The sequence below is a fragment of the Pseudomonas sp. LH21 genome (assembly GCF_036549575.1).
Taxonomy (GTDB): Bacteria; Pseudomonadota; Gammaproteobacteria; order Pseudomonadales; family Pseudomonadaceae; genus Aquipseudomonas; species Aquipseudomonas peradeniyensis.
In genome coordinates, this window is record NZ_CP144367.1 from 2,077,501 (window position 1) to 2,132,003 (window position 54,503).

At 63.8% G+C, this 54,503-nt stretch carries 59 protein-coding genes and 2 rRNA genes (2 of these 61 only partly in view); 37 read left to right on the plus strand and 24 right to left on the minus strand.

The features are described 5' to 3' along the window. A 23S ribosomal RNA gene (locus tag VUG52_RS09550) occupies positions 1–570 on the plus strand; it begins 2,323 nt to the left of the window's first position. A gap of 130 nt (positions 571–700) precedes the next feature. Beyond that, positions 701–816 (plus strand): 5S ribosomal RNA (rrf, locus tag VUG52_RS09555). A gap of 233 nt (positions 817–1,049) precedes the next feature. On the opposite strand, the gene VUG52_RS09560 is transcribed toward rrf, so the two are convergent. Then, positions 1,050–1,913 carry a universal stress protein gene (locus VUG52_RS09560; protein ID WP_050704888.1) on the minus strand — a complete coding sequence of 288 codons (864 nt, stop codon included), beginning with the start codon at positions 1,911–1,913 and terminating at the stop codon, positions 1,050–1,052. 156 nt (positions 1,914–2,069) lie between these two features. Here VUG52_RS09560 and VUG52_RS09565 point away from each other — a divergent pair, with 156 nt between their 5' ends. Further along, positions 2,070–2,687: a tRNA-(ms[2]io[6]A)-hydroxylase gene (locus VUG52_RS09565; RefSeq protein ID WP_050704889.1), complete on the plus strand. Its 618-nt coding sequence runs from the start codon at positions 2,070–2,072 to the stop codon at positions 2,685–2,687. Position 2,688: 1 nt separating this feature from the next. On the opposite strand, the gene VUG52_RS09570 is transcribed toward VUG52_RS09565, so the two are convergent. Next, positions 2,689–3,009: a DUF883 family protein gene (locus VUG52_RS09570; protein ID WP_050704890.1), complete on the minus strand. Its 321-nt coding sequence runs from the start codon at positions 3,007–3,009 to the stop codon at positions 2,689–2,691. 132 nt (positions 3,010–3,141) lie between these two features. Here VUG52_RS09570 and VUG52_RS09575 point away from each other — a divergent pair, with 132 nt between their 5' ends. Both VUG52_RS09575 and VUG52_RS09580 read left to right on the plus strand, forming a co-directional pair. Further along, positions 3,142–3,405, plus strand: coding sequence for a hypothetical protein (locus VUG52_RS09575; RefSeq protein ID WP_028692589.1), 264 nt, complete (start codon positions 3,142–3,144; stop codon positions 3,403–3,405). A 66-nt stretch (positions 3,406–3,471) separates the two neighbouring features. Next, a complete protein-coding gene (locus tag VUG52_RS09580; RefSeq protein ID WP_331832785.1) occupies positions 3,472–4,413 on the plus strand; it encodes a carbon-nitrogen hydrolase family protein in 942 nt (313 codons plus the stop codon). Between the two features lie 24 nt (positions 4,414–4,437). Here the strand turns inward: VUG52_RS09580 and VUG52_RS09585 are convergent, their stop codons facing one another. Both VUG52_RS09585 and VUG52_RS09590 read right to left on the minus strand, forming a co-directional pair. Beyond that, the gene (locus VUG52_RS09585; protein WP_262952232.1) at positions 4,438–4,908 is read right to left on the minus strand and encodes an LEA type 2 family protein; all 471 of its coding nucleotides are present in this window, start codon (positions 4,906–4,908) and stop codon (positions 4,438–4,440) included. Positions 4,909–5,030: 122 nt separating this feature from the next. Beyond that, positions 5,031–5,921 carry a LysR family transcriptional regulator gene (locus tag VUG52_RS09590; protein WP_050704894.1) on the minus strand — a complete coding sequence of 297 codons (891 nt, stop codon included), beginning with the start codon at positions 5,919–5,921 and terminating at the stop codon, positions 5,031–5,033. A 102-nt stretch (positions 5,922–6,023) separates the two neighbouring features. Here VUG52_RS09590 and VUG52_RS09595 point away from each other — a divergent pair, with 102 nt between their 5' ends. The 6 genes from VUG52_RS09595 to VUG52_RS09620 all read left to right on the plus strand — a co-directional run bounded on the left by VUG52_RS09595 (position 6,024) and on the right by VUG52_RS09620 (position 11,487). Continuing rightward, the gene (locus VUG52_RS09595; protein ID WP_050704895.1) at positions 6,024–7,103 is read left to right on the plus strand and encodes an extracellular solute-binding protein; all 1,080 of its coding nucleotides are present in this window, start codon (positions 6,024–6,026) and stop codon (positions 7,101–7,103) included. Between the two features lie 23 nt (positions 7,104–7,126). After that, entirely contained in the window at positions 7,127–8,092 is a 966-nt protein-coding gene (gene speB, locus VUG52_RS09600) for an agmatinase (RefSeq protein ID WP_262952227.1), read from the plus strand. Positions 8,093–8,224: 132 nt separating this feature from the next. Then, on the plus strand, positions 8,225–8,545 hold the full coding sequence (locus VUG52_RS09605; RefSeq protein ID WP_262952226.1) for a hypothetical protein: 321 nt from the start codon (positions 8,225–8,227) through the stop codon (positions 8,543–8,545). A gap of 21 nt (positions 8,546–8,566) precedes the next feature. Next, complete coding sequence (locus tag VUG52_RS09610; RefSeq protein ID WP_262952225.1) at positions 8,567–9,715, plus strand: PQQ-dependent sugar dehydrogenase; 1,149 nt, start codon at positions 8,567–8,569, stop codon at positions 9,713–9,715. Between the two features lie 75 nt (positions 9,716–9,790). Continuing rightward, a complete protein-coding gene (zapE, locus tag VUG52_RS09615) occupies positions 9,791–10,891 on the plus strand; it encodes a cell division protein ZapE (RefSeq protein ID WP_050704918.1) in 1,101 nt (366 codons plus the stop codon). Positions 10,892–10,902: 11 nt separating this feature from the next. Further along, positions 10,903–11,487, plus strand: a complete 585-nt coding sequence (locus VUG52_RS09620) for a DinB family protein (RefSeq protein ID WP_262952224.1) — start codon at positions 10,903–10,905, stop codon at positions 11,485–11,487. A 7-nt stretch (positions 11,488–11,494) separates the two neighbouring features. Here the strand turns inward: VUG52_RS09620 and VUG52_RS09625 are convergent, their stop codons facing one another. Next, positions 11,495–11,863 carry a CesT family type III secretion system chaperone gene (locus VUG52_RS09625; RefSeq protein ID WP_331832786.1) on the minus strand — a complete coding sequence of 123 codons (369 nt, stop codon included), beginning with the start codon at positions 11,861–11,863 and terminating at the stop codon, positions 11,495–11,497. A 307-nt stretch (positions 11,864–12,170) separates the two neighbouring features. Here VUG52_RS09625 and VUG52_RS09630 point away from each other — a divergent pair, with 307 nt between their 5' ends. From VUG52_RS09630 to VUG52_RS09690, 13 genes are read left to right on the plus strand one after another with little or no spacing between them, the layout of a single operon-like run. Beyond that, complete coding sequence (locus VUG52_RS09630; protein WP_423812677.1) at positions 12,171–12,944, plus strand: helix-turn-helix transcriptional regulator; 774 nt, start codon at positions 12,171–12,173, stop codon at positions 12,942–12,944. Positions 12,945–12,977: 33 nt separating this feature from the next. Beyond that, positions 12,978–13,400, plus strand: a complete 423-nt coding sequence (locus tag VUG52_RS09635; RefSeq protein WP_262952222.1) for a CesT family type III secretion system chaperone — start codon at positions 12,978–12,980, stop codon at positions 13,398–13,400. Then, positions 13,388–14,908, plus strand: coding sequence for a type III secretion system outer membrane ring subunit SctC (sctC, locus tag VUG52_RS09640; protein WP_276554614.1), 1,521 nt, complete (start codon positions 13,388–13,390; stop codon positions 14,906–14,908). The genes VUG52_RS09635 and sctC overlap by 13 nt, the downstream gene beginning before the upstream one ends. A gap of 1 nt (position 14,909) precedes the next feature. Continuing rightward, on the plus strand, positions 14,910–15,812 hold the full coding sequence (locus VUG52_RS09645; protein WP_276554613.1) for an FHA domain-containing protein: 903 nt from the start codon (positions 14,910–14,912) through the stop codon (positions 15,810–15,812). Further along, positions 15,802–15,999, plus strand: coding sequence for an EscE/YscE/SsaE family type III secretion system needle protein co-chaperone (locus VUG52_RS09650; protein WP_262952221.1), 198 nt, complete (start codon positions 15,802–15,804; stop codon positions 15,997–15,999). Before VUG52_RS09645 ends, VUG52_RS09650 begins: the two co-directional genes overlap by 11 nt. Before the next feature lies 1 nt (position 16,000). Continuing rightward, the gene (locus VUG52_RS09655; protein WP_050704906.1) at positions 16,001–16,261 is read left to right on the plus strand and encodes an EscF/YscF/HrpA family type III secretion system needle major subunit; all 261 of its coding nucleotides are present in this window, start codon (positions 16,001–16,003) and stop codon (positions 16,259–16,261) included. 2 nt (positions 16,262–16,263) lie between these two features. Then, positions 16,264–16,614, plus strand: coding sequence for a YscG family type III secretion system chaperone (locus VUG52_RS09660; protein ID WP_262952220.1), 351 nt, complete (start codon positions 16,264–16,266; stop codon positions 16,612–16,614). After that, complete coding sequence (locus tag VUG52_RS09665; RefSeq protein ID WP_262952219.1) at positions 16,611–16,832, plus strand: hypothetical protein; 222 nt, start codon at positions 16,611–16,613, stop codon at positions 16,830–16,832. The genes VUG52_RS09660 and VUG52_RS09665 overlap by 4 nt, the downstream gene beginning before the upstream one ends. Beyond that, entirely contained in the window at positions 16,829–17,167 is a 339-nt protein-coding gene (sctI, locus tag VUG52_RS09670; protein WP_276554612.1) for a type III secretion system inner rod subunit SctI, read from the plus strand. The genes VUG52_RS09665 and sctI overlap by 4 nt, the downstream gene beginning before the upstream one ends. A gap of 28 nt (positions 17,168–17,195) precedes the next feature. Continuing rightward, positions 17,196–17,909, plus strand: a complete 714-nt coding sequence (sctJ, locus tag VUG52_RS09675; RefSeq protein WP_262952218.1) for a type III secretion system inner membrane ring lipoprotein SctJ — start codon at positions 17,196–17,198, stop codon at positions 17,907–17,909. Continuing rightward, positions 17,906–18,520 (plus strand): Yop proteins translocation protein K, encoded by a 615-nt coding sequence (locus VUG52_RS09680; RefSeq protein WP_262952217.1) that lies wholly within the window; start codon positions 17,906–17,908, stop codon positions 18,518–18,520. Before sctJ ends, VUG52_RS09680 begins: the two co-directional genes overlap by 4 nt. Continuing rightward, on the plus strand, positions 18,499–19,134 hold the full coding sequence (locus VUG52_RS09685; RefSeq protein WP_262952216.1) for an HrpE/YscL family type III secretion apparatus protein: 636 nt from the start codon (positions 18,499–18,501) through the stop codon (positions 19,132–19,134). Before VUG52_RS09680 ends, VUG52_RS09685 begins: the two co-directional genes overlap by 22 nt. Next, entirely contained in the window at positions 19,131–19,307 is a 177-nt protein-coding gene (locus VUG52_RS09690) for a hypothetical protein (protein ID WP_156329604.1), read from the plus strand. The genes VUG52_RS09685 and VUG52_RS09690 overlap by 4 nt, the downstream gene beginning before the upstream one ends. A 142-nt stretch (positions 19,308–19,449) precedes the next feature. Here the strand turns inward: VUG52_RS09690 and sctU are convergent, their stop codons facing one another. The 8 genes from sctU to sctN form a co-directional block, all read right to left on the minus strand. Then, positions 19,450–20,496, minus strand: coding sequence for a type III secretion system export apparatus subunit SctU (gene sctU, locus VUG52_RS09695; protein ID WP_262952215.1), 1,047 nt, complete (start codon positions 20,494–20,496; stop codon positions 19,450–19,452). After that, positions 20,493–21,281 carry a type III secretion system export apparatus subunit SctT gene (gene sctT / locus VUG52_RS09700; RefSeq protein ID WP_050704914.1) on the minus strand — a complete coding sequence of 263 codons (789 nt, stop codon included), beginning with the start codon at positions 21,279–21,281 and terminating at the stop codon, positions 20,493–20,495. Before sctT ends, sctU begins: the two co-directional genes overlap by 4 nt. Then, positions 21,278–21,544: a type III secretion system export apparatus subunit SctS gene (gene sctS, locus VUG52_RS09705; RefSeq protein WP_050704915.1), complete on the minus strand. Its 267-nt coding sequence runs from the start codon at positions 21,542–21,544 to the stop codon at positions 21,278–21,280. Before sctS ends, sctT begins: the two co-directional genes overlap by 4 nt. A 1-nt stretch (position 21,545) precedes the next feature. Next, positions 21,546–22,199, minus strand: a complete 654-nt coding sequence (gene sctR, locus VUG52_RS09710; protein WP_331832788.1) for a type III secretion system export apparatus subunit SctR — start codon at positions 22,197–22,199, stop codon at positions 21,546–21,548. Further along, positions 22,196–23,119, minus strand: coding sequence for a type III secretion system cytoplasmic ring protein SctQ (sctQ, locus tag VUG52_RS09715; RefSeq protein WP_262952214.1), 924 nt, complete (start codon positions 23,117–23,119; stop codon positions 22,196–22,198). The genes sctR and sctQ overlap by 4 nt, the downstream gene beginning before the upstream one ends. Beyond that, positions 23,116–23,751, minus strand: coding sequence for a type III secretion system needle length determinant (locus VUG52_RS09720; protein ID WP_262952213.1), 636 nt, complete (start codon positions 23,749–23,751; stop codon positions 23,116–23,118). The genes sctQ and VUG52_RS09720 overlap by 4 nt, the downstream gene beginning before the upstream one ends. A gap of 200 nt (positions 23,752–23,951) precedes the next feature. Next, positions 23,952–24,422: a type III secretion protein gene (gene sctO, locus VUG52_RS09725; RefSeq protein ID WP_262952212.1), complete on the minus strand. Its 471-nt coding sequence runs from the start codon at positions 24,420–24,422 to the stop codon at positions 23,952–23,954. Beyond that, positions 24,413–25,741, minus strand: coding sequence for a type III secretion system ATPase SctN (sctN, locus tag VUG52_RS09730; RefSeq protein ID WP_262952211.1), 1,329 nt, complete (start codon positions 25,739–25,741; stop codon positions 24,413–24,415). Before sctN ends, sctO begins: the two co-directional genes overlap by 10 nt. Positions 25,742–25,948: 207 nt before the next feature. Here sctN and VUG52_RS09735 point away from each other — a divergent pair, with 207 nt between their 5' ends. The 11 genes from VUG52_RS09735 (at position 25,949) to VUG52_RS09785 (ending at position 35,308) form a co-directional block, all read left to right on the plus strand. Further along, the gene (locus VUG52_RS09735) at positions 25,949–26,791 is read left to right on the plus strand and encodes an HrpJ domain-containing protein (protein WP_262952210.1); all 843 of its coding nucleotides are present in this window, start codon (positions 25,949–25,951) and stop codon (positions 26,789–26,791) included. Then, positions 26,772–27,056: a TyeA family type III secretion system gatekeeper subunit gene (locus VUG52_RS09740; RefSeq protein ID WP_050704923.1), complete on the plus strand. Its 285-nt coding sequence runs from the start codon at positions 26,772–26,774 to the stop codon at positions 27,054–27,056. Before VUG52_RS09735 ends, VUG52_RS09740 begins: the two co-directional genes overlap by 20 nt. Positions 27,057–27,058: 2 nt before the next feature. After that, positions 27,059–27,430 (plus strand): hypothetical protein, encoded by a 372-nt coding sequence (locus tag VUG52_RS09745; RefSeq protein WP_050704924.1) that lies wholly within the window; start codon positions 27,059–27,061, stop codon positions 27,428–27,430. After that, entirely contained in the window at positions 27,427–27,792 is a 366-nt protein-coding gene (locus VUG52_RS09750) for a hypothetical protein (protein WP_331832789.1), read from the plus strand. Before VUG52_RS09745 ends, VUG52_RS09750 begins: the two co-directional genes overlap by 4 nt. A 4-nt stretch (positions 27,793–27,796) precedes the next feature. Continuing rightward, on the plus strand, positions 27,797–28,126 hold the full coding sequence (locus tag VUG52_RS09755; protein ID WP_262952208.1) for a type III secretion protein: 330 nt from the start codon (positions 27,797–27,799) through the stop codon (positions 28,124–28,126). Beyond that, on the plus strand, positions 28,123–30,222 hold the full coding sequence (gene sctV / locus VUG52_RS09760) for a type III secretion system export apparatus subunit SctV (RefSeq protein ID WP_050704927.1): 2,100 nt from the start codon (positions 28,123–28,125) through the stop codon (positions 30,220–30,222). Before VUG52_RS09755 ends, sctV begins: the two co-directional genes overlap by 4 nt. A gap of 265 nt (positions 30,223–30,487) precedes the next feature. After that, entirely contained in the window at positions 30,488–31,318 is an 831-nt protein-coding gene (locus VUG52_RS09765; protein WP_162232958.1) for a virulence-associated V antigen, read from the plus strand. An 8-nt stretch (positions 31,319–31,326) separates the two neighbouring features. Next, positions 31,327–31,833 carry a SycD/LcrH family type III secretion system chaperone gene (locus VUG52_RS09770; protein ID WP_262952207.1) on the plus strand — a complete coding sequence of 169 codons (507 nt, stop codon included), beginning with the start codon at positions 31,327–31,329 and terminating at the stop codon, positions 31,831–31,833. Further along, positions 31,823–32,983, plus strand: coding sequence for a type III secretion system translocon subunit SctE (sctE, locus tag VUG52_RS09775; protein WP_262952206.1), 1,161 nt, complete (start codon positions 31,823–31,825; stop codon positions 32,981–32,983). Before VUG52_RS09770 ends, sctE begins: the two co-directional genes overlap by 11 nt. 14 nt (positions 32,984–32,997) lie before the next feature. Further along, positions 32,998–33,819 carry a hypothetical protein gene (locus tag VUG52_RS09780; RefSeq protein ID WP_262952205.1) on the plus strand — a complete coding sequence of 274 codons (822 nt, stop codon included), beginning with the start codon at positions 32,998–33,000 and terminating at the stop codon, positions 33,817–33,819. Between the two features lie 280 nt (positions 33,820–34,099). Next, complete coding sequence (locus tag VUG52_RS09785; protein WP_262952204.1) at positions 34,100–35,308, plus strand: hypothetical protein; 1,209 nt, start codon at positions 34,100–34,102, stop codon at positions 35,306–35,308. A gap of 54 nt (positions 35,309–35,362) precedes the next feature. On the opposite strand, the gene VUG52_RS09790 is transcribed toward VUG52_RS09785, so the two are convergent. The 5 genes from VUG52_RS09790 to trhP form a co-directional block, all read right to left on the minus strand. Beyond that, positions 35,363–35,800: a YqaA family protein gene (locus VUG52_RS09790; RefSeq protein WP_262952203.1), complete on the minus strand. Its 438-nt coding sequence runs from the start codon at positions 35,798–35,800 to the stop codon at positions 35,363–35,365. Continuing rightward, complete coding sequence (locus tag VUG52_RS09795) at positions 35,800–36,228, minus strand: DUF411 domain-containing protein (protein WP_050704934.1); 429 nt, start codon at positions 36,226–36,228, stop codon at positions 35,800–35,802. Before VUG52_RS09795 ends, VUG52_RS09790 begins: the two co-directional genes overlap by 1 nt. Before the next feature lie 137 nt (positions 36,229–36,365). Then, on the minus strand, positions 36,366–37,271 hold the full coding sequence (locus tag VUG52_RS09800; RefSeq protein ID WP_262952202.1) for a copper resistance protein B: 906 nt from the start codon (positions 37,269–37,271) through the stop codon (positions 36,366–36,368). Then, the gene (locus tag VUG52_RS09805) at positions 37,264–39,000 is read right to left on the minus strand and encodes a copper resistance system multicopper oxidase (protein WP_262952201.1); all 1,737 of its coding nucleotides are present in this window, start codon (positions 38,998–39,000) and stop codon (positions 37,264–37,266) included. Before VUG52_RS09805 ends, VUG52_RS09800 begins: the two co-directional genes overlap by 8 nt. 142 nt (positions 39,001–39,142) lie before the next feature. Next, complete coding sequence (gene trhP, locus VUG52_RS09810) at positions 39,143–40,477, minus strand: prephenate-dependent tRNA uridine(34) hydroxylase TrhP (RefSeq protein WP_262952200.1); 1,335 nt, start codon at positions 40,475–40,477, stop codon at positions 39,143–39,145. 124 nt (positions 40,478–40,601) lie between these two features. On the opposite strand from trhP, the gene VUG52_RS09815 reads away from it, so the two are divergent. After that, positions 40,602–41,666, plus strand: coding sequence for an AI-2E family transporter (locus tag VUG52_RS09815; RefSeq protein WP_198744988.1), 1,065 nt, complete (start codon positions 40,602–40,604; stop codon positions 41,664–41,666). Positions 41,667–41,716: 50 nt separating this feature from the next. On the opposite strand, the gene VUG52_RS09820 is transcribed toward VUG52_RS09815, so the two are convergent. Both VUG52_RS09820 and VUG52_RS09825 read right to left on the minus strand, forming a co-directional pair. Continuing rightward, positions 41,717–43,255: a metallophosphoesterase gene (locus tag VUG52_RS09820; RefSeq protein WP_220690003.1), complete on the minus strand. Its 1,539-nt coding sequence runs from the start codon at positions 43,253–43,255 to the stop codon at positions 41,717–41,719. Between the two features lie 14 nt (positions 43,256–43,269). Next, entirely contained in the window at positions 43,270–45,954 is a 2,685-nt protein-coding gene (locus tag VUG52_RS09825; protein ID WP_050706498.1) for a TRAP transporter substrate-binding protein, read from the minus strand. 209 nt (positions 45,955–46,163) lie between these two features. On the opposite strand from VUG52_RS09825, the gene VUG52_RS09830 reads away from it, so the two are divergent. Continuing rightward, the gene (locus VUG52_RS09830) at positions 46,164–47,327 is read left to right on the plus strand and encodes a hypothetical protein (RefSeq protein ID WP_156329658.1); all 1,164 of its coding nucleotides are present in this window, start codon (positions 46,164–46,166) and stop codon (positions 47,325–47,327) included. On the opposite strand, the gene VUG52_RS09835 is transcribed toward VUG52_RS09830, so the two are convergent. From VUG52_RS09835 to nuoL, 4 genes are all read right to left on the minus strand, one after another. Continuing rightward, positions 47,312–49,363 carry a TonB-dependent receptor family protein gene (locus VUG52_RS09835; protein WP_220690004.1) on the minus strand — a complete coding sequence of 684 codons (2,052 nt, stop codon included), beginning with the start codon at positions 49,361–49,363 and terminating at the stop codon, positions 47,312–47,314. The genes VUG52_RS09830 and VUG52_RS09835 overlap by 16 nt on opposite strands. A 243-nt stretch (positions 49,364–49,606) precedes the next feature. Then, positions 49,607–51,076: an NADH-quinone oxidoreductase subunit NuoN gene (nuoN, locus tag VUG52_RS09840; protein ID WP_038706426.1), complete on the minus strand. Its 1,470-nt coding sequence runs from the start codon at positions 51,074–51,076 to the stop codon at positions 49,607–49,609. Positions 51,077–51,083: 7 nt separating this feature from the next. Further along, positions 51,084–52,616: an NADH-quinone oxidoreductase subunit M gene (gene nuoM, locus VUG52_RS09845; RefSeq protein WP_050706496.1), complete on the minus strand. Its 1,533-nt coding sequence runs from the start codon at positions 52,614–52,616 to the stop codon at positions 51,084–51,086. Between the two features lie 40 nt (positions 52,617–52,656). Continuing rightward, positions 52,657–54,503, minus strand: the 3' portion of a protein-coding gene (gene nuoL, locus VUG52_RS09850; RefSeq protein WP_050706495.1) for an NADH-quinone oxidoreductase subunit L. 7 nt of this gene lie beyond the right edge of the window; the window shows 1,847 of its 1,854 coding nt (coding positions 8–1,854); its start codon lies beyond the right edge, outside the window; it ends in the stop codon at positions 52,657–52,659.

The following is a 54,503-nucleotide window of genomic DNA, read 5'->3' on the forward strand; positions in this document are numbered from 1 at the left end:
AAGCGCGCTTGACTGCGAGACACACACGTCGAGCAGGTACGAAAGTAGGTCTTAGTGATCCGGTGGTTCTGTATGGAAGGGCCATCGCTCAACGGATAAAAGGTACTCCGGGGATAACAGGCTGATACCGCCCAAGAGTTCATATCGACGGCGGTGTTTGGCACCTCGATGTCGGCTCATCACATCCTGGGGCTGAAGCCGGTCCCAAGGGTATGGCTGTTCGCCATTTAAAGTGGTACGCGAGCTGGGTTTAGAACGTCGTGAGACAGTTCGGTCCCTATCTGCCGTGGACGTTTGAGATTTGAGAGGGGCTGCTCCTAGTACGAGAGGACCGGAGTGGACGAACCTCTGGTGTTCCGGTTGTCACGCCAGTGGCATTGCCGGGTAGCTATGTTCGGAAGAGATAACCGCTGAAAGCATCTAAGCGGGAAACTTGCCTCAAGATGAGATCTCACTGGAGCCTTGAGCTCCCTGAAGGGCCGTCGAAGACTACGACGTTGATAGGTTGGGTGTGTAAGCGCTGTGAGGCGTTGAGCTAACCAATACTAATTGCCCGTGAGGCTTGACCATATAACACCCAAGCAATTTGCAAAGCGCAGATTGCGGTGGTGAAGACGAAAGAACCGAAAGTTCGCAACATCACAAATCGCATATCCGAATTCGCTGGAGTATCCATCTGGATCTTCTGGCAACAGAATTTCTTGACGACCATAGAGCATTGGAACCACCTGATCCCATCCCGAACTCAGCAGTGAAACGATGCATCGCCGATGGTAGTGTGGGGTTTCCCCATGTGAGAGTAGGTCATCGTCAAGATTCATTTCGCAAAACCCCTATCTGCGCGAGCAGGTAGGGGTTTTGTCTTTTCCGCGTTCCAAAAGCCAACGCCGCCTTTACTGTGGAATACACAACGTGGGAGCGGGCTTGCCCCGCGATTAGGCCAGCCCAGGCAACATCACCGCCTGATCCGGCCTCATCCGGGCGGTGCGGCGTTCCGACAAGCCCGCTCCCACGGTATTCTGTTATTGCAGGGGATCGCGTCGTGTCTTTCACCCCCGCGCCAACTCGGCCAGATGCGCCTTGGCCTCTTCGCTCTTGAGCACCAGTACATCGCTTTCCAGCGAGTCCAGCACCACCTCCGCGGTATTGCCGATCAATGCCCCGGAGATCCCGGTCCGCGCCACGGTACCGACAATGGTCACCACGGCATCGAGCTTCTTCTCGGTATAGGGAATCAGCACATCTGCCGGCCCTTCGGCGATATGCAGGCGGTCATCGGTGATATCGAACTCCGCCTGGAACGCCAGGCATGCCTCGCGATAGCGTTTCTCGATGGTCTCGGTGAGCTGGTAGACCGGGTCCGCGGCCGACAGCATGGGCGAGGGATGGGCACTGATCACGTGCAGTTCGCCCTTGGCCAGGCTGGCGATGTCATAGCCATGGTCGATGATGCTGGCATGCAGCAGGCGATGGGCCTCGTCCTGGTTTCCGACATCCACGGCCGCCAGGATCTTGCCACCTGTCCATGGTCGCTCGCTCTTGACCATCAGCACCGCGCACGGGCATTCGCGCAGCAGTTTCCAGTCGCTGGGAGTGAGCAGTGCCTTGCGCAGCGGATTGTCCGGCCGATGTTCCTTGATCACCAATTCGCAGCCTTCGGCCTGCTGCACATGGATGATCGACTTGTGCAGGTTGTCCTTCCAGTGCTGCTCGTGGGTGACACTGTCGTAACCGTCGTCGTGCAACTGGCTGCTGAGCAAGCTGAGCAGCGCGTCATGATCCTGCTTCTTGTCGCACATCAGCAGGTGCAGGCGCGCGCCGGTCACCCCGGCGATCAGCTTGGCCCGAGTCAGGGCACGGCTGTGGGCGTGCTCGGGGTCGAGGACGACAAGGATGCTGCGTACGGCTTGCATGGGCGTGAACTCCCTTCAGAATGGCGGCCAATGCCTGACTATAGACGGCGCTGCTGCCGCTGCCGCTTGATATGTATCAAGCATAGTCACTGGCACTCGGCACGGTCGCCGGTATAATCGCCGGTCCTGCCGATGTCCTGTGTGATTGTGAGTGCCATGTCCCTGATTCCCGAAATCGACGCCTTCCTCGGTTGCCGTACCCCTGATGCCTGGATCGAGGCGGCGCTGGCCGACCAGGAGACCCTGCTGATCGATCACAAGAACTGCGAGTTCAAGGCGGCCAGCACCGCGCTGAGCCTGATCGCCAAGTACAACACCCACCTCGACCTGATCAACATGATGTCGCGTCTGGCCCGCGAGGAACTGGTGCACCACGAGCAGGTGCTGCGCCTGATGAAGCGCCGCGGCGTGCCGCTGCGTCCGGTCTCGGCCGGGCGCTATGCCTCGGGCCTGCGCCGGCTGGTGCGCGCCCATGAGCCGGTCAAGCTGGTGGATACCCTGGTGGTGGGGGCTTTCATCGAAGCGCGCAGCTGCGAGCGCTTCGCCGCCCTGGTGCCGCACCTGGACGAAGAGCTCGGCACCTTCTACCACGGCCTGCTCAAGAGCGAGGCTCGGCACTACCAGGGCTACCTGAAGCTGGCTCACCAGTACGGTGACGAAGCGGATATCGCCCGGGTGGTGGAGCAGGTGCGCGAGGCGGAGGCCGGGCTGATCACCTCACCCGACCAGGAGCTGCGCTTCCACAGCGGGATTCCGATGGCACAAGCGGCCTGAGCTATTGCCGGCGACCGAGCAGCAACCCGACCACAAGGCCAAAGCCTGCCGAGATCGCCACTGTCTGCCAGGGGTGGCCACCGATGTACTCCTGGGTCGCCTCGACTGCGGGCTGCGCCTTGCGGCCCAGCCGGCCGGTGGCGTCTCGGGCCTGCCGCAGTTTCAGGCCGAGCTGCGCGCGCAGGCCTTCTGCTTCCTCTCCCACCAGCGACGCGCTGTCGCTGAGCAGTTTCTCGGACTCTTCGATCAAGGCCTGCAGCTCACTGAACACCTGATCCTTGATCTGGTCGTTGTCGGCTTGCGTGGCGGTTTTCCTGGCCATGTACACATCCTCGTGAAGGGTTGGGCGTTGAACAGTGGATGCCACGGCGCCGGGAAAGTTGCAGCGGCGTACCGATGGCGCGTCGCTACAGTGTAAGATAGCGCCCATTTTACAGCGGCAGGTAATACCCCCATGAGTTTCAATCTGGCCAACATGAGCTTCCAGGAACGGGCGCAGATCGAGGCAGAGAAGGCCCGTTTGTTCGAGTACTGGCAGAACAACCTGGCCAAGGCCAAGGGCGAGGCCGCGCGGCTGATCGCGGAGAAGCCGCGGCGCAAGGGCAAGTGGGCCGAATGGGTGCGCGCCGAGCTCGACGGCATGTCGCCGGTGGAATTCAACCAGCTGGTACGCAGTGAAGTGAACAAGATGATGGCCGCCGCCAGCGCCAACCGCTGAGGCAGGCGGACACTTCCGGTACGGCGGCGCGCACCATTCGGCGTTCTTCAGACAGGAGTCCCCAAGATGCCAAGATCCATCGTTGCCGCCCTGCAGATCGGTTCGCTGCCTGCGGGCAAGGCCGCCACCCTGGAACAGATCCTCGGCTACGAGCAGGCCATCCGCGAGGCCGGCGCCAGCCTGGTGGTGATGCCCGAGGCGTTGCTCGGCGGCTACCCGAAAGGCGAGGGCTTCGGTACCCAGCTCGGCTATCGCCTGCACGAAGGGCGTGAAGCCTTCGCCCGCTATTTTGCCAACGCCATCGATGTACCGGGTGCCGAAACCGAGGCGCTGGCCGGACTGTCGGCGCGCACCGGGGCGAGCCTGGTGCTCGGCGTGATCGAGCGCAGCGGCAACACCCTGTACTGCACCGTGCTGTTTTTCGAGCCTGAGGGCGGCCTGGTGGCCAAGCACCGCAAGCTGATGCCCACCGGCACCGAGCGGTTGATCTGGGGCAAGGGCGACGGCTCCACGCTGCCGGTGGTGGAGGGCCATGCCGGGCGCATCGGTGCGGCGGTGTGCTGGGAGAACTACATGCCGCTGCTGCGCACCGCCATGTACGCCAAGGGCGTGCAACTGTGGTGCGCGCCGACGGTGGACGAGCGCGAGCTGTGGCAGGTCAGCATGCGCCATATCGCCGCCGAAGGACGCTGTTTTGTCATCAGCGCCTGCCAGGTGCAGGATTCACCGGCGGCGCTGGGCCTTGAGGTGGCCAACTGGCCGGCCGAGCGGCCGTTGATCAATGGCGGCAGCGTGATCGTCGGCCCCCTCGGCGAGGTGCTGGCCGGGCCGCTGGTGGGCGAGCGCGGGCTGCTCTGCGCCGAGGTCGATACCGACGAGCTGGTGCGTGCGCGCTACGACTTCGATGTGGTCGGCCACTATGCGCGGCCGGATGTGTTCGAGCTCAGCGTGGACGAGCGTCCGCGTCCCGGCGTGCGCTTTGTCGGCTCCACCCGTGCTGGCGAGTGATCGTTCGTTTACCTGAGAACAGGTTTACCAGCCGGCACTGGTGGCGGCGGGCAGGTCGAGTTTGCCTTTGTCAGTAAAGCGCACGGTGCCCAGCGGGCCGCTCGCCAGTTTGCCACGCAGCACATAGGGCAGACCCTGCAGGGATTCGACCCGGCTCAGGCCATAGGCCTGGCGCAGGAAGGCGAAGGCGGTGATGCTCACCGGCACCACGATCACCGCCTCGTCGTAACGACCGATATGTCCGCGTTGGTCGCTCACGCCGGCGGCCAGGGGCTGGTCATTGACTTCCAGGTTGAGGGCGATGCCGTTGAAATCCACCGGGGTTTCGTTGGGGTTCTGCACGCGGATCTTCACCGCCATGCGCAGCTCCAGGTCCTGGCCGGGCAGGGGATCGATGCCGATCACGCTGATATTCAGCGGGTCACGGCCCTGGAACAGGGCGCAGGCACTCAGGCCAAGGGTCAGCAGCAGGATCAGGCAGGCGCGGGCATACATGGTGATAGAGGCTCGGGACACGGGCGAGTCCTCAGTGTGGCAAATGCATGGCGCCGCAATCAAGGAATGTGCGGTTCCTGTGGGAGCGGGCTTGCCTGCGACGGACCGCAGACCGGCCCGATTCAAGCGAATGTACTGCGCAGATCCTCCATGAACGCCTGCTGCGCTTCACCGGGCTCCTGCCCACGGTGCCGCGCCAAGGTGAACGGCACCACGAAATCCAGTGTCGGGTCCAGTGCCCGCAACAGTCCCTGGGCTTCCCAGGGCGCGGCGCAGTGGCGGGGCAGGTAGCCAATATGCCGTCCCGACAGGATCAACGTCAGCGCGCTGTCGATCTGTTCCGCCACCGCCAGACTGCGCCTGCTCTGGAAGGGTTCGCCCTGCTTGAGAAAGCGGTAGGGATGGCAGACCTGGTCGGCCTCCAGCAATTGCTCGCGACTGATCCGGGCCTGGTCGAACAGTTCATGCCCCTGGCCACAGTAGAGTCGCTGGCGTTCCTCGAACAATGGCAGGTAATCGAATGCCGCCTGGTTGCCGGAGAAGTAGCTGATGGCGCAGTCCAGGCGCTGCTCCAGCAACAGCCGCTCGAGTTCGGCGGGTGGTGCGCAGGTCACCTCCAGGCGCACCTGCTCGTCACGTTGGCGAAACCGGGCGATGGCCCGGGCCAGTCGCAAGGTGACCTCGCGGTCCTGGTTCTCGGCCAGGCCAATGCGCAGCCTGCCGAGCAGGCGTCCGGCCACGCCGTTGGCCTGCTGGCGGAACTGCTCGATCTGCAGCAGCAGGCCGCGGGTCGCCTGGAGCAGCAGCTGGCCTTTCTCGGTCAGCCGGAAACCGCCCTTGCCACGGCTGCACAGGCGATAGCCCAGGCGGGTCTCGAGCCTGGCCATCTGCTGGCTGATGCTGGGCTGGCTGAGCCCCAGCACGCCCTGGGCGGCGCTGAAGCCGCCGGCCTCGACTACAGTGACGAACAGCCGCAGCAGGTGCAGGTCGGGGTCGTGCAGTTGTCCGAGCATCACATTGGTCCTGATGAATGTCAGCTTTGAATAGTTGCCATTTTTACAATGTAACCCGGCAGGCATGCTGGCGGCATCCACCCCCACGCCGAGGTGCCCGCCATGCGTCGAACGTTGTGCCTGCTTTCATTGTTGATCGCCCTGCCGCTGCAGGCCGAGGAGAAGGTCGTCAACCTGTACAGCTGGGCCGACTATGTCGCCCCGCAAACCCTGGCGCGGTTCGAGCAGGAGACCGGTTACAAGGTCCGCTACGACACCTTCGACACCACCGAGGTGCTGGAGACCAAGCTGCTGACCGGCGGCAGTGGCTACGACGTGGTGGTGCCGTCGGCCACGGTACTGGCCCGGGCGCTCAAGGCCGGCGCCTTGCAGCCGCTCGATGCCCAGGCGCTGCCCGGCTACGCCAACCTCGACCCGGACCTGCTGGCCAAGCTGGCCGAGGCCGACCCCGGCAACCGCCATGCCGTGCCGTACACCTGGGGCACGCTGGGGCTGGGGGTGAATGTCGAGGCCGTGCGCCAGCGCCTCGGTGACGTGCCACTGGACAGCCTCGACCTGCTGTTCAAGCCCGAGTACGCCAGCCGCCTGAAGGACTGCGGAATCGCCATGCCGGACTCGCCCCAGGAGGTGATCGGCCTGACCCTCAACTACCTGGGCAAGGACCCGTACAGCCAGAGCAAGGCCGATCTGGACGCTGCCCAGGCGTTGTTGCAGCAGTTGCAGCCCTCGATCAGCTACGTGGCCAACGGTCGCCAGATCAACGACCTGGCCAACGGCAGCGTGTGCCTGGCGCTGACCTACAACGGCGACGCGGCCATGGCCGCCGACCAGGCCCGCCGCGCCGGCAAGCCGTTCGAGCTGATCTACCGCATCCCCCGCGAGGGCACGCTGGTCTGGCAGGACAACCTGGTGATTCCCAAGGACGCGCCGCATCCCGAGGCGGCCCGCGCCTTCATCGCCTTCATGCTGCGCCCCGAATCGGTGGCGGCACTGACCAACACGCTGTTCTTCGCCAACGCCAACCAGGCCGCCACGCCGCTGGTGGACGCGGCGATCCGCAACGACCCGGACATCTACCCGTCGGCCGAGGTGCGCCAGCGCCTGTTCGCCGACCGCAGCATGGCGTTGTCCGACCTGCGCCAGCGCAACCGCCTGTGGACCGCCTTCCGCAGCCGCCAGTGAACAACAACGACAGGAGACAGACCGTGGATCTCGCCCAGGACAACGACCAGGCCATGACCCGTGACAGCCTCTACGGCACCGCCGCCGAGAGCACCTATGCCGGTATCACCAGTTTTTCCCGGCGCCGCTACAGCCGCGACCTGCGCGGTGTTGATGTGGTGGTCAGCGGCGTGCCGTTCGACACCGCCACCAGCAACCGCCCCGGTGCGCGCTTCGGCCCGAGGGCGATTCGCGCCGCCTCGGTGCAGCAGGCCTGGGCCCGGCACTGGCCCTGGACGTTCGACCCGTTCGACCACCTGGCGGTGATCGACTACGGCGACTGCGCCTTCGACAGCGGCACGCCAGCGTCGGTGCCGGACAGCATCGAGGCGTACGCCGAGCGCATCCTCGAGGCCGGCTGCGCCATGCTCACCCTGGGTGGCGACCACTTCATCAGCTACCCGCTGCTCAAGGCTCATGCCAGCCGGCATGGCCCGCTGGCGCTGGTCCACTTCGACGCCCACAGCGACACCTGGCCGGACGAGGAGGGCAAGCGCATCGACCACGGCACCATGTTCTGGCACGCGGCGCGTGAAGGCCTGGTGGATCCGGCGCACTCGGTGCAGATCGGCCTGCGCACCACCAATGACGATAGCCAGGGATTCGCCATCCTCGATGCCCGCCAGGTGCATCGCCAGGGCACCGAGGCGATCATCGCGGCGATCCGCCAGCGGGTGGGGGACAGGCCGGTGTACCTGACTTTCGACATCGACTGCCTGGACCCGGCCTTCGCGCCCGGTACCGGCACGCCGGTATGCGGGGGGCTGAGCACGGTGCAGGCGCTGGAGATCCTCGGCGGCTTGCGCGGGATCAACCTGGTGGGCATGGACCTGGTGGAGGTGGCGCCGGCCTATGACCATGCCGATATCACCGCGTTGGCCGGGGCGACGCTGGCGATGGAGATGCTGTGCCTGTATGCGGCGCGGCACAAGGTGGATAAAGCCGGCTGACACCGGGGCTGCATGGCCGCCCCAGGGGGCCATACTGAAACATCAGGACCCATATTCATCCTTTTGCGTCGAACCCTGCGCGCTTTAGGCTATCCAACCCTGGAGCGCGCCTTTTCGTACCGGAGGTGAAGCATGAACCCCACCCTGCCAATCCTGGGCCTCGGCCTGTTGCTGGCCATGCCGCTCCAGGCTGCGCCCCTGCCGGCGCCGTTGCTTGCCGCCAACGACAGCAACAATCCGTACAACAGCCCGATCATGCGTGCCAACCCCAACAGCCGCCAGGGCAGCATGCCCGCCACGCCGCCGGTGCGCGGCCCGTCCACGCAACCCAACCCGCGCCCGCCGACCCTCGACAACCGGGGTATCGGCAATGGCGACAACCTGCGCCGCGAGCAGCAGACCCCGAACCTGGAACCCACCCGGCCACCACGCGATTCACTGCGCGTGCCGTGAGCCCCCTCGAAGGAATCGAGCATGACGCCACGTATCTGGTTGACCACCCTGGCCGCCGCCGGCCTGTTTCCGCTGTTGGCCCAGGCGGCCGCCGAGCAGCAATTTCCCAGTGAAGAGGGGCAACTGACCGTCAGTACCGTCGCCGACGGTCTGCGCAACCCCTGGGCCCTGGCCTTCCTGCCGGGTGGCAAGGACATGCTGGTGAGCGAACGCCCCGGCAATCTGCGCATCGTCAGCGCCGAGGGCAAGGTCGGCCCGCCATTGTCCGGCGTGCCCAAGGTGTGGGCCGAAGGCCAGGGTGGCCTGCTCGACGTGGTGCTGTCGCCGGACTTCGCCAAGGACCGAACGGTCTATCTGTCATTCGCCGAGGAAGGCCCCGACGGCAAGGCGGGAACTGCGGTCGGCCGTGGCCAGCTGTCCCAGGACCGGGCCCGTCTGGAGCACTTCACGGTGATTTTCCGCCAGCAGCCCAAGCTCTCCGAAGGCAATCATTTCGGTTCGCGGTTGGTGTTCGACCGCGACGGTTACCTGTTCATCGCCCTGGGCGAGAACAACCAGCGGCCCACTGCCCAGGACCTGGACAAGCTGCAGGGCAAGATCGTGCGCATCCTGCCCGATGGCGAGGTACCCAAGGACAACCCCTTCGTCGGCCGCGACAATGTGCGTCCGGAAATCTGGTCGTTCGGCCACCGCAACCAGCAGGGCGCGGCGTTGAACCCCTGGACCGGCCAGCTGTGGACCCACGAGCACGGCCCCCGTGGCGGCGACGAGATCAACATTCCGCGGCCCGGCAAGAACTACGGTTGGCCGGTCGCCACCCATGGCATCAATTACTCGATGCTGCCGATCCCGGAAGCCAAGGGCAAGCAGGTCCAGGGCATGGTCGACCCGCATCATGTGTGGGAGAAGTCGCCAGGTATCAGCGGCATGGCGTTCTACGACAGCCCGACGTTCAAGGCGTGGGACCACAACCTGTTCATTGGCGCGCTGGCGACCCAGGAGTTGATTCGTTTGCAGCTCGATGGTGACAAGATCGTGCATGAAGAGCGCTTGTTGGGCGATCTCAAGGCGCGTATCCGTGACGTGCGGGTGGGGCCGGATGGCTATGTGTATGTGCTGACCGATGCCAAGGATGGGGCATTGCTGAAGGTGGGGTTGACGGGCGGTTGATGCCTGAGGGGGCCTATCGCGGGGCAAGCCCGCTCCCACGCACGATAGGGGCGAAAGTGTCGTACCATGGCTGGCATGACGCCCGAATCCCTCTATCTCCAAGCTCTCAACGAACGCGGTTTCTTCCCCGACCCGGCCCAGGCGGCCGTCGTCACCGCATTGCAGGCCTGTTTCGACGCCCTGGGCCAGGATAAACCGACCCAGGGCCTGTACCTCTGGGGCCCGGTCGGCCGCGGCAAGACCTGGTTGATGGACCTGTTCCACCGTTCATTAAAGCTTTCGGCACGGCGCCAGCACTTCCACCACTTCATGGCCTGGGTCCACCAGCGCCTGTTCCAGCTCAACGGCACCGCCGACCCGCTCAAGGCCCTGGCCCGCGAGTTGGCCGGCGAGATCCGCGTGCTGTGTTTCGACGAGCTGTTCGTCAGCGATATCGGTGATGCGATCATCCTCGGCCGGTTGTTCCAAGTGCTGTTCGACCAGGGCGTGGTAATCGTCGCCACCTCCAACCAGCCCCCCGACCAGCTGTACCGCGACGGCTTCAACCGCGAGCGCTTCCTGCCGGCCATTGCCGCCATCGAGCAGCATATGCGCGTGCTGTCGGTAGCCGGAGAGCAGGACCATCGCCTGCATCCGGGGGCTCGGCTGCAGCGCTACTGGGTGGCACCTGCGGGCGGTGGCGGGGCGCTGGCGGCGGTGTTCGACCAGTTGAGCCCGGATGACCTCGGTAGCACGCAGGCCGTTCAGATTGGTTCGCGCCATGTCCAGGTGGTGCGCCACAGCGGACGGGCGCTCTGGTGCCGATTTGCCGATCTGTGCGAGCAGCCCCTGGCCGCCATGGACTTCATGGCGCTGTGCGACCGTTACCCGGCCATTCTGCTCAGTGATGTGCCGGCCCTGGGCGGCGTGCAGCAGGCCGGGCGTATCGCCCGTGGGACTGAAGATGGTGCGGCCCGCGTCGAGGCCGGAGACCGCGAACTGCCGACCCTGGCGCCCAAGGATGACAGCGTGCGGCGCTTCATCGCGCTGGTCGACGAGTGCTACGACCGTCGTGTGGCGTTGTACCTGGAGGCCGAGGTTCCGCTGGAAGCGCTCTACACTCAAGGGTATCTGGCGTTCCCGTACCAACGAACCCTGAGCCGGCTACGGGAGATGCAACTGCAACGCTTCGCCTGAAGGAGTCGACCATGGAGCCGCTGTCGCATCATCTGCTGACCCAAGCCTACAACAATGGCTGGGCCAACCACCGCCTGTACAAGGCTTGCCTGCAACTGACCCAGGACGAGTTCGTCGCCCCCCGCTGCAGCTTCTTCCCCTCGATCAAGGCCACCCTCAACCACCTGTTGACGGTGGACTGGTTCTACCTGGACGCGCTGGAGTGCGAGCAGCGTGGTGAAGCGCCCGATCCTGACGGCGAGCGCTTCTTCGTGCCTGAGCAACCTTTTGCCACGTGCACCGACCTGCACGCCCAGCAGGCTCAGGCCGATCAGCGACTGATCGCCTATTGCCGGCAGTTGCGTGATGACCAGCTCGGACGCTATGTCAGCATCGCGCGGCCAGAGCGGATGCAGCATGAGCCGCGCCTGCGCTTGTTGTCGCACCTGTTCGAACACCAGATCCATCACCGTGGCCAGGTACATGCGATGCTCAGTGACACGTCGATCAGGCCTCCGCAGTTGGATGAATTCTTCTGCGAGGAGGAGGCCTCGCTGCGCGCCGAGGACTTTGCCGCCCTGGGCTGGAGCGAGGCGCAGATCTGGGCGCAGCGCTGAACGCGGCTCAAGGCGTTTCGCTGTCGGCCAGGTCGTGGGCGGCCTGAACCAGCTGTTCCAGCTGGTGATGCACCATGGCGCGGTCCATCTGGACCAGGGGCTGGCGGTTCCACAGCACGTGCATGTCCGTGAGCGGATCGACCCCGAGCATGGGTTTGCACAGGTCCTGGCAAAACAGGTTCTGCTGGCCCCAGCCCACGCCATCGGTGGCGGGTAGTTCGATGAACATCAGCAACTGGTCGGCAGGGTGCTCGGTCACGTTGCACACATGGGTGCCTACCCGCAGGCTGATCACGGGCTCGAAGGCCACAGGGGGCTCCAGTTTCAAGGCCGCGTACAGCTGGGTCAGTGCATAGTCATAGTTCGTGCCTGGCATGGCGAATTCTCGTTGGAGGGGGCCGCCACGGTAACGACCGCGTCGCCTGCTCGACTATCGGAGGCTGTCGTCATTTTTTAGCTGTCGGCGCTCTCCCGCTTTCTGCTGTGCGCCAAGCTCGGCGAACTTCCTACAAGCGATGGCGAAATGCCTCTGTCCATGCGAGGACAATCCCTGCGTTCAAGCGTGGGAGGGCATCGTAGCCTATGGCCATGACTACACCGGTTGAGCTTCGACGTGGTGTGTAAAGGGGCCTACGGGAAGTGAGCCTGGTGCGAGAGGGATTTCTCCAGTTGAGGACTGGTGTGTGCAAGGGCGGCAGTTGGATGTTGTCGGGGCGGGTTTTGCGTCCCAGGGTCAGGAAGGCTTCTACGCGATCATGGCAGGCGAGCTGGCCGTGCGCGAAAAAGACAACGTCATCGATCTACAGGCCGGCGAACTGCTGTTCGTCAAACGTGGCACCTACCTGGTGGCGACCCGATGGCAGGCGTGCCAGGTGCTGTGGCTGCCGCTGGACGTGAATTTCGTGCAGGCGTTCATGCAGCGTCACGGCCAGGAACTGAGCCATCTCGAGCGCTGCGGCGAACCCGGCGTGAATACCCTGCGACTTCATCCCTGCACCTTGGCGCAGGAATGCGTGACCCGTCTGGCGGCGCTCGAAGGCGAGGGGACGTCGTCGATGCTGGCGATGCTGCGCCTGGAGGAGCTGCTGTTGCTGCTGGTGTTTGGGGCGCAAGGTCGGACGCTGCTGGCGGCCCTGCGCCAACAGGGCAATCGCCATGTCGATCGGCTGCACGCCTTCATGGAGCAGCATTACCTGCGCGATTGGCGCCTGGACCAGTACGCCGAGGCTTTCGGGCTGGGCCTGACGGCGTTCAAGAGCCTGTTCTGCTCCTTCTACAACTGCTCGCCACGGGCCTGGATCACCGAGCGCAGGATCGTCCATGCGCATCACCTGCTGCTGAACACGCGTATGAGCATTGTCGATATCGCCATGGAAAGCGGCTTTTCCAGCCAGTCGTATTTCAGCCAGAGCTATCGCCGGCGTTTCGGCTGTACGCCCAGTGACGCCCGTCGCTAGACATCCCCCTGAGTTCGCATGGACAAGACCTGCATGAACAGACTTGCAACGCAGTTGGCCCGTCGCCTGGGCATGGCGCCCTGGCTGGCCGATGACGCTGGCGGCTACCACCTGTGCATCGATGGCCATGGCCTGCGGCTTGAACCGCGAGGCGCACAGCTCATGGCGCGCAGTTCGCTATCGTCAGTGGTTGGGCAAGGTGCCGGTCTCGATCAGCAGGTCCTGCGGCGCCTGTTGGGCATGCTCACGGCGTGGGCCGCGCATTGCCCGCAGCGGCTGGCGCTGACGCCTGAGGGAGAGCTGATGCTCGAAGCTTGGGTAGATACTTCGTCGGGCGATGTGGACACCCTAGAACATGTGCTTGGGGTGCAGGTCGCCCTGCTGAATCATCTGTGTGCGCAACGTTTCGGTCCAGCACCTGTGATTGCCCGGGGAGCAAGCGTATGGCTGCCCTGAGATCGCTTGCCACCGGTTTGGCAGCCCTGCTGGCCAGTCTTGTCGCCCAGGGCGAGCCGCTGGACTGGTCGGAAGAACCGTTCCACTACATCGCCCAGGGCGAGAGCCTGCGTGACGTGCTGACCAACTTTGCCGCCAGCTATCAGGGTTCGGTGGTGGTCAGCGACAAGGTCAGGGACCAGGTCAGCGCCACCTTCGAGCAGCCGGACCCGCAGGCGTTTCTCGAACAGGTCGCGGTGCTCTACAACCTGGCCTGGTACTACGACGGCGCGGTGCTGCACGTCGACAAGTCGAGCGAAGTGCAGACCCGGCTGATCCACCTGGACAAGGTGCGCGAGCCGCAACTGCGCGCCGCGCTCCAGGAGGGTGGTGGCTGGACCTCACGCTTTGCCTGGCGTGCCGCGGCAGGTGGGCGGCTGGTTTATGCCTCGGGGCCACCGCGTTACCTGGATCGGATCGAGCAGACCGTCAAGGCCCTGGAGCAGCAGGCCAGCCTGCAGGATGAACTGGGTGGCAGCCTGAGCGTCGAGGTGATCCCGCTCCGGCATGCGGTGGCCGTGGACCGCGAGATCGACTATCGCGACCAGAAGGTGGCGGTACCTGGCGTGGCCACGCTCCTTTCCCGGTTGCTGGCCGATGCCAATGTGGTGGCGGTCGACGGCCAGTCCGTGGCAGAGGGCGCGCCCGTGCGTGCCGGCCGGGCCGTGGTCCAGGCCGAACCGTCGCTCAATGCCATCATCGTGCGTGATCACGCCGAGCGCCTGCCCATGTACCGACGCCTGGTCATGGCGCTGGACCGGCCGGCGGCGCGGATCGAAGTAGCTCTGACGATCCTCGATATCAACGCCGAACACCTGGATGAGCTTGGCGTGGAATGGCAGTTCGGAATCGGCAAGCATCAACTGATGGACATCCGTACCCAAGCGGGATTGGCGCAAACCACGTTGTCCGGCAGTTTGGTCGATAGTCGCGGCTTGAACCGGCTACTGGCCAAGGTGACCCTGATGCAGGGCCAAGGCCATGCCCAGGTGGTGTCGCGACCGACCTTGCTGACCCAGGAAAACACCCTGGCGGTGATCGATCATAGCGAAACCTACTATGTGCGGGTGATGGGCGAGCGGGTGGCCGAGCTCAAGGCCATTACCTACGGCACCTTGCTGAAGATGACGCCGCGCCTGATCCGCAGCACGGATCGACCGGAAATCAGTCTGAGCCTGCATATCGAGGACGGCAGCCAGAAGCCCAACAGCACTGGGCCCGATGGCATTCCCACTATCAGCCGCACGGTCATCGACACGCTGGCCCGGGTCGATGTTGGACAAAGCCTGATGATCGGCGGCATCCATCGCGACGAGACCAGCGAAAGCATCCGCAAGGTCCCGTTGCTGGGTGACATTCCCTTCCTGGGCGCCTTGTTCCGCTATCAGTCGAGCAACACCCGGCGTTCGGTGCGGCTGTTCCTGATCGAGCCGAGGCTGATCGATCCCGGGCTTGGCGAGCGTGCCTGACATGGCCTGGAAACTGCGGGTCTACAGCGGTTTGAATGCCGGCGCCGAGGTGTCCCTGATGCCTGGGCGGGTGGTCATCGGCACCGATCCGGCCCAGGCCGACCTGGTCCTGGCGGATACGGGCATTGCCGCCATTCACCTGGTGCTGATGGTAGAACCCGATGGCATACGCCTGCTGGAGTGGGGTTCGAGCGAAGCACCCACCCAGGATGGACGGGAGGTGGCAGCGCAGGCCGAACTCCAGGCATTGGCGACTCAATGTTGCGGTCCGCTGCAGTGGGCCTTCTGCAATCAAGACGACATGTTCGCCGAGTGGCCTCCCGCGCAGCGTCCTCGGCCAGGCTTGCGCCACGGCTGGTTCATGGTGCCGGGTGCCGGGTTGCTTTTGCTGCTCGTGCTGCTCACGCGATTGTTGATTGCCGACGCTGAGGCACAGGACACGCCAACGGCAGTGTTAGAGCCCGTCGAGCAACCGACCCAGCCCCAGGAGCAAGCCCGGACGCGGCTGGCGCAACTGCTGCGCGAATGGCGCCTGGAGGACACCTTGAGCGTGACCGACCAGGGACACACTCTGGTGCTGCACGGGGCGTTGCGCGAGCGCCAGCTTCAGGACTACCAGAGCCTGCAGCGACAGTACCGCGAGGCATTCGGCGACCACCCATCGTTACGGTTGATCGACGAGGGCAGGGCACCTGCGCCCGCGAAACTCGATTTCCCTATTCGAGGCGTCTCGCTGGGGCGGTTGCCCTACGTGACGCTGAGCGATAACCGCCGTTACCCAGTGGGCGCCCTGATGCCCTCCGGCATTCGCATCCTGGCGATCGATGGGCAGGCAATCACGCTGAGCAAGGGCGGTCGTGACTACGTGATCAACCTGAAGGAGAGACCGGCAGATGATGGATGAACTCATGTGGGAGGTGCGTGATCCGCGTAAGCAGGCGCGAATGTTCTCGGTGCTGGAGCACGCACGGCAGGCCTGTGCCAGGCAGTTGTCGGAGCCGCTGCCACCTTCCGAGTTCCAGGTATTGCACCAACAACTGGCAGCCCTTGTAGCCGCCTTGAAAATACTCGAGAAACTAGAGGAACACTGAAATGACGAACATCAGCAGCGGCTTCTACGACGGCACCAGCAACACCATGGACATGGTCCACGAGGGCATGGTCAAGCAGGCGCAACAGGCCAACAAGGCGGTGCTCGACGCCCTGCAGAAGCTCAACGAGAAAAGTGACGATCCCGCGTTGCTGGCGGACATGCGGCATCGCTCGAATATCTGGTCGAACGTTTTCCAGGTCGACGCGACGCTGGGCCAGACCTTCAAGAACACCATCAGCAGCATTTTGCAGAAGTTCTGAGCATGAACCATTCCGTGAACAATCTGCTGGCTCGCCTTGGCTTGCTGGGTGTCGAGCATCGCCATCATGAAGAGGCGCTGGCCATTGCGCACTGGCTTGCCCGGGAAGCGGCGACGATGGAGGCTGCCTGTGCGATACGCATTGCCAGCCTGATGGGGCAGGGACGGTGCGAGGAGGCGTTGGCAGAGGGCAACCAGGCGCCCTGGCCGTCCATTGAACCGTGGTTGGCGCTGTGTGAGCGTCAGTTGGGTTACATGGCCGCGCTGGAGCGACGGCTCGACCGCATGATACAGAGCCAGGACGCCGATCTGGTCAGGTTCGCCGAGGGCATGCGGGCCCAGGTGGTGGCATGAGTCCGCTGACCTCGATGCTGGTGTCCGGCACGCAAGACGCACTGACCCCGTTGCCCGCCCACGCCGACCAAAACGCCGCCCAATTCCAGGCAAGCCTGGTTGAACATCAGCACCGCGAGCAGGCGTCCTTGGCGCTGACGCAACAAATGAACCTGCAGGTACTCGCCATGGCGATGGACCTGCTGAATGACTCCTTCACGGTAGAGGGCCAAGCATGAGTGGCATTGCCGAGATATCCCTGATGGTCACCGATCTGCAATCCCTGTCGGCACCGGCTGTCGATGCCCGGCAGGTGGCCGAGTTCGAGCAGGCGTTGTCCGGTGCTGCCGATAGCCCTGGGGACGGACTGTTGCATCAGGTCGGTTTGCTCAAACAGCAGCATGCCGAGGCCAGGCAGGGCGCGCAGGCCAACCTGGTGTCTGGCACGGGCGATCCCGTGGCGCTGATGGAGGCCCATTGGGCGCTGATCCGCAGCAACCTGCAGGTGGAGTTGATCGCCAAGGGTGTGGGGCGCACCACGCAGAACATCGAAACCCTCATGAAAGCCCAGTAGGTGCCCTGTGAAAAGATCATGGCAGTGCATGCTGCTTCTGGTGGTGCTGGCGCTGGGCGGGTGCAGGGTCGAGCTTTACCTCGGCCTCGGCCAGCGCGAAGCCAACGAAATGCTCGCGGTGCTGGACACCGAGGGCATCGCTGCGGTGAAGGCCCAGGACAAGGACGGCAAGGTGAAGATCCTGATCGACGAAGCCGATATCGGCCATGCGGTGGCGGCGCTCAAGCGCCAGGGCTACCCGCGGGAGATGTTCTCCACGGTCAATGACGTGTTCCCCCGGGACAGCCTGATCTCCTCGCCGTTGGAGGAACAGGCGCGGCTGACCTATGTGAAGTCCCAGGAGCTGTCGCGGACCCTGTCGGAGATCGATGGCGTGCTGGTGGCGCGGGTGCATGTGGTGTTGCCGGAACCCCGTGACGGCCTGCGTCCGCAAGCCGGTGCGGCGTCGGCGTCGATCTTCATCAAGCACGCGGCGGATGCGGCGCTGGACCTTTACATCGGGCAGATGAAGCAGCTGTTGAGCAACAGTATCGAAGGCCTGGACTACGAGCGGATCAGTGTGGTGCTGGTGCCATCGAACCAGGCGCGTCAACCGCTGGCGGGCCTGCGCCATGTCACGCTGTTTTCGGTGCAGGTTCTGGAAGGCTCGCGCTGGCGCCTTGTGGCGCTGCTGGGCGTGCTGCTCGGGGTGCTGGTGCTGAGCAACCTGGCGCAGTACCTGTGGTGGCGTCAGCGAGCATGACCGAGTTTCAGTTTCGCTACTGCCCGGCGCACTACCTGCACTTGACCCATTGTCCCGAAGTGCTGGATCAGATGGCTCAGGCCTTGCCGTACTGGCGGGAGAGTCGCGAGGTCAACGGCTGGCTGATGTCGGTGCTGGAGCTGTGCGAGTCGTTCGACTTGCCAGAACGACTCGGTAGGCTGGCCCTGTTTTCACAGCCGGCGTTGGAGCGGGTGTTGGCAAGCTTGGGTGGCCTGCTGCATGGCCAGGCCATCCGCCAAGTACTCGACCGGTCAGGTCAGGCGCGGTTGCGGGCGGCACTCGACCCACAGGGCCTGCGCTATTGCCTGGAAACGTGGCGTCTCGTCATCGGCACTTGGCCTGTGGGCTGGCAACAGGCGCTGCCAGCCGATGACCTGGACGCGTACCTGCCCGGATGTGGCCTGGCGTTCTGGTTGCAGGCATGCGGCGAGGTCGATTCGGGGTTCGCTCGGCGTCTGAACCTGCGCCTGCCCGGCGTGACCTTGGTGCCGACTTGGCCGATGGACGATGAACTACGCGACCTGGCCCGCACCCTTTGCCTGAAAGTCGCCCGAGACAGGAGCCCGGAATGTTGCCATTTATTGAATTGAATGAGGCCCGGCCCATGATCGACCCGAGCCTCAACGTAGTGCGCAGCGCTGACTATCAGCAGTACCTCGATGCCAGCGTACTGACCGAAAATGCCCGTCAGCGTGCCCGGGACATCGATGCCCGGGCCGATGCGGTGCTCGAGGAGCATCAGCGGCTAGGGCGGGAGATCGGGTTGGAAATGGCCGCCGTCGAACAGGCGGCGTTGCTGCATGGAGCACGCGTGCGCTGCGAAGCGTTCTATCGCCAGGCCGACCGGCAGATGAGCGAGGTGGTGCGCCAGGCCGTGTGCAAGGTGCTGGGGGAATATCCTGATATCGAGCTGACATTGGCCGCGACCCGTCAGGCGCTGGCGCAGGTTCAGCCACGGGAAGCGTTGTTGCTGCACGTAAGGCCCGATCAGTTGCCTGAGGTTCGCCAGCGTTTGGATGAAGTGCTCGCACTGTATCCCGAGGTCGGGCCGGTCGAGGTATGCGCCGATGCCAGGCTTGCGCGAGGCGGCTGCCGCCTGGAGACCGCAGGCTGTGTGATCGATGCCAGTATCGAAGGGCAGTTGGCTGCGTTGCAGCGGGCGCTGACGCAACGGCACCTTGATGATGAGGCTGAAACACCATGAATGAAGCCGTGCTGGCCGCAGCCAAGCGGGCGATCCGCGATGATCAGGAGCGCGATGCGTTGCTCCAGGTGTTCTGGACACAGCTTCGTCAGCCTGCAGGAAATCCGGCGAGAGGTGGCGCAGATACCTTACTTGTGCGCCGACCATTGCCGCAGCGGGGAATTCTGGTCTAGCGCTCCCGTCTCCATTGTCCTGGACCTGTGGGAGCGGGTTTACCCGCGAACACCAGCGAAGCTGGTGCCAACCACCGCGGCAATTGCTTCGCGGGTAAACCCGCTCCCACAGGGACCTTGGTTTGCCTGTGGTTTACGTTATCTATGCCATCTCCTCCTGCGCCTGCAACCAGCGAATCACCTCGGCGACGGGCTGAATCAAGTCGCCTGGAATGTACTGCTCCACCAAGCTATCCGCGAACAGCGCCCGGGCCAGGGGAATACGTTCGAGCACCGGTATCCCTTCTTCCTCGGCGATGCGCCGGACCAGCAGGGCTTGCTCGTCGGTGTACTTGAGGGTAACCAGCGGCAGCGGCGTTACCCCGGCCCTGTAGCGCAGCCCCACGGCGATATGGGTCGGGTTGGCGACAATGACCGAGGAGCGCCTGACATCCGCGCGCAGTGTGCCACTCTGCATTTCGCGATGGCGCTTGCGGCGCTCGCGTTTGAGCTCGGGGGCGCCCTCCATTTCCTTGTGTTCACGCTTGACCTCTTCCTTGCTCATGCGCAATTGCTTGAGATGCTGCCAGCGCTCCAGGCCATAGTCGGCCGCCGAGATCGCCAGGAAGCCCACGGCGCAGACCCCGATCAGCTGGCCCATCAGGCTGCCCAGCAACGGCAGGACGCATTCGATGCCGCATGACGACACCCGCAGCAGCGTGCGCAGGTGGTCGCTGAGCAGGCCAAGCACCAGCGCGCCGAGCAGCAGCACCTTGAGCGACGACTTGAGGAAATCGAGCAGGTTCCTGACCGAGAAGATCCGCTTCACGCCCTCCAGCGGGCTGACTTTCTTAAGGTCCGGTGCCAGCGACTGGCCGCTGAACACGAAGCCGGTCTGCAGCAGGTTGCCGGCGATGGCGGCGAGTACCGCCGTCAGCAGGAACGGCAGGGTGAGCCATAGCAACTCATGCAGCAGTTGCTCCAGCATCAGCTCCAGCGCCTGGCGAAAAGGCAGGTGGATCAAGGGCGCGGGCAGCAGCATCAGCTCACCAAGATGCCCGAGAAAGTAGTCGGGAAAAGCCATGGGCAAAGCAACCAGGCTCAGGATCAGCACCGTGGAGACCAGTTCCTTGCTCCTGGCCACCTGACCGTTGTGGCGCGCATCGCGCAATTTCGCTCGTGTGGGCTGTTCGGTTTTTTCGGTGCTCATGGTTGCTCCAGCAACGGACCGAGCAGACGTACCTTGGCCAGCGCGATGAACACCTGATCCTCGGCCAATGTCATCAGCAGGAACAGGTACGGTACCAACAGCGCGCTGCAGACCAGGCTCTTGATCGGCATGGAGAGGATGAACACGTTCAGCGACGGCGCGAAGCGGCTGACCAGGGCCAGGCCGAATTCGGCGAGGAACATGGCGATCAGCAACGGTGCGGCGAACAGTGCGCACAGGGTCAGCAGGTAGTCGCACTGGGCGAGGAAGAAGGTGTTCCATTGGCTGCCGATGTGCGGGTAGAAGCTTGCCAGCGGCCAGCTGGCATAACTGCCCAGCAGCGCCCCCAGCAGCCCCAGGAAGGCGCCGCCGGTAAAAAACAGGGTAACCAGGGTCTGCGCCAACAAGGCACCAGTGGGGCTGGTCTGGCTGCCCAGCAGCGGGTTGAGGGTGGACGCCAGGGTGGCGCCGCGCTGGTTGTCGATGAGAAAACCGCAGGCCTCCAGGGCCCAGAACGGGATGACCACCACGAAGCCCAGCAGCAGGCCGAGCAGCACTTCCTTGCCGATCAGCAGGCCCAACTGCAACCCGTCCAGTTCGGCGGGCAGGGTGTCGGCCACGCAGGGGTAGATGAACAGTGCCAGCGAACAAGCCACGCCATTGCGCACCAGCGCGCCGCCCAGCACCTGCTTGCCGAGGATCGGCAGCAGGACAAAGCAGCCGAACAACCGGGGCAGGATCAGGCTGAAGCCCAGCAGCATCTGTTCAAGCGCCTGGACCGTCATCGCACCGAGGGAATCCGGTTGAGCACCAGGTCGGTGTAGCGGTACAACTCGCCGCCCATCCAGTCGGCGGTGACGAACAGGGTGACGACCACCGCCACCAACTTGGCGACAAAGCCGAGGGTCTGCTCCTGCACCTGGGTCAACGCCTGCACCAGGGAAACCAGGGTACCGACCAGCGCGGCCATCAGCACCGTCGGCAGGGACAGGACCAGCACCAGCCACAGCGACTGGCTGGCGAAGTGCAGGACTTCGGTACTGCCCATGTCAGCCTCCGTAGCTCAGCACCAGGCCATGGGAGAGTCGCCCCCAGCCATCGAGCAGGACGAACAGCAGCAGTTTGAAGGGCAGCGAAATGGTCACGGGCGAGACCATCATCATGCCCATGGCCAGGAGGATGTTGGAGATGATCAGGTCGATGGCGATGAAGGGCAGGTAGATCAAGAAGCCGATCTCGAAGGCCCGGCTCAGCTCGCTGATGGTGAACGCCGGCAGCAGCACCAGCAGGCTGTTGCCATCGACCCGTTCGGCGTACCGGCTGGGCCATAGCTGGCGGGCGCTATCGAGGAAGAAGGCGCGCTCGCGCTCGTTGACCTGACCATCAAGGAAGCTGCGAAACGGCGTCATGCCTTCGTCGAGGAAGCGTTCGACCGAGCGGGCGTCGGCGAGGGTGGTCTGATGGGCGCTCAGGTAGTCGTAGGTGGCCATGCCTACCGGGGCCATGACGTGGATACTGAGGATGATCGCCAGGCCATACAGGGCCATGTTCGGCGGGATCTGCTGGACGCCCAGGGCATTGCGCAGCAACGAGAAGACCACGGCCATCTTCAGGAACGAGGTGGCCATGACCGCGATGAAGGGCACCAGCGACAGCAGCGCCAGGCCGAGGATCAGGCTCAGTTCGTCCGGCAGCTGGATCATGTCGGTTGCTGTTCCAGCAGGCGGTCGACGCGCACCCCGAGGCGGCCGTCGATCTGTACCAGCAGGCCGGTGCCGATGCAGCACTGGTTGGCGAGGATGCGCACTTGGGCATCCAGTGGGCTGTGCAGCTCGATCAGCGCTCCAGGTTGCAGGGCCGACAGCGTGTGCAGGTCGAGGGTCTGGCGCCCGACTTCGAAGCTGACCGGGATGGGCAGTTGCTCCAGCGCTTCCAGCGTGGTGTCGGTCACAGGGGGGGTATCGTGCATGCGGACTAGCTCCAGGTGTGTGTCGTCGAGTTGCAGTTCGGCCCAGGGGTGCCCCTCGAGTACGCCCAGCAGTCGCGGGGAGCTTGGCGTACCGGCAGGCAGCAGCAGGATGTCGCCCGTGCCCAGGTCGCGCAGGTCGTGCAACGTCACTTCGAGGGGGCGCCACTGCAGCGAGAGGTTGAGCTGGATGTTCAGGCGTTCGCGCAGTGGACGCCGTGGCAAGGCCGCCAACAGGTGCTCGCTGTCGCCTTGTACCCAGCAGGGCAGCAGGCCTTGCGCGTTTCTCAGCGTCACCTGCAGACCGGGTGTGCGGTCGATGGCGTCTGCCGGTTCGATGCCCAGGCATTGCAGGCCGGGTAGGCGAGGTGTGTCCCGTTGCAGCACCGCCAACTGCAGTGCGCTGGGCAGGCTGGCAAAGTCGGCGGCCTGCAACTGCGGTGCGAGCCATTGCGCCAGCTGTTGCCGACGACACAGCAGACGAGCCTGCACGCCATGCCAATCGATCAGCACGGCCAGATCCAGGTCATCGCCGGGAACGCTGACGCTCAGCGAGACCTGCCCTTGATCGTCGGCATAATGGGGTTGGTGATGGCTCAGTAACTGCTGCAAGCGCAGCTCCTGAGCGTGGGCGGCAGGCAAGTTCGGTGTACTCATGGTTCAGGCCAGCCTTCGTCCTCTACATGGCGCTTGTTGCGCGAGCCTTGCTGGCTGTCGCCATTTGCGCCGAAGCCGAGGCTGACCGCCTGTGCGGGATCGAGTCGTTGCAGGCGTTCAAGCAGGTCCGTGCCGGCCACCTGCAATTGCCGCAGGGTGGCAGGCGCAGCCTGGATCTCTACCTGCAGACCAGCGCTCGCAGGGTTCATGCGTACTTCGACATGGCCCAGCTGAGGTAACTGCACCTGCAACAGGGCCTGTTCGCGGGTGCCAGTCCTGCGGGCGAACAGTTGCAATTGCAGGCGCTCCACAAGCGTCTGCAGATCCTGGACGGGGGTAACGACAGTTGATGGCAGGACCCTGTCGATCAGGGGGCGCTCGCTCGATGGGGCAGGGGGCGCAAGGATTGGGTCGGTATCACCGGGTAGCAGGCGATCCGGCACGTTGTCGGTACTGTCGTGGACGGATTGAGGGTCTGCCTCGGCACGACTTGCCTCGGTCAACGAGATTGGCTTGACTACATCAGGTATCGCTGGCACTGGCTCCGGAAGGGAGGGCTCGATGACGTCCTCGATCAGCGCAGGTCGTTCTGCTGCGCAGGCGGGCGGGCACTTTGCGATCAAGGCAGCCATGTTCAGGACTAGCGGTGTGATAGGGCGTTCAGGCCTGGCTTGGTCCCGGGCAGGTCGATGGCCAGTATCCTGTGGTGCCCTGCACTTGAGCCGTGGAACTTCCAGCAGGTGTTCGAACAACAGTCGCTGCTCGTTGCAAGGCCCAGGTCCAGGCGTGTCAGGCAATGGATTGTCCGGCAGCGCAGGGACAGGCAGGGTGTTCAGCATGGCGAACCTCGCTGGGCATGGCGCTCTTCCACTTCGAGCTCCTGGCTGTGCTCTGTGCGCCGAGCGGCTTGCCGGGAAGCCTGCTCGTGCAACTGCTTGAAACTGTCCAACTGTTGGCTGGCCTTGGCGAGCTTCGCTTGCGCCTGCTGGCGTGCCGAGTGCTGGCGCATCAGCGCGTCCTCGCAGGCCACCACCTGGCCACGCAGGCTCGCTTCGCGCTCACCGAGCAGGCCGACCTGCCGACGCCAGTGTTCCAGGCCATGTAGATTGGTCAGGCGGCCCACCTGCGCATCGAACAGGCGCTGCTCCTCTTCGAGGGACCAGCGCCGATACGCCAGGTGCGCCTCGAGCGATTGCGCCTTGTCCGCCTGGGCCGTCTGCAAGCGGGCCTGCTGAGTGCGCGCTTCGCGCTCGGCCCGGTGCAGCCGGCGTTGCTTGATGGATAACAGGGCGGTCAAGGGCACCGGGCGATCTCCAGCAGTTGTTCGAGGCTCTGTTGCAGCGAACTGTGTTCGTGCGGTGCTTGGCACAGCCATGAGCGAATGGCATCGCGCTTGTCGATGGCCAGGTCCACGGTCGGGTCCTGGCCTCGGGTGTATTCGCCGACCCGCAGCAGCAGCTCGACCTCCTCGTAGCGCGCCATCCACTGGCGCAACTGGCTGGCGGCGGCGCGGTGGGCAGGGCTGACCACCTGGTGCATGACCCGGCTGACCGAGCGCAGCACGTCGATGGCCGGGTAGTGGTTGGCCGCTCCCAGCGCTTGCGACAGCACGATATGGCCATCGAGGATCGAGCGGGTTTCCTCGGCGATCGGCTCGTTCAGGTCGTCGCCCTCCACCAGCACGGTGTAGAGCGCGGTGATCGAGCCCTTGTCCGAGTGCCCGGCACGTTCGAGCAGGCGCGGCAACTGGGCGAACACCGACGGCGGAAAGCCGCGCCGGGTAGGCGGCTCACCGGCGGCCAGGCCGATCTCCCGCTGGGCACGGGCGAAGCGGGTCAGCGAATCCATCAGCAACAGGACCTTGCGGCCCTGGTCGCGGAAATACTCCGCCACGGTGGTGGCGACGAAGCCCGCCCGGGCCCGCTCCATCGCCGGACGGTCTGACGTGGCGACTACCACCACCGCACGGCGCAGGCCTTGCTCGCCGAGTTCATGGTGAATGAACTCGCGCACTTCGCGGCCGCGCTCGCCGATCAGGGCGAGCACGATCACGTCGGCCTGTGCGTTGCGCAGCAGCGAGGCCAGCAGCGTGCTCTTGCCGCCGCCGGCAGGCGCGAAGATGCCGACGCGCTGCCCTTCGGCGCAGGTGAGCAGGCCATCGATGCAACGGATGCCCAGGCTCAAGGGTGTGTCGACCAGCTTGCGGCTCAAGGGCGCCGGCGCATCCCGGTGCACCGGGTACCAGGCTTGCGGTGTGGCCGGCATGCTGCCGTCGAGCGGGTTGCCGAGGCCGTCGAGCACTGTTCCCAGCAAATGATCCCCCACGCCCACGCGATGCATGCTCCCGGTGGGGCAGACCTCGGTGCGCGTGCAAAGGCCCTGCATGTCACCCAGAGGGGCGAGCAACGCCTGGTCCTGTTGCAGGCCGATGACCTCGGCCAGCAGCGTCTGCTCATGGTTGGGCCTGCGCAGCTGGCACAGTTCGCCCACCTGCACCCCGGGCGCCAGCGCACGGATCAGGGTACCGGTGACCTGGGAGACCTTGCCGTTGACCTGGACCAGGGTGGCGCCGTTCACGGCAGACTTCAGGGTCTGGGGAATCTGGAGCAGCGATGGCGACATGGGAACGATATGGGTGCGTGAATGAAGGCGAGCATTCTAGGGAGTCTGCCCGGAGACGGATTTCACTGTGAGTCGCATGTTTTTAGATGCCGGTCGCTACGTGTTGCGCGCGCCGGCCAGCTAAAAAGAAGCGCCCGACGCTGACAGTGCGGCGGTTGGCTTGCCGCTAGCATGCCGCTCATTCATTTATTTCGATGTGAGGTGGGGATGAGCGAAGTCATCGGCTTTGCCCGGGTTGACCCGAGGGTGGCCATGGAGGGCGGCTGGGAGACGCTGGCAACCCTTCAGGCGCGGCAAGTGACCCCGATGGGGCAGCAGGCCGAGATGGCGGAGGAGGTGTCGATGGCCTTCTCGTCGTTGGCCAATGCCCGACTCAGTACCCGCAGCCGCGTCACCGATGCGCGCCAGCATGGGTTGCAGACGGGCCAGGCGGCCGAGGAGATGCTGGCCAAGGTGCCGGACGTCCAGCGCCGCGCCCTGGAGGAACTGGTGGCCTGGTTGCGTCAGCATCCCAGCCTGACGTCGGGCGAGCTGGAAGCACGCCTGGATGGTTTTTCCGGCGAGGTCTGCCATCGCTACCTGGCCCTGGCCTATGCCCGCGACGCATTGGGCAAGACGGCTGACGGCAGTGGGGCGCTCGACACGTTGGACCAGGTCATGGCAAGCATGGCGCAAACACAGGGCCAGGCGATCGCGCTGGGAATCGAGATCGGTCCGCTGGCCCAGGCGACCCAGGAGCAGGGTGTCGCCGAGGTGGCCGCGCTGCGCGAGGTTTATCGCGACTTCCTGTGCGGTTATCGCGGGCTGAGGCACGCCTGGGACGACCTGCGGACACGCTTCGGCGACGCGGCCATCGGTGATATCGCCCAGTTCATGCTCAACGGCCTGGCCAGTCATATCAGTGGGCCGTCCTCGCATCTGGACAGCAACCAGCTGCAGCAGGTCATCAGCGACATGAGGCTGGTGCAGGCCCTCAAGAAACTGGAAGGCGATACGCTCGCGCTGTTCCGCCAGCTTGCCGGAGAGCCCAGTGGCGTACGGGCCTTCTGACCTGGTCAGCGACCTGCTGGCGCTGATCGACAAACGCTGGGTAACCGAGCAGGACATCCTGCGCCTGCTCACCGCGCTGCCGCTCGCCCCTGGCGCTCAACGTGTTCACTGTCTGCGTGAACTGCGGCGGATCTTTCGCCTGTTGCCCTTGCAGGTTTTCAGGGAAGAGGCCCAGCGCGAACATCTGCTGGCGGTCTGTCAGTTGACCATGGACCTGGTCATTGACGAGGAGGAGGTGTCGTTGCGAGGTGTGCAGGAGGAATGAGCATGGATTCTTGTACTGACGCCATCGCTCGGTTCTGCCGCGATCAGGGAGTGGTTCTGACGCATCCGCAGGAGACCTTTCAGCGACTGGAACTTTCGCAAATCGGTGTCCTGCAGTTTGAGCGACAGGCAGGGCAGTTGACGCTCTGGCTGACCTTTACCGTGCATGGAACACTGTTTGAGCGTGCCCTGTCGAGTGCGCTCAGGCATGTTCATGACCACCAGGCACCTGGTCAACTGCTGCGTTGCGGCCTGCTGCCGGACGACTGTCTGGCGCTGCTGGTTAGCCTCGATGAACGCCGGGTGACCGAACAGCTCCTGCATGAAGCATACCGGCTGCTGTCGTGGGTGCGCGCCGAAGTGCTTACGGCATGAGCGTGATCGAGCGAGCCGGGCAGCTCCATGACCTGTGGCTGCCATCATTGGCCGTCGACACAGCGCTTCCTCGCTCGGCGGGTGAACCGCTGCCAATGCCGGGACAACCCGTGCAGGCTCATCTGCGTGACCTCTACCCGCAGCAGCAGATGGCACGCCTGCGCCTGTCGTACGCCACTCCCGAACACGAGCTGCGAGCCCTGTACGACCCCCAGCGTTTCGCCACGACACTGGGCTCACTGGTGGAGCAACTCCTGAAAACCCAGGCCCACGAGGACCGCCAGGCGGCGGTACTGCTGCAAGCATTGCTGGCCGATCGGCACACGCTGGCGTGCTACGCGAACCTTTTGCTCAAGGTATGAATAGATGCAATTGACGATTGAACAGCGTGATGTCCTGCAGCTGTTGGCCTGGCTGCACCTGCGATGTGGTCGACCTGGAGGCGCGCAAACCCTGCTGGAGGTGCTGCTGCGGGTTGACCCCGATCACTTGGCCGGACGGCGCGCCTCGGTCGTGGCGGCGCTGGAACTGGGCGACTGGGCGCGGGCCGAGCAGCAGTGCCTGGCGCTGCGTGACGCCGGCGAGCAGCAGGCGCCCCTGTGGCTGTGCCTGAGCTACGCGCAGCAGATGGCGGGCCGGCTGGAGCAGGCTCAAGCCAATTTCGCCGAGTACCTGCGACGCAAGGACCGCTCATGAACACTTTGACCCGCATGCTCGGCCATATCGGCGCGCGCAAGGACCTGATGCTGGCCGTGATGCTGCTGGCGGTGGTATTCATGATGATCCTGCCGTTGCCGCCGCTGCTGCTGGACCTGCTGATCGCCCTGAACATGACCATCGCCGTGGTGCTGATGATGATGTCGGTGTATGTCGTCTCGCCGCTGCATTTCTCGGTGTTCCCCTCGGTGCTGCTGGTCACCACGCTGTTTCGCCTGGCGCTGTCGATCAGCACCACGCGGATGATCCTGCTGGAGGCTGACGCCGGGCAGATCGTGCAGACCTTCGGCGACTTCGTGGTGGGTGGCAACCTGGTGGTGGGCTGCATCCTGTTCCTGATCATCACCATCGTGCAGTTCCTGGTCATCACCAAGGGCGCCGAGCGGGTGGCGGAGGTGAGTGCGCGGTTTTCCCTCGATGCCATGCCGGGCAAGCAGATGAGCATCGATGGCGACCTGCGCGCCGGGGTCATCGACGTCAACGAGGCCCGCGAGCGCCGTGGCGAGGTGGAGAAGGCCAGCCAGATGTACGGGGCCATGGACGGGGCGATGAAGTTCGTCAAGGGCGATGCCATCGCCGGGCTGGTGATCATCGTGGTCAACCTGTTGGCGGGTCTGGCCATCGGCGTGATGCAGAAGGGCATGAGCGCGGCTGACGCCTTGCAGCTCTATGCGGTGCTCACCGTGGGCGATGGCATGGTCAGCCAGGTGCCGGCGCTGCTGATCGCCATCACCGCGGGCGTTATCGTCACCCGCGACGGCGAAGGGGCGCGCGACCTGGGGGCGAACATCGGCAACCAGGTGATGGCGCAACCCAAGGCCCTGATGATCGGCGGCGCATTGCTGGTGTTGTTCGGGCTTGTTCCGGGCTTTCCGACGGTCACGTTCTTTACCCTGGCCCTACTGGTTGGGGGCGGTGGCTGGTGGGCGATCCGCCAACGGCGTATCGAGGAGGACGGTCGGCAGCAAAGCGGTGGCCTGCCGGCGTTGCTGGCCAATGGCGCCGGCGCGCCCACGCTCAAGCCTTCCGGCAAGGCGAAGTCGGCTGCCGATACGCAGGCGTTCGCCTTGACTGTGCCGTTGCTCATCGACGTGGACAGCGGCCTGCAGGCTGCACTGGAAGCCGCTTCGCTGAACGACGAGCTGGCGCGGGTCCGTCAGGCGCTGTACCTGGAGCATGGCGTGCCGTTTCCCGGCATCCGCCTGCGTTTCACCAGTGCACTCGGTCCGGGCGAGTATCGCATCCTGTTGCAGGAGGTGCCGGTGGCGCGTGGCAGGTTGATGCCGGAGCGACTGATGGTCCAGGAAAAGCCCAGCCAGCTGGCGCTCATCGACGTGCCCTACGAGGAAGGTGAAGCCCTGCAACCAGGGCGTGCGGCGCTGTGGGTGGAACAGGCCCAGCGCGAGCGTCTGGAGCGTGCCGGATGCGCCTTCCTGGCGATCGACCAGGTGCTCGCCTGGCACCTGTCCCAGGTGTTGTGCGAGTACGCCGGGGACTTCATCGGCATCCAGGAGACCCGCTACCTGCTGGAGCAGATGGAGCAGGGCTATGCCGAGCTGGTCAAGGAAGTGCAGCGCATCCTGCCGTTGCAGCGCATCACCGAGGTGTTCCAGCGGCTGGTGGGCGAGGGCATCTCGATCCGCAACATGCGCTCGATCCTCGAGGCCCTGGTGGAATGGGGGCAGAAGGAAAAGGATGTGGTGCAGCTGGCCGAATACGTGCGCAGCAGCCTCAAGCGCTACATCTGCTACAAGTACGCCAGCGGCCACAACCTGCTGCCGGCCTACCTTCTGGATCCGAAGGTCGAGGAGATGATCCGCAACGGCATCCGCCAGACCAGCGCCGGCAGCTACCTGGCCCTGGAACCGGCGCAGAGCGACGCCTTTCTCGCCCAGGTGAAAGCCATGGTGGGCGATCTGCAGGATGTTCAGGCCAGGCCCGTGCTGGTGGTGTCGATGGATATCCGCCGCTATGTACGCAAACTGGTCGAGGGCATCTATTTCGACTTGCCGGTGCTGTCGTTCCAGGAGCTCACCACGCAGATCAATATCCAGCCGCTGGGGCGCATCGGCTGACGCTCATCGGGCGTCAGAACGCGTTATTCGGAAACTACAAAATCGCGGCCGGGCCTGACGGAAGGGTCGCTCGCCCTTCAATAGACTTCATCTGCATGTACCCCAATACGGGTACCTGGCCAAACGGATATAGATGATGAGCAGTTCTATTGAAGCAAGTAGTCGCCCTGTCCCATTGCCGCAGGTAGATCGTGTCGCACCGGTGGAAAACTGGGGGGATTTCAAGCAGCTGGACGAGGTCCTGAATCGACACAGGATCGTGGCCGTGGACGGCCAAGGCCAACCACTGAACCCGGAACTCTGGGAGCAGGTCGTTGGCAAGTTGTTGGGGAGTGAAGGGCAGGCGCGCCTGGCCCAGAATCGTCCCTATTTCGAGAGCCTGCTGGCGCAACCGTTGCCTGAGCAGCATGTCGATGCGCTTTGCCAGTTGCTTGAGGCTTATGCCAGCTGGTTACCGGGGGCGCCTCTGCAGTTGCAGAACCTGGGCGAACGCCTGCGCATGGACGAGCTGGTCATGGCGGCGATGGGCCTGCGCATGCGCAAGCAGAAGGCCGAACGCACCGAGCTCAGCGAGCAGCTCAAGTGCCTCACGGCGGAGTTGAAGATCTTCAGCGTGATCCAGTCGAAGGTCAACGTGGTTATGGCCGATAAGGGCACCTTCAAGCTGGAAGACGATGGCTTCAACCTTTTCGACCGCAAGCTCTACGACCTTGACGCGGACAGCTGGGAGAAGAGCCCCGAGCGCCGACTGCTCTCGAGCCTGGATACGTTCCAGTCGGCCGGGGTCGTCACGGTGCGGCATTTCCTCGAGGGCGCGCAATCTGCCGCTGCGTCGAGTGAAAACGGCGGCCGCCTGCAAAAGGTCAGCGGGCCGATGAGCGACCTGAAGGCGCAGTACGCCTGGGACAAGGACAACAACCCGCTGGCCAATTTCTCCCAGGCCCTCAGCGACCGTACCCGCATCGTCAACGACAAGGTGACCGAACAGACCACCCTGCTCAACGACGTGGGGTCGCGCTACACCACCTCCACCGAGGTGATGATGAAGTTCGTCGAGACCTGGTTCTCGATGCTGTCCAAGATTCTGCAGAACTGAGGTAGGTGATGACGGCAGTACAACAGATGGTTGGCCACGATACCGATGGCAACAACGTCGATGCGATCGAGCGCTTCTTCGGCGATGGCGGCACCTTCGCCATGCTGCGCGGAGTCTGTGCGGCGCAACTGGAAACGCTCTATGCCCAGGCGTTCAATTTCTACCAGGCGGGTCGGCTGGACGATGCGCTGACGCTGTTCAAGGGGTTGGCGGCGCTCGACCATTATGACCCCCGGGCGTTTCTGGGCGTGGCAGGTGCGTATCAGGCCCTCGAGCGCTACCAGGACGCATTGCCGGCCTATGCCTATGGCGCGATGCTCGCGCCGCAGGACCCGCGCTTTACCTTCCATGCCGCGCAGTGCCACCAGCACCTGGGCGATTTGGCATCGGCGCGCAGCGGCTACGAGCAGGCGCAGATCCTGGCGGTTGACAGCGAGCATGCCGGCCTGGCAGGTCAGGCGCAGGTGCTGCTGGAGACTTTGCAGCAGAAGGAGGACGTACGTCATGCGAGTTGAACTTCTGCCTGTGGAGCAGTCGCTGCTGATGCCGGCTGAAACCGAATCGGAACCGCTACTGCCGGGTGCGGCGATCCAGTTGCCCGGCGAGACCGGCACACCGTCCAGAATCGCAACGATCAAGCAGGACATGAATGTCCGGCTGGATCCTCCAGGGGCACTGGCGACGGGACAGCTACAGGGGCAGGTAGTCGATAAGCTGATCGACGCTGAAGGCCTCATGCAACCGGTGCTGGTCGCGGTACCTGATATCGGTGCATTGATCCTTGGCCAACTCGCCGGGGACATCTCCGACGCCGAACTGGATATCCGCCTCACCGAACTGCTGAGCCGGTTGGGTGCTCGCCAGACCGAGCTGAACCTGCAGCAGGTACGTCAGCTCACCGAGCAGAACCGCCAGCAGATGGCGCTCAACGCGCAGAAGATGGACGAGGTGGCCCAGCGACACCAGGATGCCGGCACGGCGAACGTGTTCGCCAAGGTTTTCGGCTGGGCCGCAGCCATCGTCTCCATCGTGGTGGGGAGCGTCATGGTCGCCACCGGCCTGGGCGCTGTCGCGGGCGCGCTGATGATCGCCGGTGGCGTCATGGGTGTGGTGTCCATGTCGTTGAACCAGGCCGCCGAGGACGGGCATATCTCCAAGGAAGTGATGAAGTACCTCGGGCCGGTGCTGATGGCGGTGGAGGTTGCCCTGGCGCTGGCCTCGGTGGTGCTGACCTGCGGCGGCAGCCTCGCGGTGGTCGCCGCCCGGGTGGCCGGCAAGGTGAGTGGCAAGGTCGCGCAGACGGTCCTGTCGGTGGGCCAGAAGATCCAGAGCGTCGCCTCCACCGGGGTCACCTCGACCGCCAGTGCGGGCACCCGGGCCAAGCTGCAGATGACCCTGACCGGCGCCAGCATGGCCACCACCACGCTGTCCAGCGCTGGGCAGGCGGCCAGTTCGGTGATGCAGGGGCTGGCGCTGCGCAGCGAGGCACAGCTGGCGGAGATGCGCCTGCTGCTGGACCAGGGACACAGTTTTCTCGAGCAGTTGGCCAAGGCGCTTGAACAACTGCTCGCGGGGAAGGCGCAACGCTTCGAGCAACTGCTGGAACTGTTGAACAACCGCAGCAAGGCCTGCGCCGATATCGCTTGCCGAAACGTCATTGCCTGATCAAGGAGTCAATCATGAGTCTGACCATTTCCACTATCGACCATTCGTCCCACATGGATGCCCAACTGCCGGACACCGAGGGGCAGAAGGCCGGGCAGCCGCTGTGGGCGATGCTGGCCATGCCCTGCGCAACAGCGAGCGCGGTATTTGCCGGAAAGCAAGGACGGGTAAGCCTGGATATGCCGCAGGCCACCCCCTGCAGTCAGGACCTGGATAGCCTATTGGCCATTCTTCGGGCCGCCATGCAGGTGCGTGACGGCAATGCCCAGGGGCGCAGGACACAGGCCGAAGTCAGCGTAATGGCGAGCAAGGAACAGATCGGCTGGATGAGAACCGCCAGCAATGCGCTGTTCGCCTCGGCGGCCGTCAGCGGCGCATTGGGCATGTTCACCTTGGCCAGCGGCACTACCGGCATGCTCAAGAACCTGGGAGATGCGCGGACCATCAAGGGCCTGGAACACGCCAGCCATGCTGCCGAGTATGCCAAGCCCGGCGAGCTGGTGATGGCCTCGAAAAAGCTGATCGCCGAGAATCGTATCGAGGTCAAGCACCTGCAGAATGCGATCGACACTCGCAACACCACGCTGCACACGCTCAATGGCGTGGCCCAGAGTGGCGCCGCCTTCGGCACGGGCATCGCCCATGCGATCAAGTCGCTGCAGGATGTCTGGGCCAAGGAGCAGGAACTCGAGGCCGCAGTTGCCGGCAACCAGAAGGAGTTGTTCCAGCGCTGTACCGATGATTTGGCGAAGATGATCGACCAGGTGCGTCAGCTGATCCAGGAAATCCTGCGCAATGATAACCAGGGGATCAGGGCGGCAGGCATCATGGCCTGAATACACCAGGCTGTTTGAAAGGATGTTGCGAGCCGCAAGGGCGTTGGCCCTTGCGGCTTTTTCATGTCTGCGAATCTACGGACAGCGTGTCTGGTAGGTGACAGTCGAAAAGTGCAAAAAAGGCGATAAGGGCTGATGGGGCCCGATGCGCGGCGTCGGTATCGTTCACTCAGCTTCCGTCATTTGGAGGCAAGAAACTTCGGAGAAGACCTCTGCTCTTGCGGGTGTGAGAGCGGTCTTTTCCTCAAGCCTAACGATGCTGCAAGATGAGGTTTGCACGATGATCGAATCGGTTTCAACCAGTTGGGTATGTGGCGCCGACCTGGACCCCGTCAACGAGAGCAGTGACTGCGCACAGGTGAAAACCAGCGAGTCGGCGCAACGCCTGGCACGCCACGAGGAACCGCAGAAGTGCGGCATCCTGATGCGTCTGTTCATTGCGATAGCCGAGTTCTTCGGCTTTCGTCCCGGTGTGGCGACGGGTGGGACGCAGGCCGCGGCTTCGGCGCCGGACGTGATGCGTTCATTCAACGAGCAGATGGCCAAGGGACTCCCGGATGTCATGAGGTCGCAGGCAAACGGAATACTGGCCAAGCAGGAGGACCTGCCAACCGAGCAGTTCATGGCCAGCTACACGGAGCAGCTCACGGGCAGCAATATCATGCGTAACGCCAACTGCCTGTTGTCGAATGTCGTCAAGCTGGGCGAGCTTGTGCCAGAGCTGAAGGTCGAGATGAGCATCAACGAGGTCGATATCGTCGGCGGATACTCTCTGAAGGAAGCCCAGTACCCGGACAATATCGCACTGATGCAAAACGACTCGATGGCTGCCGCCAAGGTGCTCGATGCGGTGATATTCCTGGCTTCGCGATTTGCCGAGTTTCCGGACCCCGAGCGGGTGGGGCCTGAAGCGGCGGTGGAGTTTGTCAAAGAAGTCGATGCCGAGTTCATTGAGTTGTACGCCCAGAAGCCTGATGTGCAGGTGGCGGCTGTCGTGGTGGATGCAGGCGACGATGCCCCTGCGCTGATGACTGCCACTTTGGTCGGAGCGAGCACTGCGCAGCCTGTGGAGCCTGAAGCGATTTACGACGCGATGACCGGCGGACAATCTGAGCCGGCAACTTCGTTGAAGGCCGTCAAGCTCGGCTTTGTCAAGATTGACGATGAGGTTGCTTTGCCGACACGCAATGACTTCAACGCGACCATGAATTCGCTGCAGCGGCCGACCAGTCCGCTCTCCCAGTCGTTTGAGCACCTGGAGTATCTTGCCGAACATGGCAGTGCTGCCGAAAAGGCGATCGCTTCAATGGTTCTGGACCATACGGCGATAGGGCAGTCCCACTCCTACGGCGACCTCTTCGGGGAGCGCAAGATGGAGGCCAATCTGTTGCAGGCCCACTCCGCGATCTCGTTCGTGGACACGTTGCAGAAGAAGCTGGACATGGCAGCACGCCTGCTCGGCAACCTGCAGGCTGCCGACGCGGCTTGAATGTAACACTGGCTGGAGCCTGCGGGCTTCAGCCAGCCCTTCGAATTCCCCCGATCACCCCGTGTGAAACCAGCCCAGGGTGATCATCGCCACCACGATATAGCGCCCGCCCTTGGCCAGGGTGACCAGCAGCACGAAGCGCCAGAACGGCTCGCGCATGATCCCGGCGATCAAGGTCAGCGGGTCGCCGATCACCGGCATCCAGCTCAGCAGCAGCGACCACTGGCCCCAGCGCTGGTAGCGGCGCTGGGCGCGTTCCAGCTGGCTGGCGCTGAACGGGAACCAGCGGCGTTCGCGCAGGTGCTCGATGGCCCGCCCCAGCAGCCAGTTGACGATGGAACCGAGCACGTTGCCGAGCGTGGCCACCAGCAGCAGGGTCGCCCAGGCACTCGGTTCGCGAATGAGCAGCCCGACCAGCACCGCCTCGGACTGCAGCGGCAACAGGGTGGCGGCGCCGAAGGCGCTGAGGAACAGCGCCCCGAGGCTGAGCATCAGTAGCTGGCGACCACGGTGTCCTGGCCATCCCGGGTCACACCGATGACCTGGTAGGCGTCCTTGTGGTCACCCATCTCCATGCCCGGCGAGCCCATCGGCATGCCCGGCACCGCGATGCCCTTGAGGTCGTTGCGCTTGGTCAGCAGGCGTACCTGCTCCGCCGGGACATGGCCTTCGACGAACTTGCCGTCGATCACCCCGGTGTGGCACGACGCCAGGCGTGGCTCGACGCCCAGGCGCTGCTTGACCGCGCTCATGTTCGGCTCGACGTGGTCGTTGACGGTGAAGCCGTTGTCGCTCAGGTGCTTGATCCATTCCTTGCAGCAACCGCAGTTGGGGTCGCGGTAGACGTCGATGGTCTCGGCGGCCTGGGCCAGGCCGGTGACGGCCAACAGGCCGAGTGTGAGCAGGTGTTTGCGCAGCATGGTGGAGCTCCTGTGAAACTAAACATATCGGGTTGATCAGCACCGATCCTGTGGGAGCGGGTTTACCCGCGAATGCGTCAGCGAGCCCACCATCGCATTCGCGGGTAAACCCGCTCCCACAGGGGCGGCGTCAGGCCTTAAAAGCGCAGGCGAACCCCGGCCACCAGCCGGGTCTGGCCGATGTCCTCGCCATCCTCCCGAGCCTGGTCGGCGCGGTTGCCGTGCAGGCGGTTGAAGCTGACGCCAACATAGGGTGCGAACGCGCGGGTGATCTCGTAGCGCAGGCGCAGGCCCACTTCGCTTTCGGCCAGCCCCGAGCCCTGTTCGCGCCCGGCATCGTTGCGCCCGAAGAAGTTGGCTTCGACGGTCGGTTCGAGGATCCAGCGATTGGTCAGCAGCATAGCGTAACCGGCCTCCAGGCGCAGCGCGGTCTGCTGTCGCTCGCCGGCATAGGCAGTGGCCTCCAGCTCCAGGCCGTAGAGCGGCGTGCCCTGGATGCCGAAGGCGGCCCAGCTCTGGCCGCTGGCGGGCTTGAAGTCCTGGCGCACGCCGCCGACCAGTTCCCACCAGGGGCTGATGGCATGGCCCCAGAGGGCCTGCAGCTCGGCCTTGTGGGTCTTGCCTTGTTCCCGTTCACCCTCGGTGCGCAGCCACAGGCGGTCGATATCGCCGCCGACCCAGGCGGTGGCGTTCCAGTTCAGGGCGCTGCTGTTTTCGAAGTTCTGGTACTCCAGTTGGTCGACGATCACCGCCCAGTTGGTCGCCCGGTCATGCACCTGATGTCCCGGCAACGGCGGGAAGGCGGCGCGGCGATCGGCATCGGTGATCACCGGCAGCGGTGTGCGCGGTTGGCTGGGGGGGGCCGCCGCGTGGTTCATCTGGCTGTGGTCCATGGGCATGCTGCCATGGTTCATCTGGCCGTGGTCCATCGGCATGGCGCCATGGTTAATGTGATCCATGCCTGCGGCGAGGGCCCGTTCACTGGCCAGCAAGGCCATCAGCGCGACACCGGTGACGATGTGGCGGTTGCGGTTCTCATTCATCGACCCGTACCTCGCGGAACATGCCGGTCTCCATGTGGTAGAGCAGGTGGCAGTGATAGGCCCAGCGGCCCAGGGCATCGGCGGTGACGCGGTAGCTGCGCCGGCTGCCGGGGGGCATGTCGATGGTGTGCTTGCGCACCAGGAAGCGCCCTTGTTCATCCTCCAGGTCGCTCCACATGCCGTGCAGGTGGATGGGGTGGGTCATCATGGTGTCGTTGACCAGGGTGATGCGCACCCGCTCGCCGTATTTCAGGCGTAGCGGCTCGGCATCGCTGAACTTGATGCCGTCGAACGACCAGGCGAAGCGTTCCATGTGGCCAGTCAGGTGCAGCTCGATGTCCCGCGACGGTTCGCGCCCGTCCGGATCGGGGTAGGGGCTGCGCAGGTCGGCGTAGGTCAGCACTCGGCGGCCGTTGCCGCGCAGGCCGATACCGGGATCGGCCAGGTTGGCTCGGGGGGCCATGGTCTGCATGTCCACCAGCGGGTTATCGGTCTCGCTGGCAGGGTGGCCTTGCATCATGGCCATGCCGGCCATGCTCGAGTGGTCCATGCCCGCCATGTTGCCGTGGTCCATCGCCGGCATGTTCGAATGGTCCATCCCGCCCATGCCGTCGTGCCCCATGTCGTCCATGGTCAGCACCGGACGCGGGTCCGGCTCGGGCACGGGGGCCTGCAAACCCGCCGCGCGGGCCAGGGTGCCACGGGCGAAGCCGGTGCGGTCCATGCTCTGGGCGTACAGCGTGTAGGCGGGCAGGTCGCCCACGGTGACCAGCACGTCGTAGGTTTCGGCCACGGCGATGCGCAGTTCGTCCACGGTCACCGGGGTCACCGGCAGGCCGTCGGCGGCGATCACCGTGAGCTTCAGACCTGGGATGCGGAAATCGAAATAGGTCATCGCCGAGGCGTTGATCAGGCGCAGGCGCACGGTCTCGCCGGGCTGGAACAGGCAGGTGAAGTTGCCGTCCGGGGGCTGGCCGTTGAGCAGGTAGGTGTAGCTGGCGGCGCTGATGTCGGCCAGGTCGGTCGGGCTCATGCGCATCTTCGCCCAGGCCCAGCGGTTGTCGACAGCCTTGCTCCAGCCATTTTCCGCGACATCGTCGACGAAGTCGCCGACCGTGCGCTTGTGGTAGTTGAAGGCGTCGGACTGTTTCTTCAGGGTGGCCATCAGCGCTTCCGGCGCCTGGTCTGACCAGTCGCTGAACAGCAGCACATGGTCGCGTTGGTACTGGTGCGGCTCGGGTTCGCGGGGCTCGATGACGATGGCACCGTACACGCCAGCCTGCTCCTGCAGCCCGGAGTGGCTGTGGTACCAGTAGGTGCCGCTCTGGCGCAGGGTGAACTGGTAGAGGTAGTCGCCGCCGGGTTCGATGCCGGCGAAGCTCAGGCCCGGCACGCCGTCCATGTTGGCCGGCAGGATGATGCCGTGCCAGTGGATCGAGGTGGGCTGGTCCAGGCGGTTGCGCACGCGCAGGGTCACGGTGTCGCCCTCGCGCCAGCGCAACTGCGGGCCGGGCAGGCTGGCGTTGATGGTCTGCGCGCTGCGTGGGCGGCCGGTGATGTTGACCGGGGTCTGGCCGATGAACAGGTCGAACTGCTGGCCGCTCAGGTCGTGCAGCGGCAGGCGGCCTTCGGCGGCCTGGGCCAGTGGGCGCCAGAGGCCGAGGCCGGCCAGGGCGCTGGCGGCACCCAGGCCCTTGACGAAGGTGCGGCGGGTTGGAGTCGGTGGCATGGCGTGTTCTCGGTGCTGGCAAGGTCCATCCAATCGCGGGGCAAGCCCGCTCCCACGGTGGGAGCTTGCCCCGCGATCGGGAATGACTCCGATGGTCGTCGCCAGCGCCTGTCAGCCACCTGAGGCGCGGATTACAGATTTGTCAGGCAGCGGCCTCGCCACTCTCCAGGTCGCGCATCAGCAGGCCGAATTCCAGCGAGACCTGCTCGGGAATCGGCAGGTACACCACATGGCCGTCGCCCGGCGCCACCTCGATGCCCTGCTGATGGCGGTTGCGCAGGCGGTGCAGGTCGAAGTGGTAGTTGCCGCGCGGGGTCATCAGCTCCAGATGGTCGCCCACGGCGAAGCGGTTCTTCACCTTCACCTCGGCCAGGCCGTCCACGCGCACCCCGGTCAGTTCGCCGACGAACTGCTGGCGCTCGGACACCGAGTTGCCGCGCTGGTAGTTCTGGTACTCGTCGTGCACGTGGCGGCGCAGGAAACCTTCGGTGTAGCCGCGCTGGGCGAGGGATTCGAGGTTGCTCATCAGGCCGCGGTCGAACGGCCGCCCGGCCACCGCGTCGTCGATGGCCTGGCGGTAGGACTGCACGGCGCGGGCACAGTAGAAGTGCGACTTGGTGCGGCCTTCGATCTTCAGCGAGTGCACGCCCATCCGAGCCAGGCGCTCGACGTGCTGGATGGCGCGCAGGTCCTTGGCGTTCATGATGTAGGTGCCGTGCTCGTCCTCGAAGGCCGGCATCTCTTCGCCGGGGCGGTTGGACTCCTGGAGCAGGAACACCTGTTCGGTCGGCGCGCCGAGGCCCAGGGTCGGCTCGCATTCACGGACGATATCGCCGGTGGCGTTCTCGCTGGCCGGGGTGGCCTGGTACTTCCAGCGGCAGGCATTGGTGCAGGTGCCCTGGTTGGCGTCGCGCTTGTTCATGTAGCCCGACAGCAGGCAGCGCCCGGAATAGGCCATGCACAACGCGCCGTGCACGAAGACTTCCAGCTCCATCTCCGGTACCTGCTGGCGGATCTCCTCGATCTCCTCCAGCGACAGCTCCCGCGACAGGATCACCCGGGTCAGCCCCAGGCCTTGCCAGAATTGAACGCTGGCCCAGTTCACCGTGTTGGCTTGCACCGACAGGTGGATGGGCATCTGCGGGAAGTGCTGGCGCACCAGCATGATCAGTCCCGGGTCGGACATGATCAGTGCATCCGGCCCCATCTCGATCACCGGTGCGAGGTCCTTGAGGAAGGTCTTGAGCTTGGCGTTGTGCGGGGCGATGTTGACCACCACGTAGAAGCGCTTGCCCTGGGCCTGGGCCTCCTGGATGCCGAGGGCCAGGTTGGCGTGGTCGAATTCGTTGTTGCGCACCCGCAGGCTGTAGCGCGGCTGGCCGGCGTAGACCGCGTCGGCGCCGTAGGCGAAGGCGTAGCGCATGGTCTTGAGGGTGCCGGCGGGAGCGAGCAGTTCGGGCTTGGCGGGAAATGTCATGGTGCGCACCGGGGGCAAAAGGCGCGGATGCTAAGACGGCGGCACCGCGCAGGTATTGATCTGGATCAACGGCACTTTTGCCGATGCGCGAGGCACTAAATTGTTGAGCCCTCGAGGAATGCCCATGAACGAAGCCGTCTTGCAGAACAAAGCCCTGACCGTGCTGCTGGCACTGGTGACCATCGCCTTCATCTGGATCCTGCTGCCGTACTCCGGCGCGATCTTCTGGGCGGTGATCCTCGGGATACTCTTCGCGCCCCTGCAGCGCCACCTGTTGCTGCGCTTCGGCGGGCGGCGCAACCTGGCCACGGCGACGGCGCTGCTCACCTGCCTGCTGATCGCCGTGCTGCCGGTGATCGTCATCGGCGCCTTGCTGGTGCAGGAGGGCGCCGCGCTATACCAGCGCATCGAGAGCGGCCAGCTGGATATCGCCGGCTATATCGAACGCGGCAAGGACATGCTGCCGGCCTATGCCCAGCATTTCCTCGACCGCATGGGCATGGGCAACCTCGACGGCCTGCGCGACAAGATCAGCAAGTGGGCGACCCAGGGCAGCCAGTTCCTCGCCGGGCAGGCGTTCAGCTTTGGCCAGGGCACCTTCGAGTTCCTGGTGAGCTTCGGCATCATGCTCTACCTGCTGTTCTTCTTCCTGCGCGAGGGCGCGGAGGTGGCGCGCAAGGTGCGCCAGGCGGTGCCGCTGCCCGAGCAGCAGAAGCGCCGCCTGCAGTTGAAGTTCAAGCGCGTGGTGCGGGCCACGGTCAAGGGCAACCTGCTGGTGGCGATCACCCAGGGGGCGTTGGGCGGGCTGATCTTCTGGGTACTGGGCATTCCCAGCGTGCTGGTGTGGGCGGTGCTGATGGCGTTTTTGTCGTTGCTGCCGGCGGTGGGGGCGGGAATCGTCTGGGGGCCGGTGGCGCTGTACTTCCTGCTGACCGGGGCGATCTGGCAGGGGATCGTGCTGACCGCGTTCGGCGTGCTGGTGATCGGCCTGGTGGACAACCTGCTGCGGCCGATCCTGGTGGGCAAGGATACGCGGATGCCGGATTACCTGGTGCTGGTGTCGACCTTGGGTGGGTTGGCGGTATTCGGGCTCAACGGGTTTGTGATTGGGCCGTTGATCGCGGCGTTGTTCATTTCCAGCTGGGCGATCTTTGCCTCGACCAAGCCGCAGGTGCAGTTGCCGTCGTGATACAACTCAGGCAGGTGTAATCTACCTCAGGGGCTCTTGGCCTGCTCACCTCATTTGACTGGTCTGTTATTGGGGCAGTCGCTTACGCCTGGTTCTCTGAATACCCCTGGGCCCTCGCCCTCCTGCATTTGCCACAATCGCAACCGCGCGCGCACCGTCGCAGCACTGTGGTCCACCACGACCACTCCGTAGCAAGGTTGAAGATTCTCCACTGACAACTGTTTGAGTGCCTGAGAGGGTGAAATCGACTTGTCCCTGGCAATCTTCACGAAGCCGGCATCATCGACAAGGCGCTGGAAGGCCCCCGTATTCACTACGGTGACGCTCCTGACTTTGCCGGAAACATTGGTCACCTTCCAAGGGTGTTCCCACAAGTGCGTGTGGCCGTAAACGAATATGTCGAAGCCTCCCAACTCTCGTTGGCGGTTGGCCAGATGCGAGCGGAAGATCGATAGCTGAGGGACCAGGGTATTGGTCAGCAAGGCCCCCAGCGAATCGACGCACGGATTGCCGTTCGACTGCCGGGCTGCAGTGCGGCACAACGTACTGAGGTCATCGTCAGAAAGCTGGGTAACCAGTGTGTCGAGTTGTTTGCGCATGGCTATTTGCTGTTCATCCCCCCCTTCAATCAGCTCCCGGAGTGGGTCGTGAGCCGGAAGTGACAGTAAAAACAGCTGGTGACCGGCGCGCTCTGCTGCCTTGCGGCTGAAGCTGTCCTGGCCAGGGTCCTGGCTGCCCAGCGCATCGGCTTTCTGGGTCAGCGACGTTTCGAAAATATTGAATGCAATGAATCTGGCTGTGTCGGCCAAGGTTCCAAGCCAGCCTCGTTCCTGCATTCGGTAACGAGCACCTGCGGTTTCCGGGCTGAGATTATCGATCATCGGGTAAGCGCGTTCTTCTGCGTTGAACAATTGCTGAACGAACCGTTCTCCCCATGGCCGCACCATGAAGCGAGTTCCGTCACTCCCTCTGCTGGTCACGGACGGCCAGTTCTCGAACGAGTTCACATCGCTGCCAATTTGATGTCCATGCTCGGCAACCACATGTTTGTCCGCCGATTGCCAGATGCCGTCAGTGACCAGTTGCACCCGATCTTGTGTGTCGCCGAAGCCAGGGTAAACCTGTTGCCAAACCTGGGGCACGAGCAATGCGGCGTCATGATTGCCCGGAATCACATACAGGCGGTTGTCTCCCCTGCGTGCGAAGTTGCCCAGTAATGACAACTCATGGGCATGGGCCTTGCTGATGCGGGCTGCCAGCCGCGTCACCTCATCCACCGTGCAGCCCGCATCAGCTGAACCGCTGCCGCAGGGAATATCCGTGGGTGTTTGCCATAGCTCAAGGAAGTCCCCGGCGATGACCAGATCGATGTTGTCGCCGTATTCACTGGACAGTGCTTGTAGGAAGCCGGCAAGGGCATTCGGCCAACGGAAGTCTTCATAGGGGTGCCAATGCCCAGCGGCTTCTTTTCCCAAGCCGAAATGCAGGTCGCTGATCAGGATGCTTACCCGTGCTGCGGCCATAGGCGAGCCGTTGGGTAGCAGATACATCAAAACGGTGAGCAATGTAGCCATCATTGTGCCACGCATGGCATATTCTCTCCCTAGTGATTCGCTTCGGTGGAGCTGCAAAGCTTCACATCGTGATTGCCAATGATCTGCAGCTCCAAAGCCATGTCGCTGTAGCCGGGGTGCTCGTGGTAGGCCTGCATCGTGTCATCCACTGCACGGTTGAACAGCTCGATCAGTCTGGCCGGCTCGCCCTTGTCCTGAGCTTTCTTGATGGCATTGGCAAAACTGATGGCGAAGTGTGTGCCGAATGTCGTGTCAACCTGAAACGGGGAGGTGATGACAGCTTCCATACCGTTGTCCAACAGATGGTTCATGAAGTTTCGGCTCTCCCTGGATGCGCCACTTGTGGTACAGGCTGCTAGCACCGCGAAGCTGCCAGCTCCGAACGTCCTGCGAACTTCTGCATTGATGACACGATCCGGCTTTTCATCCCATGCGTAGGTAATGCCCCCTTTATCGTGATGTGCAAGTAGCAGCAAACCGGTGCGAGGAGGGTTATCGTTACCTCGTGATCTGAGGAAGTTGAATAGTTGAGGGTTGTCACGGTACCAATGGTTCCCGGCCCCTGTTGGGCGCCAGTCCGATTTTGCAAGCAACTCGGCTGCCTCGGCTTGGGCACCTTCAAGTCGATCGGGAATGGCCAGGTCCCAGTTATCGACGCAACTATTCTTGGGGAGTGAATTGGGCTCGGCTACCGGTTGAACGACCGTCAGTCTTTTTGACAGGATCCGTTCCTGGGCATCGGCCGCCAGCAAAGCGAGCGGCAGATATTGAATTGATCCATCGTTATCGAAGTACCGGGTGAGCACCATGGCAGGGGTTGACTGCGCGGCAAGCTCCTTCAGCGTCTTCTTTGCGTGCTCGGTCACTGCATCCTCGCTGCGCTCACGAGCGTTGAAGATGGATGCGGAAAGCTGCCGTACAACGCTGTCGTAAGGGCGTTGCTTGTCAATCTCATCATGAGCCTTGGTAATCGACCGTTGCAGGTTTTCGGGTTGTTGAAGAAAACGGGACAGTTCGTCTTTGAGTGTCCAGGCATGGACGGGAGGGGGGGCGCCTTTATCCAGAGCGCTCTGCAGCTCGGTCCGGCTGACGAAAACGGCCACGGTCTTGGCGTCGCCTTCACGCTTGCTGCCAGTATCGAAGAACTGTAGGGCTGCGTCGGCTTGCGACAGGGGGTCTTGTGCATCCAGTGACAGCAGGCTGTCGATGCCTCCGTCAATGGAGGCTTTGCAATCAGGTGTAGGACTGCCAGCATGCGCCACCACGGGGACATTGATCACGATCTGATCAAGGGGCCGTAAACCACTGAAGTTCCAGATGGAGAATGCAATCTGCGCGCAGCCCGTTCGATTGGCGACGACTATGGGCCAGGTGAGTGGTTCGCTGACGGAAAGTGCCTTGGAAAGTGTCTGCAGTGTTATCTGGCGACTTGCGGCCTGCTCGACCAATTGTAAATCGTTGGCCTGGGGGACCAGCCGGTCCCGTTTAATTTTGAGTACCTTCGCGGTCAGTGGTTGGTCCGCGCGCACGGTCAGAATATCACTGGTAATGACAGGGCGAATCAGCAGGGAGATATCGGCACCTTCTGGAGTTCGTTGGATTTCTCTGAAGATCCACTGCTCTGCTGCTGTCGCGAGGGTGCCGGGGTAGGAAGCCCGCCCTAAGTCAAGCGTCAGGTCGTACTCTCGGTCTGGGTATAGCTGCTGGCTAAATGTTTCACTACCTGACTGATACCAGGTGTTCCAACGTAGGTCGCTGCCTGGCTCGCCGGTAGCGCTCATTGGATGAAACACCATAGGCTCTTGCAGTGCAGTCAGCAGACCTTTATCGACTTTGTCGATCGTTTTCCATTGTGTTTTTTCGACTAGGTGACGCCATTCGTTACGGATATTGTTGTCTACTTCTAGTTCATTCTCGGGAAAGGACGGCCTTGGCCGATACATGGAATCGCGGGTTGTTCTGAATGCCGAGTCGATGTGCTCACGTACCTCCGTAGAGAGTTGTGCATACTTGGACTTGTTGTAGATGACGGCCAAGGCAGAGAAGCGGTGAGAGGTCATTGCTATATAAGGCGTCTCGAAGGAGTGCCCTAACTCCCTCAGGGGAAGTTCGGCAGCATCAATCGTTCCATGCTCCAAGGCTCTGACAATCTCTTTATTGTTCTGCATCAGTACGAGGCTCGCACCAGTAGCCTCAAGGGGGCCACGCATTGGGCTGTCCTGCAATAGCGCCACCCTGCTGCCGCGATAGTCGCCAGGCGACCTGGCCGGTGTTTGGCTGGCGAGTACGTACGTGTCCACATACAGCGCACCGCCAATCTGCCCAAGGCCCGAGCTCTTGAGGCTGGAAAGCAGATAAGGAGTGGTCTCATGGCCGAAAACGCCGGAAAAAAGTTTATCCGCAGCACCTTCGCTAACGATGAACGGTAAGTCGAACACTGCGAAGTTTGGCGCATAGCGACTGATACCACTGGTGGGGACAAGCGCAATGTCGATTTTCCCTTGACGCACCTGGTCGACAACTTCCGAGGCTTCTGACGCTAGCCTCACTTCAACGCTGGCCTGGGTGGGTAGCCTTGTCTTCAACGCTCCGACATCAAAACCGGTGTCCGGGGGTAATGCCACTTGAACAAAGACACTTTGAGACGGCGTTGTTGCAGAGGCCAGGCTGAGCTGGCCAAAGAATATGGCAGTGGCAATCAAACCGGCTTTCATAGTACTCGGCTCCCGCTTTGCCATGCATTGAACCAATGCATGGACAATGCACACGGGTGTGGACCGTGTCTCCAAATGCCATCATTTAATCTAGCTGACGTAAGCCATCGGTCAATGGTCGATGGTGCTCTTTTGCTATCTAGGATGTTGCGCCGACTTCGCTGCGCGCTGCTACATTTTTCCAGGCGTGCATGCGACGGGAGAAACCAATGGTTGGCAACGTTTCAACTGTGTGCCGGGTGGTACTGGTCGTCATCTTTTCCTGGGTTTTGGCAGGTTTGTCCGGCTGTAAACCCGAGATGCTGACTTCCCCCATCCCCAGTCCCTTTACCGTCGCATCGCTACCTATCGGAGCGGCGGGCATTGGTGATGATCGGCAACTGTTTGCCAATCATCTTGCGGCAGAGTTGGCCCGATCTCCGATGGGGCGCGCAAGCAGTGTCCAGGCATGGATCCATTGGCCTGAGCAGGCTGTTGCCGGTCCAACGTCTGAAGTTTCGTTAAGGGGCGTTTCCGTGCTTGTGATTCCAGGAATCTTCGGTGACTGCGTGGCCGATCAGTCGCTGCCGTTCAGCGACGGTACCACCAGGACACCGGTACGCAATCTCACCGAAGGTTACACCTACCTGGCATCCCTTGGGCTCCGACGAGTACGTGCTGTGGCGGTGGGAGGGAGAGTCTCGTCCATGACCAATGGCATGACGATAGCTGATGCCATCCGCCAAGAGGCGATGGATCCGGCAGTATTGCGGATCGTCGTCGTTGGTTACTCGAAAGGCGCGGCGGATACTCTGGAAGCGCTTGCGCAACTGGGAAATAGGGGACTGCCTCGAAAGCCGTTGTCGTTCGTTTCGCTGTCTGGGGTGGTGATGGGCACCCCCCTGGCCGATACCCATGATGACCTTTACAAGAAGCTTGCTTCTCGATTCAACGGATTGCAGTGTACCCCCTCGGATGGACATGAGGTCACGAGCCTCACTCGACGTGAGCGTGTACGTTGGTTGGCGAACCACCCGAGGCTGCCTGAGGTGAACAGCTATACCGTGCTTGCCTACACTGCTGCCGAGGATGTTTCACCGGGATTACGTCCTTTCTACGAACGCCTTGCCAGAGTTGATCCTCGCAATGATGGTCAGATGCTCGCCGCGGAGGCGGTGCTGCCGGGCTCCACCTTGTTGGCAGAAGTGAAATCGGACCACTGGACTTACGTATTGCCTTTGCGAGATCACCCAAACGTGCTGGTGCGTGGCGCTGCGGCCAACCGTTCCTTCCCCCGTGCGGCTTTTTTTCGAGCTTTGTTGCGTACGGTCGTTGAGTTGGACGAGGCGCGGCAACGCCGTAACGATCTAGCCGTCAGTCAACGGAAGCTGTAGGAAACCCCCGCATACACCCCAAACCCTTCCCCCGGCGTCGAGCGGGCGATGTCCTGCCCGGCATCGTTGTACCCCGGTGTCACCGTCGCCGCGTAACGCTTGTTGGTCAGGTTGCGCAGGTCGAGCCAGGTCTGCCAGTCCCGTTTCGGCGAGTCCCAGCCCAGGCGCGCGCCGAGCAGGGCGTAGGCGTCGGCGTGGTAGCTGTTGGCGTAGTCCACCTGCACCTTGGAGGCCATCTGCGTGTTCACCCCGGCGTAGAAGCCGCTCGGCCAGTCGTAGCGCAGTTCGGCCTGGTAGTAGTGCATGGGGATGCCGGGCAGGCGGTTGTCGCCGAACTTGTCGTCGTCGCGGTAGTGGAAGTCGCTGAAGGTGTAGGCCTGGCGCAGGCTGAGCTTGCCGGTGCCCGGCTGTTCCCAGAGCAGGCTGTCCAGGCCGGCCTCGACGCCCTGGTGCACGGTGGGGCTGGCGTTGAACTCCTTGAACGGCAAGCCTTGCACGACTTCCACGTTCAGCAGTTCGTGGCGTACCTGGGCGTAGTACCAGGCCAGGTCCCAGCGCCCCAGTGCCGAATCGCCGCGGGCGCCCAGCTCGAGGGTGGTGGCGGTCTGGTTCTGCATCTTCATGGGCTGGTTGGCGACCGGCGCACTCCAGACCAGCGACCACGGGTGCGGCGGCTCCACCGAGCGGCTGAGGTTGCCGTAGACCTGCAGGTCCGGGTGGATGTCGTAGCGCAGGCCCAGGCGTGGGGCGTAGTCCCAGTCATGCTGGCTGACCTTGCCGCCACTGCTTGGGTAGGTGACGTCGCTTTCGCGGCGGGTGTAGATCATCGCCAGGCCCGTGGTCAGCCACAGGTTCGGAATCAGCTCCAGGTCGTTGCCCGCATGCAGCACGGTGTCCGAACCCTGGTAGCTGAAATCGCGGGTGCGGGCACCGAAATTGTCGCCGCCGTTGCGGGCGAACTGCGAGGCGCCGCTGTTGGGCAAGTGCTTGGTGGTGCGCCAGCCGAGGGTGGTCTTGCTCTCGTGGCCGAACAGGGTGTCGCGCCGCAGGTAGTTCAGCGTGCCGCTGACATCGGTGTAGGCGACCTTCAGGCGCATCGGGCCTTCGCGCAGGTCCATGGGATAGTCGTGATAGACCAGCCCGGCCACCAGACGCGAATCGTCATCCAGGAAGAAGGTGGTCTTGTTGCCCACCCAGGTGCTGCCCGGTTGCGGGCGGCTGTCGTCGCGGGCCAGGTATGCCGGGTTGGCGGCACGGGGATGGTGCTTGATCTGGTCCTTGGTCAGGCGCCCGGCCAGGTCGTTCTCGGTTTCCCGGTAGCGCAGGTAGAAGCGCGTCTCCAGGTTCGGGTTGAAGCGGTAGCCGACGTTGGCGGCGATGCCCTTGGCGCTGCCGCTGCTGTGGTCCTGGTAGCCGTCGTACTCGGCATCGGTCAGGGCCACGTAGTAGTCGAGATTGCCCAGCACCTGCCCGGAGCTGATGTGCCGGCGCTGGTAGCCACGGCTGCCGACTTCGTAGCGCACCTGCAAGGGCGCGGCATCGTAGCCGGTATGGGTCACATAGTTGATCGCGCCACCCAGGGCCAGCGAGCCCTGGTCGAAGCCATTGGCGCCGCGCAGCACTTCGGCACGGCTCAGCCACAGCGGTTCGAACAGTTCATAGGGCGTGCCGCCCGGACCGGTCAGCGGCAGGCCGTCGAACATCGTGTACACGCCCGAGCCGTGGGCGCCCGGCGCGCGGTTGATGCCCGAACCACGGATCGACAGCTTGATGCCATCGTTGCCCGCCGACTGGGCGAACACCCCCGGCTGATAGGCCAGCACGTCCTGGTTGCTGGCCACCCGGCCCTGGCCCACCTTGTCCATGTCCACCAGGTTGCTGGCGCCGGGGATTTCGCGCAGCTGGTCAGCGGCGGCTTCCAGTTCGGATTGCCCCCGGTCGTGGATCAGCACCTGGTCGAGTTCGACGCGGTTGGCGGCCTGAGTGGCGCCGGCGACGAACAGGGCCAGCAGGGAGTAGGGGAGGGTGGGGCGCATGGGGACGGGGTTCCAGATCGAGTGCGGGAGTCTGACGCTGCAAAGGGCAGACGAAGCACAGTGGTCGATCTGTAATCGCAATCGCGGGGCAAGTCGCATCGGCGCACCGCCGCTCCCACGCCATTTCCAGATATCCAGCCCTCTTGAGGCAGCGTGGGAGCGGGCTTGCCCCGCGATGGGATGTAATGCAACGCTAAAAAAACACCCCGCCGAGGCGGGGTGTCTTGTGACGCAGTCAGCCGATCAGCCGATCAGTTGCAGGCCAGCCTGCTGCACCATCTCCAGCAGCGGCTGCGGGTACACGCCCAGCACGAAGGCGAGGATGGCGATGGCCAGCAGCATCACGCCGCCGGTGCGCTGTTCCCACTTCAGCGGGGCGTCGTGGCGACGCAGGTTCGGCTCGACCAGGTACAGGGTGACCATGACGCGCAGGTAGTAGTACACGCCGATGGCGCTACCGATCACCAGGGCGCCGACCAGCCACCACAGGTGCGACTCGACGCCGGTGGCGATGATGTAGAACTTGCCGATGAAGCCTGCGGTCAGCGGGATACCGGCCAGCGACAGCATCATCACGGTCAGTACCGCGGTCAGGTACGGACGGCGCCAGAACAGGCCACGGTACTCGTACAGGGCGTCTGCGTCACGACCGGCGTATGGCGAGGACATCAGGGTGATCACGCCGAAAGCGCCGAGGCTGGTGATCACGTAGGTGACCAGGTACACGCCCATGGCCTCCAAGGCCAAGCCCTTGCTGGCAACCAGGGCAATGACCAGGTAGCCGAAGTGGGCGATGGACGAGTAACCGAGCAGACGCTTGAGGTTGCTCTGGGTCAGCGCCAGCAGGTTGCCGATGATGATCGAGGCAACCGCGATCACCGCCAGCACGGTGCTCAGCACGCCGCTGCTGGCAGCGGGGGAGAGCATGAACAGGCGTACGACCACGGCGAACACCGCGACCTTGCTGGCGGTGGCCAGGAACGCGGCGACCGGCGCCGGGGCACCTTCGTACACGTCCGGGGTCCACAGGTGGAACGGCACCAGCGACAGCTTGAAGGCCAGGCCGACCAGCATCATGCCCAGGCCTAGCTGCGCCAGCAGGCTCGGCATGCTGGTGGCGGCCAGGGCCTTGCCCAGCTGGTCGAAGGTCAGGCTGCCTGCATCAGCGTACAGCAGCGCCATGCCGAACAGCAGGAAGGCGGAACCGGCGGCCGAAAGCACCATGTACTTGATGCCGGCTTCCAGCGAGCGCTTGTTGAAGAAGGCGTACGCCACCAGGCCGTAGACCGGCACCGACAGCAGCTCCAGGCCGATGAACAGGCCGGCCAGGTGGTTGGCGCTGACCAGCACCAGGCCACCCAGTGCCGACATCAGCAGCAGCAGGTACAGCTCTTCACGGTTGCCAGGGAAGCCCTTGGAGCCTTCGCCCAGGTAGGCGTGGGCGAGGGTGACGCAGGCCAGCGTCGCCACCAGGATGATCGCCATGTACAGGCAGGCGAACTTGTCGATGGTCACCAGCGAGGTGACCGCCAGCGGCGCGACTTTAAGTGCCGGCAGGATCGACAGCAGGGCCAGGTTCAGGCCCACGGTGGACAGCAGGAAGGTCTGCGAGTGGTTGCGCTTCCAGGCGATCGCCAGCATCACCACCACCGTGGTGATGGTGGTGATCAGCATCGGCGCCAATGCGATGAAGTGTTGAGTGGTGAATTCCATAGCGCTCTTACCGGGCCGAAGCGAGTTGAGTGAAAGCGGAACCGAGCCACTGCTGCACACCGCTCATGGTGGCGGCAGAGGTGTCCAGGAACGGCTGCGGATACACGCCCAGCAGGATCAGCAGGCCCGCCAGGCCCAGCACCATGATCAGCTCGCGACCGTCCATGCCGGCCAGCACGGTGTCGGCCTTGGCCGGACCGAAGTAGGCGCGGTGGATCATGATCAGCGAGTACACCGAGCCGAATACCAGGCCGGTGGTGGCGATCACGGTGATCCATGGGACGTGGGCGAAGCTGCCGATCAGGATCAGGAACTCGCCGACGAAGTTGCCGGTGCCTGGCAGCCCCAGCGATGCGGCGGCGAAGAACAGGCTGATGGCCGGCAGGTAGGCGATGCGGTGCCACAGGCCACCCATCTCGCGCATGTCACGGGTGTGCAGGCGCTCATACAGCTGGCCGGCCAGGATGAACAGCGCGGCGGCCGACAGGCCGTGGGCCAGCATCTGGATCACCGCGCCCTGCAGGGCCTGCTGGCTGCCGGAGTAGATGCCGATCAGCACGAAGCCCATGTGCGAGACGCTGGAGAAGGCCACCAGGCGCTTGATGTCGGTTTGCGCGAAGGCCAGGAAGGCACCGTAGAAGATACCGATCAGGCCCAGGGTCATGGCGATCGGCGCGAACTCGGCCGAGGCGTTCGGGAACAGCGGCAGGGCGAAGCGCAGCAGGCCGTAGGCCGCGGTCTTCAGCAGGATGCCCGCCAGGTCCACGGAACCTGCGGTCGGCGCCTGGGCGTGAGCGTCAGGCAGCCAGGAGTGGAACGGCACCACCGGCAGCTTCACCGCGAAGGCGATGAAGAAGCCCAGCATCAGGATGTACTCGACGCCGGCCGGCAGCTCGGCCTTGAGCAGGTCGCTGTAGTTGAAGGTGATCACGCCGGTGCTGTTGTAGTTGACCAGCACCAGGCCGAGGATCGCCACCAGCATGATCAGGCCGCTGGCCTGGGTGAAGATGAAGAACTTGGTCGCCGCGTAGATCCGGGTCTTCTTGCCGTCGGAGGAGCTGTGACCCCAGAGCGCGATGAGGAAGTACATCGGCACCAGCATCATTTCCCAGAAGAAGAAGAACAGGAACAGGTCCAGGGCCAGGAACACGCCGACCACGCCGCCGAGGATCCACATCAGGTTGAGGTGGAAGAAGCCGACGTGGCGCTGGATCTCTTTCCACGAGCACAGCACCGACAGCACGCCGAGCAGGCCGGTGAGCAGGATCATCAGCAGCGACAGGCCGTCGAGGGCCAGGTGGATGCTGATGCCGAAGCGCTTGATCCACTCGACCTTGTATTCGAGGGCCCAGGCGGGTTCGGCGCCCGGCGCGGGGGCCAGGGTGTAGTTGCCGTTCGCCCACAGCCACAGGCCGATGCCAAGCAGCAGGGACATGGTCAGCAGCGCGATCCAGCGCGGCAGGGTGGCGCCGAAGCGCTCACCCAGCCAGCACAGGAAGCCGCCGATGAAGGGGATCAGGATCAGCCAAGGCAAAATCATGACGGGTTGGTTTCCTTTGGCAAAGTCGCAAGATTCATAGTCATACCGCGGCCACTACCACGGCACCGAGCACCAGCACGGCGCCCACGGCGATCGAGGCGGTGTACCAGCGCAGCTGGCCGGTCTCGGTCTTGCTCATGGCGACGTGGCCGCCACGGGCCATCCGAGGGATGAGGCCGATGCTGCGGTCAACCGGGTCCTTGCGCAGGATGTGGCTGATCAGCAGGTAAGGTTTGACGAAGAGCTTGTCGTAGATCCAGTCGAAGCCCCAGGCGGCGAACCACCAGGCCGACAGGACGCGACCGATACCGCTGTTGGCGACCGCAGTGACGAAGCGGCGCTTGCCCAGGAACAGCAGGGCCGACAGCAGGATACCGGCGATGGCGATGGCGCCCGAGGCGATCTCCAGCGAGTGCTTGGCTTCGCCACCGGCGTGGCCGGCGCTCTCAGGCAGCACGCCTGCCAGCGGCGGATGGATCCAGGCGCCGATGAAGGTCGACAGCACGATCAGCACGCCCAGCGGCAGCCAGTGGCTGATGCCGTGGCCGGCGTGGGCTTCGGTCTTGGCTTCGCCGTGGAAGGCGATGAAGATCAGGCGGAAGGTGTACAGCGAGGTCATGAACGCGCCCACCAGACCTGCGTACAGCAGGCCGGTGTTGCCGCTGGCGAAGGCTTCCCAGAGGATCTCGTCCTTGGAGTAGAAGCCCACGGTCAGAATCGGCAGGGCAGCCAGGGCGGCGCCACCGACCACGAAGCTGGCGTAGGCCAGCGGCAGCTTCTTCCACAGGCCGCCCATCTTGAAGATGTTTTGCTCGTGGTGGCAGGCGACGATCACCGCGCCGGAGGCAAGGAACAGCAGGGCCTTGAAGAAGGCGTGGGTCATCAGGTGGAAGATCGCCGCGTCCCAGGCACCGACGCCCAGGGCCAGGAACATGTAGCCGATCTGGCTCATGGTCGAGTAGGCGAGGATACGCTTGATGTCGGTTTGTACCAGGGCCGCGAAGCCGGCCAGGACCAGGGTCACGCCACCCACGACGCCGACCAGGTGCAGGACGTCCGGCGCCAGCAGGAACAGGCCGTTGGTACGGGCGATCAGGTACACGCCCGCGGTCACCATGGTGGCCGCGTGGATCAGCGCCGAAACCGGGGTCGGGCCGGCCATCGCGTCGGCCAGCCAGGTCTGCAGCGGCAGCTGCGCCGATTTACCGACTGCGCCACCCAGCAGCATCAGGGTCGCCAGGACCATCCAGGTGTCACCAGCCTGGAACTTCTGCGGTGCCAGCACCAGCAGTTCCTGCACGTTCAGGGTACCCAGCTGGACGAACAGGATGAACAGGCCGATGGCCATGAACACGTCGCCGATGCGGGTGACGATGAACGCCTTGAGTGCCGCGTTACCGTTGTTGCGGTTGCTGTAGTAGAAACCGATCAACAGGTACGAGCACAGGCCCACGCCTTCCCAGCCGAAGTAGATGAACAGCAGGTTGTCGCCCAGCACCAGGAACAGCATGCTGGCGATGAACAGGTTGGTGTACGAGAAGAAGCGCGAGTAACCGGCTTCGCCACGCATGTACCAGGAAGCGAACAGGTGGATCAGGAAGCCTACACCGGTGACCACGCCCAGCATGGTGACCGACAGGCCATCCACGTACAGGGTGAAGTTCGGCGCGAAGCCGTCCACCGACATCCACTGCCACAGCAGCTGGCTGTACGCGCCGCCTTCAGGCGGGGCGACGTTGAACTGCCAGATCACGTAGGCGGCGGTGGCCGCCGACAGACCGACCGAGCCAACGCCGACCAGCGCCGACAGGTTCTCGGACCAGCGGCCGCGCGAGAACGACAGCAGCAGGAAGCCGATCAGGGGGAATACGAACGTCAGGAAGATAA

Coding starts and splice junctions, on each gene's coding strand:
- VUG52_RS09560 (WP_050704888.1), bottom strand. CDS start 1,913: ATGCAAGCCGTACGCAGCATCCTTGTCGTCCTCGACCCCGAGCACGCC.
- VUG52_RS09565 (WP_050704889.1), top strand. CDS start 2,070: ATGTCCCTGATTCCCGAAATCGACGCCTTCCTCGGTTGCCGTACCCCT.
- VUG52_RS09570 (WP_050704890.1), bottom strand. CDS start 3,009: ATGGCCAGGAAAACCGCCACGCAAGCCGACAACGACCAGATCAAGGAT.
- VUG52_RS09575 (WP_028692589.1), top strand. CDS start 3,142: ATGAGTTTCAATCTGGCCAACATGAGCTTCCAGGAACGGGCGCAGATC.
- VUG52_RS09580 (WP_331832785.1), top strand. CDS start 3,472: ATGCCAAGATCCATCGTTGCCGCCCTGCAGATCGGTTCGCTGCCTGCG.
- VUG52_RS09585 (WP_262952232.1), bottom strand. CDS start 4,908: ATGTATGCCCGCGCCTGCCTGATCCTGCTGCTGACCCTTGGCCTGAGT.
- VUG52_RS09590 (WP_050704894.1), bottom strand. CDS start 5,921: ATGCTCGGACAACTGCACGACCCCGACCTGCACCTGCTGCGGCTGTTC.
- VUG52_RS09595 (WP_050704895.1), top strand. CDS start 6,024: ATGCGTCGAACGTTGTGCCTGCTTTCATTGTTGATCGCCCTGCCGCTG.
- VUG52_RS09605 (WP_262952226.1), top strand. CDS start 8,225: ATGAACCCCACCCTGCCAATCCTGGGCCTCGGCCTGTTGCTGGCCATG.
- VUG52_RS09610 (WP_262952225.1), top strand. CDS start 8,567: ATGACGCCACGTATCTGGTTGACCACCCTGGCCGCCGCCGGCCTGTTT.
- zapE (WP_050704918.1), top strand. CDS start 9,791: ATGACGCCCGAATCCCTCTATCTCCAAGCTCTCAACGAACGCGGTTTC.
- VUG52_RS09620 (WP_262952224.1), top strand. CDS start 10,903: ATGGAGCCGCTGTCGCATCATCTGCTGACCCAAGCCTACAACAATGGC.
- VUG52_RS09625 (WP_331832786.1), bottom strand. CDS start 11,863: ATGCCAGGCACGAACTATGACTATGCACTGACCCAGCTGTACGCGGCC.
- VUG52_RS09635 (WP_262952222.1), top strand. CDS start 12,978: ATGAACAGACTTGCAACGCAGTTGGCCCGTCGCCTGGGCATGGCGCCC.
- sctC (WP_276554614.1), top strand. CDS start 13,388: ATGGCTGCCCTGAGATCGCTTGCCACCGGTTTGGCAGCCCTGCTGGCC.
- VUG52_RS09645 (WP_276554613.1), top strand. CDS start 14,910: ATGGCCTGGAAACTGCGGGTCTACAGCGGTTTGAATGCCGGCGCCGAG.
- VUG52_RS09650 (WP_262952221.1), top strand. CDS start 15,802: ATGATGGATGAACTCATGTGGGAGGTGCGTGATCCGCGTAAGCAGGCG.
- VUG52_RS09655 (WP_050704906.1), top strand. CDS start 16,001: ATGACGAACATCAGCAGCGGCTTCTACGACGGCACCAGCAACACCATG.
- VUG52_RS09660 (WP_262952220.1), top strand. CDS start 16,264: ATGAACCATTCCGTGAACAATCTGCTGGCTCGCCTTGGCTTGCTGGGT.
- VUG52_RS09665 (WP_262952219.1), top strand. CDS start 16,611: ATGAGTCCGCTGACCTCGATGCTGGTGTCCGGCACGCAAGACGCACTG.
- sctI (WP_276554612.1), top strand. CDS start 16,829: ATGAGTGGCATTGCCGAGATATCCCTGATGGTCACCGATCTGCAATCC.
- sctJ (WP_262952218.1), top strand. CDS start 17,196: ATGCTGCTTCTGGTGGTGCTGGCGCTGGGCGGGTGCAGGGTCGAGCTT.
- VUG52_RS09680 (WP_262952217.1), top strand. CDS start 17,906: ATGACCGAGTTTCAGTTTCGCTACTGCCCGGCGCACTACCTGCACTTG.
- VUG52_RS09685 (WP_262952216.1), top strand. CDS start 18,499: ATGTTGCCATTTATTGAATTGAATGAGGCCCGGCCCATGATCGACCCG.
- VUG52_RS09690 (WP_156329604.1), top strand. CDS start 19,131: ATGAATGAAGCCGTGCTGGCCGCAGCCAAGCGGGCGATCCGCGATGAT.
- sctU (WP_262952215.1), bottom strand. CDS start 20,496: ATGAGCACCGAAAAAACCGAACAGCCCACACGAGCGAAATTGCGCGAT.
- sctT (WP_050704914.1), bottom strand. CDS start 21,281: ATGACGGTCCAGGCGCTTGAACAGATGCTGCTGGGCTTCAGCCTGATC.
- sctS (WP_050704915.1), bottom strand. CDS start 21,544: ATGGGCAGTACCGAAGTCCTGCACTTCGCCAGCCAGTCGCTGTGGCTG.
- sctR (WP_331832788.1), bottom strand. CDS start 22,199: ATGATCCAGCTGCCGGACGAACTGAGCCTGATCCTCGGCCTGGCGCTG.
- sctQ (WP_262952214.1), bottom strand. CDS start 23,119: ATGAGTACACCGAACTTGCCTGCCGCCCACGCTCAGGAGCTGCGCTTG.
- VUG52_RS09720 (WP_262952213.1), bottom strand. CDS start 23,751: ATGGCTGCCTTGATCGCAAAGTGCCCGCCCGCCTGCGCAGCAGAACGA.
- sctN (WP_262952211.1), bottom strand. CDS start 25,741: ATGTCGCCATCGCTGCTCCAGATTCCCCAGACCCTGAAGTCTGCCGTG.
- VUG52_RS09735 (WP_262952210.1), top strand. CDS start 25,949: ATGAGCGAAGTCATCGGCTTTGCCCGGGTTGACCCGAGGGTGGCCATG.
- VUG52_RS09745 (WP_050704924.1), top strand. CDS start 27,059: ATGGATTCTTGTACTGACGCCATCGCTCGGTTCTGCCGCGATCAGGGA.
- VUG52_RS09750 (WP_331832789.1), top strand. CDS start 27,427: ATGAGCGTGATCGAGCGAGCCGGGCAGCTCCATGACCTGTGGCTGCCA.
- VUG52_RS09755 (WP_262952208.1), top strand. CDS start 27,797: ATGCAATTGACGATTGAACAGCGTGATGTCCTGCAGCTGTTGGCCTGG.
- sctV (WP_050704927.1), top strand. CDS start 28,123: ATGAACACTTTGACCCGCATGCTCGGCCATATCGGCGCGCGCAAGGAC.
- VUG52_RS09770 (WP_262952207.1), top strand. CDS start 31,327: ATGACGGCAGTACAACAGATGGTTGGCCACGATACCGATGGCAACAAC.
- sctE (WP_262952206.1), top strand. CDS start 31,823: ATGCGAGTTGAACTTCTGCCTGTGGAGCAGTCGCTGCTGATGCCGGCT.
- VUG52_RS09780 (WP_262952205.1), top strand. CDS start 32,998: ATGAGTCTGACCATTTCCACTATCGACCATTCGTCCCACATGGATGCC.
- VUG52_RS09785 (WP_262952204.1), top strand. CDS start 34,100: ATGATCGAATCGGTTTCAACCAGTTGGGTATGTGGCGCCGACCTGGAC.
- VUG52_RS09790 (WP_262952203.1), bottom strand. CDS start 35,800: ATGCTCAGCCTCGGGGCGCTGTTCCTCAGCGCCTTCGGCGCCGCCACC.
- VUG52_RS09795 (WP_050704934.1), bottom strand. CDS start 36,228: ATGCTGCGCAAACACCTGCTCACACTCGGCCTGTTGGCCGTCACCGGC.
- VUG52_RS09800 (WP_262952202.1), bottom strand. CDS start 37,271: ATGAATGAGAACCGCAACCGCCACATCGTCACCGGTGTCGCGCTGATG.
- VUG52_RS09805 (WP_262952201.1), bottom strand. CDS start 39,000: ATGCCACCGACTCCAACCCGCCGCACCTTCGTCAAGGGCCTGGGTGCC.
- trhP (WP_262952200.1), bottom strand. CDS start 40,477: ATGACATTTCCCGCCAAGCCCGAACTGCTCGCTCCCGCCGGCACCCTC.
- VUG52_RS09815 (WP_198744988.1), top strand. CDS start 40,602: ATGAACGAAGCCGTCTTGCAGAACAAAGCCCTGACCGTGCTGCTGGCA.
- VUG52_RS09820 (WP_220690003.1), bottom strand. CDS start 43,255: ATGCGTGGCACAATGATGGCTACATTGCTCACCGTTTTGATGTATCTG.
- VUG52_RS09825 (WP_050706498.1), bottom strand. CDS start 45,954: ATGAAAGCCGGTTTGATTGCCACTGCCATATTCTTTGGCCAGCTCAGC.
- VUG52_RS09830 (WP_156329658.1), top strand. CDS start 46,164: ATGGTTGGCAACGTTTCAACTGTGTGCCGGGTGGTACTGGTCGTCATC.
- VUG52_RS09835 (WP_220690004.1), bottom strand. CDS start 49,363: ATGCGCCCCACCCTCCCCTACTCCCTGCTGGCCCTGTTCGTCGCCGGC.
- nuoN (WP_038706426.1), bottom strand. CDS start 51,076: ATGGAATTCACCACTCAACACTTCATCGCATTGGCGCCGATGCTGATC.
- nuoM (WP_050706496.1), bottom strand. CDS start 52,616: ATGATTTTGCCTTGGCTGATCCTGATCCCCTTCATCGGCGGCTTCCTG.